The organism is Streptomyces sp. NPDC048002 (assembly GCF_040653275.1).
GTDB lineage: Bacteria > Actinomycetota > Actinomycetes > Streptomycetales > Streptomycetaceae > Streptomyces.
Window position 1 is genome coordinate 1 of record NZ_JBEZNL010000054.1, and the last position, 49,765, is coordinate 49,765.

The window sequence follows — 49,765 nt, forward strand, 5'->3', positions numbered from 1 at the left end:
CTTGCGTTTCCGACTCTATCAGATCTTTCCGATCCGATTTCCTCGGTGCTTTCCAGGTTCTCGCTTTCGCGTTTCCCTTTCCGGCGGTTCCGACTCTATCAGATCCTTTCGGGCCTGATTCCCAGTCAGCGGGGTTTGTCTGTCCGGCCGTTGCGGGCCGTTCCGACGAGTGAGACTTTAGCGGATTCCCGGCTCCCGAGCTAATCGGGGGGCCGCGTCCTTTCGAACGTGGATTCCTCATTTCGCAAATACGCATGCCAATGACGCGACGGCAGACAGAACGACTGTCGTCGAGGTGTTGGCTGGTTCTTGCGGAATGGCTGTCCGGGGACCGACCGGAGTCGGCGCTCACGTCGGACAACTCGGAGAACACTACGGATCGCGTCGAGCCGTGTCAACCCAGGCCCGGTCGGCCCCTCTGAGGCGTAGGCTTCCTCTCATGACTACGCGTACGTGCACCCAGCTGTGGTGGGCCGCCTGACGGCGGCCGGTTCTCACGTATGCACTCAACGGCCGCCGCTTCGGCGGCCGTTCTCGTATCTCCCTCCAGAGGGTCGGCCGGTCGGTGCGGCGGTCTCGACCAGGAGGTGGAGAGATGACGCGGGTCTTCAGCGGGGTCAAGCCGACCGGGCATCTGACGCTGGGGAACTACTTGGGGGCCATGCGGCGCTGGGTCGAGGTCGACCAGCACCGGTCCGACGCCCTGTTCTGCATCGTCGACCTGCACGCGCTCACCGTGGACCACGATCCGGCGCGGGTGCGCAGGCTGAGCCGGCAGGCGGCCACGCTGCTGCTTGCCGCCGGGCTGGATCCGGCGCTGTGCACCGTGTTCGTGCAGAGCCATGTGGATGAACACGCGCGGCTGTCGTATCTGCTGGAGTGCGTGGCCACGGACGGCGAGATGCGGCGGATGATCCAGTACAAGGAGAAGGCCGGACGGGAGCGCGAGCGCGGTGGGGGTGTGCGGCTGTCGCTGCTCACCTATCCGGTACTGATGGCGGCGGACATCCTGGCGTACGGCACCGACGAGGTGCCGGTCGGGGACGACCAGACGCAGCACGTCGAGCTGACCCGGGATCTGGCCGTGCGCTTCAACCAGCGGTACGGGAGCACCTTCGTGGTGCCTCGGGCCACGCATCCGGCGGTGGCGGCCCGGGTCATGAACCTTCAGTCGCCTGCGTCGAAGATGGGCAAGAGCGATGACGTCGGGCCGGGGATCGTCTATCTGCTGGACGAGCCGGACGTGGTCCGGAAGAAGATCATGCGGGCCGTGACCGACAGCGGGCGGGAGGTCGTCTACGACCCGGAGGGCCGGCCCGGTCTGGCGAATCTGCTGGAGATCCTCGCGGCGTGCACGGGTGGGAACCCCTCGGCCCTGAGCGGTGTATATGAGTCGTACGGCGCCTTGAAAAGGGACACCGCAGAGGCCGTGGTGGAGGTGCTCAGGCCCGTGCGCGAGCGGCACAGGGAACTGTGCGCTGATCCTGGCCAGGTGGAGGGGGTGCTGCGTGATGGTGCGGAGCGGGCTCGGGCGATGGCCCGGCCGGTGGTGGACGCCGCGTACCGGGCGATCGGGCTGCTGCCCGCGGCGGCGGCCGCGGATATCGGGGTGACCGCCTAGGGCCGGTCCGGACCACGATGACGGCCGCCCCTGGGGGCAGGGGCGGCCGGGTGTCAGCTGTTGTTGCCGGAGGCCAGTTCGCGGCTGCGGTCGCGAGCGGCTTCGAGGGCGGCGATGAGGGCGGCTCGTACGCCGTGGTTCTCCAGCTCGCGGATGGCGTTGATGGTGGTGCCCGCCGGCGAGGTGACGTTCTCGCGGAGCTTGACGGGGTGCTCGCCGCTGTCGCGGAGCATCGTCGCCGCGCCGATCGCGGACTGGACGATGAGGTCGTGTGCCTTGTCGCGGGGCAGGCCGAGCAGGATGCCGGCGTCGGTCATGGCTTCGACCAGGTAGAAGAAGTACGCCGGGCCCGAGCCGGAGAGGGCGGTGCAGGCGTCCTGCTGGGACTCGGGGACGCGGAGGGTCTTGCCGACCGAGCCGAAGATCTCCTCGGTGTGGGCGAGGTGGTCCTCGGTGGCGTGGCTGCCGGCGGAGATGACGGACATGGCCTCGTCGACGAGGGCGGGTGTGTTCGTCATGACACGGACGACGGGGGTGCCCGCGGTGAGGCGCTCCTCGAAGAAGGAGGTGGGGATGCCCGCGGCGCCGCTGATGATCAGGCGGTCGGCGGGGACGTGCGGGGCGAGTTCGTCGAGGAGGGTGCCCATGTCCTGCGGCTTGACCGTGAGGATCAGGGTGTCGGCGGTCTTGGCGGCTTCCGCGTTGGTGACCGGGGTGACGCCGTGGCGGCTGCGGAGTTCCTCCGCCCGTTCCGGGCGGCGGGCGGTGACCAGCAGGTCGGCCGGGCCCCAGCCCCCTCGGATCATTCCGCTGAGCAGCGCTTCGCCGATCTTGCCGGTGCCGAGGACTGCGACTTTCTGGGTCATGGCTGGGGTGCCCTCCGGGGTTGCGTCGTCCGGTGTTCATCCTCCCATCGGGGGCTTGAGCGCGGGTGGGGTGTCCGGTGGGCGGGATCGGGGCCCGGGGGTCACGGGGTGCGGCGGCGCAGGGTGGCGGCGCCCAGGGTCAGGACGAGGAGGGCGCAGCCCGCGACGATCAGTGCGTCCCGGACGAAGGTGGCGGTCATGTCGGAGTGCTTGAGGACTTCGTTCATGCCGTCGACGGCGTAGGACATGGGGAGGACGTTGGAGATGCCCTCCAGTACGGGGTGCATGTTGTCCCGGGGGGTGAACAGGCCGCAGAGGAGGAGCTGGGGGAAGATCACGGCCGGCATGAACTGGACGGCCTGGAACTCGGAGGAGGCGAAGGCCGAGACGAAGAGGCCGAGCGCGGTGCCCAGGAGGGCGTCGAGGAGAGCGACCAGCAGGAGCAGCCAGGGGCTGCCGGTGACGTCGAGGCCGAGGCCCCACAGGGCGAGGGCGGTGGCGAGGACGGACTGGACGATGGCGATGGCGCCGAAGGCGAGGGCGTAGCCGGCGATCAGGTCGCCCTTGCCGAGGGGCATGGCGAGCAGGCGTTCCAGGGTGCCCGAGGTGCGTTCGCGCAGGGTGGCGATGGAGGTGACCAGGAACATCGTGATCAGCGGGAAGATCCCGAGGAGTGATGCGCCGATGCTGTCGAAGGTCTGCGGGCTGCCGTCGAAGACGTAGCGGAGCAGGAAGAGCATCACGCAGGGGACGAGGATCATCAGCGCGATGCTGCGGGGGTCGTGGCGGAGCTGGCGCAGGACCCGGGCCGCGGTGGCGGTGGTGCGGGAGAGGTTGAGGGCGCCGGTCGGGGCGGTCGCGGCCGGGTGGGTCGTGGTGCTCATCGGGTGGTCTCCTTCTCGCGGGCGGCGGCTGCGACCGCTTCGTCCACCAGGTGCAGGAACGCCGCTTCGACGGTGTCGGAGTCGCTGCGGGTGCGCAGGGCGTCGGGGGTGTCGTCGGCGAGGATCCTGCCCTCGCGCATCAGCAGGAGCCGGTGGCAGCGCTCGGCCTCGTCCATGACGTGGGAGGAGATGAGCAGGGTGGCGCCGCGGCCGGCGGCGATGTCGTGGAAGAGGGCCCACAGGTCGCGGCGGAGCACGGGGTCGAGGCCGACGGTGGGTTCGTCGAGGACCAGGAGTTCGGGGGCGCCGAGGAGGGCGACGGCGAGGGAGACGCGGTTGCGCTGTCCGCCGGAGAGATTGCCGGCGAGGGCGTCGGTGTGTCCGGTGAGGTCGACGTCCTCGATGGCGCGGGTGACGTTCTCGTGGCGCTGGTCGGCGGCGGCGCGGCCGGGGGTGAGGATCGCCGCGAAGTAGTCGAGGTTCTGGCGGACGGTGAGGTCGTCGTAGACGGAGGGGGCCTGGGTGACGTAGCCGATGCGGGTGCGCAGTGAGGGGTGGCCGGCGGGGCGGCCGAGGACGTCGAGGGTGCCGGTGACCTTGTCCTGGGTGCCGACGATCGAGCGCATGAGGGTGGACTTGCCGCAGCCGGACGGGCCGAGGAGTCCGGTGATCTGGCCGCGGGGGACGGTGAAGTCGATGCCGCGCAGGACGGTGCGCGGGCCGCGGTGGACGGTGAGTCCTTCGGCGCGGACAGCCGGGGTGTTCTCGGTGGAGTGGGGGTCGTGGCTGATTTCGGCGGGTGATTTGTTCGTGTCCGGAGGGGTTCGAGGGGGTTGTGAGCTTGAGTCGATATTCATCATGCGCTGATTAACGACCCTCGTGAGGGGTGTCGTCAAGTGGTGGCGCGCGGTGGCTCGGTCGCATGGAGGCGCCCTCGGAGGCGGGCGGTCCGCTTTGTGCGCCTACGTCACCGTCGGTGCGGGCGGGGACGTTGCGGCGAGGTGCGCGAGCGCCGCGGCCCTGGGGGTGGGCCGCGGCGCTCGGAAGGTGCGAGGGGGTGCGAGGGGGTGGGAGTGGGGTGGTTACGGGGCGAGGGCCACGAGGAGGTCCACGTCGTAGGTCTCCTCGACGATGCCGTCGGGGAACTCCTCCAGCAGATGGGTCCGCTCCTCGGCGAGGAAGACGGTGCTCGCCTCCTGGCCGTGCACCAGGAAGACCGAGTGGCTGCCGATGTTGGCGAGGTGGGTGTCGATCGGGACCCGGCGGCTCCAGCGGACCACGCGCCGGGTGAAGTCGAGGACTCCGTCCGGGTCGGCGGAGCGGGAGCCGGTACCGCTCCGCTCCACGACGGGGTCGATGCCGAAGAACTTCTCGGCGCGCATACCCTGGGCTGCCGCCCAGGGGATGTCGAGGACCGTGGTGTTCCACCACAGGGCGAGCGCGCCTCCCGGGCGCAGCACACGCAGGGCCTCCGGGATCGAGCGGGCCGGGTCGGTCCAGTGCCAGGACTGGGCCGCGGTGATCAGGTCCGCGCAGGAGTCGGCGAGGGGCATGTGGTTGCCGTCCCCTCGGACGATGGGGATGTCGGGGTGCGCCTCGCGGAACTGGGCCGCCATGCCGTCGCCGGGTTCGACGGCGACGACCTCGGCGCCGCGGGCGTGCAGCAGTGCCGTGGCGATGCCCGTACCCGCGCCGACGTCCACGACGCGGGCCCCGGCGAGGGGGCGGCCGGCCAGTTCCTCGACGGCGTCGAGGAGGGCGGGCGGGTAGGAGGGGCGGTTGGCGGCGTACTGGGCCGCGGCGGAGTTGAAGGAGTGGGCGCGGGAGGAGTGGGAGGGGGCAGCCGTCATACGGCCATGGTGGCCGGGGTGCGGGCGGCAGGGGGTAAGGATTCGGCGAGAGACGCCCGGCACGTGGCCGGGGTCAGGCGTTGCGGCGCTTCTTGGACGGGTTGCCCGTGCGGCGCTTGGTGCGCTTCTCGTACTGCTGCCGGGCCGTCTCGTACTCCTCGCGGTGGAGCTTCTCGCCGGGGGCCTCGGTGAGGGAGCGCAGGAAGTAGGCGAGGAGGGAGCCCACGAAGCCGATGGTCAGCATGCCCTTGAGTGAGGCCTGGCGGTCGGCGTCCGGGCGCTTGGTGAAGCCGTCCCAGGTGTTGCGGAAGGCGAGCGCGCTGCAGATCGCGAACATCACGATCATGAGGACCGTGACGAAGCTCCCGATGTCGGCGATGGCCAGGCCCTCGTAGGCGAAGCGGAGGACCAGGCAGGAGACCACCGCGGCCGCGAGCGAGCCGAGGGCGACGGCGGCCCGGCGCGCCGGGTAGCCACCGCTGCGGTCGACCCAGGTCGTGCCGAAGAAGCGGATGGGCTCGGGGCGGGGGCCCGGGGCCTGGTCTGGGGTGCCGTTCACATCGCTCACCCGTCGATTATGGCTCCGGACGGCGACGGGCCCCGCCGTGAGCTCGGCCACGGCGAGGCCCGCGTACGTCACTGTCCGGTGTCAGCCGCAGCGCGAGGCGACGTAGCCGTCGCTGCCCGTCTGCACATAGGCGTCGGAGACGAACTCGCCGTTGCTGATGTTGTCCCAGATCTTCGAGGTGCCGTAGGGGCCGGTCACCGTCGTGCCCGGCGTCTGGCAGTAGATCGGGACCCGGGCGCCCTCCGGCAGGACACGGACGATGTTGTAGCCGGTGCCCGGTCCGCTGCGGACGTTGAGGCGGACGCCCGGGGCGATCGCGTAGGTGCGGTAGGTCGTGGCGGCGAGCGCTTCCGTCTGCGCCTCTGCCTCGGTCTCGTCCACCCGGTCAACACTCATGAAGGACCTCCCCCGTTGAACCCCATGGCTGCCATGGGACCCCGTTGATTCCCCTGAATCACGCCACGAAACACAGGTACGCGATTCCCCCTCCGAGGTCAGCCAGCCGCCTCTGAATCGTACGCATCATCGACTAGGCTCCGTGCGTCGCGCGCGCGGACGAACAGCACGGGGGTGGTCCCATTGGCGCCACAGCGGAACGCCGGAGCGGGCGCGGAAGCGGAACTTCCGGAGTACGCCGGTCACTACCGGCTGGAGTCCTGCCTGGGCTCGGGCGGCATGGGGGTCGTCCATCTGGCCCGCAGCACCTCGGGGATGAAGCTCGCGGTGAAGGTCATCCATGCCGAGTTCGCGAGGGATCGCGAGTTCAGGGGGCGTTTCCGGCAGGAGATCGCGGCGGCCCGGAAGGTGAGCGGCGCGTTCACCGCGCCGGTCGTCGATGCCGATCCGAAGGCCGAACGGCCTTGGATGGCCACCCTGTATATCCCCGGGCCGACCCTCTCCGAGCATGTGAAGCGGAACGGCTCGATGAGTTCGGAGCAGCTGCGCCGGCTGATGGCGGGGCTCGCTGAGGCGCTGCGCGACATCCACCGGGTCGGCGTCGTGCACCGGGACCTGAAGCCGAGCAACGTCCTGCTCGCCGAGGACGGGCCGAAGGTCATCGACTTCGGCATTTCCCGGCCAAAGGACAGCGAACTGCGCACCGAGACCGGGAAGTTGATCGGCACCCCGCCGTTCATGGCGCCCGAGCAGTTCAGGCGGCCGAGGGAGGTGGGCCCCGCCGCGGACATCTTCGCGCTGGGGTCGCTGTTGGTGCACGCGGCCACGGGACGCGGGCCGTTCGACTCCGACAGCCCGTACGTCGTCGCCTATCAGGTCGTCCATGACGAGCCGGACCTGGCCGGCGTCCCGCCGAGCCTCGCGCCGCTGGTGCTCCGCTGCCTCGCCAAGGAGCCCGAGGACCGGCCCACGCCGGACGAGTTGATGCGTGAACTCCGTTCCGTGGCGGCCGCGTACGACACTCAGGCGTTCATACCGGCGCAGCGGACCAACGAGACGTCGGCCGAGGCGGAGCCCGAACCGCAGCCTGAGCCCGACCTTCGACCGGAGTCCGGATCCCGACCGCAGTCCGGATCCCGAACGGAACCCGAGCCCTTGGAGTCCGGGAAGCGGACCGAGGGACGCCCGGGGAAGTCCTGGATGCCCCGGAATCCCCGGAATCCCCGGAAGCCCTGGAAGCCCTGGGTCCGCTGGGCCGTGCCGGCCGGTGCCGCGTCCGCTCTCCTCGTCGCCGGCGGCTTCACGGTGGTGCAGCTCACCGGCGGCGACGACCCGGCGCCCCGGTCGCGCGGCACCGAGGCGACCTCCGCGGCCTTCGAGCCGTGGGAGACGCCGACCGTCTCCGGCAAGCCGTCCGTCCCGCAGTGCTCCTACGGCGCCGGCAAGCTGCTGTGCGCGCAGCCGGGCACGGTGTTCGCCCTCGCACCCTCCGACGGCACCGTGCTCTGGCGGCACCGTGTGGCGGGGACGGACTTCCGGAGCGAGCCCCCGGCCCTCTCCGGCGGGCTCGTGCAGCCGCTGACGGAACAGGACACCCGTCTGGCGGGCCTCGACCCGGAGTCCGGCACGGCACGCTGGGAGCGCGCCACCCCCGAGCACACCGGCATGCGTGCGGTGGGCGGCATGCTGCTGTTCACCTCGGCCGACGGCACGGTCACCGGGGTGGACGGCGCGACGGGCCGGACCGAGTGGAGCCGCCGGATGCCCGGCCAGGACAGGCCCTACTTCACGTCGTTCGCCGGGGACCCGCTGGCGTACGCGAACCATGTCTCCGACGACGGCACGAGCACGCTCGTCACCGCCGTGGATCCGTCGACGGGCGAAGTGCGCTGGCAGGAGCGGCTCGAAGGGGCCCTCGAACCGTTCGCCGTCCGCCAGGGGGTCCTGTACTTCCAGGCCGTGGACGCCGCAAGCGGTGACACCACCGCGGTACTCCGCTTCACCCCCGGCACCCGCAAGCCGCTCCGCGTGGACCTGCCCGTCCCGCGCCAGGATCCCCTGGCCACGGTGCGCGGCAGCACCGTCTACCTGCTGTCCCGCGGGGGCGCCCTGGAGGCCGTCGACCTGGACCGGCGCGAGCGGATCTGGTCGCTGGAGACCTCGGTGAGCCGGGGTTCGGCGCCGGTCACCGACGGACGGTTCGTCTACGTCACCGCCGCCGACGGGCGGATCCTCGCGGTCGACGTCCAGGAGGGCCTGCTGGTCGGGCAGACCCCGCCGCGGCTCTCCGCGAAGGCGGACTGGATCGCGACGGAGGTGCCCGCGCCGGTGCTCGCCGAGGGGTTCGTGTACGGCGGCGCCCCCAACGGTTCCGTCTTCGCCGCCGACACCCGGGACCCGTCCCGCTGGTGAGACGCCGAAGGGCCGCCCGCGTCGGCGGACGGCCCCCGGCCGGTCGGGTCGGGCCTCAGCCCAGCTTGCTCACGTCACGCACGGCGCCCTTGTCGGCACTGGTCGCCATGGCCGCGTAGGCCCGCAGCGCCGCCGAGACCTTGCGCTCGCGGTTCTTCGGCGCGTACACGCCGTTCAACGCCTGCTCGCGGCGGGCGAGTTCCGCGTCGTCGACCAGCAGCTCGATCGTGCGGTTCGGGATGTCGATGCGGATGCGGTCGCCGTCCTCGACGAGGGCGATCGTGCCGCCGGAGGCCGCCTCGGGGGAGGCGTGGCCGATGGAGAGACCCGAAGTGCCGCCGGAGAAGCGGCCGTCGGTGATCAGGGCGCACGCCTTGCCGAGGCCCCGGCCCTTGAGGTACGAGGTCGGGTAGAGCATCTCCTGCATACCGGGGCCGCCCTTGGGGCCCTCGTAGCGGATGACGACGACGTCGCCCTCCTTCACCTGCTGGGTGAGGATCTTCTGGACGGCCTCCTCCTGCGACTCGCAGACGACGGCCGGGCCCTCGAAGGACCAGATCGACGGGTCGACACCGGCCGTCTTCACGACGCAGCCGTCGACGGCGAGGTTGCCCTTGAGGACGGCGAGGCCGCCGTCCTTGGAGTAGGCGTGCTCGGCGGAGCGGATGCAGCCGTTCTCGGCGTCGGTGTCGAGGGTGTCCCAGCGCTCGGACTGGGAGAACGCCTCCGCGGAACGCACACAGCCCGGGGCCGCGTGCCACAGCTCCACGGCCTGCGGGGAAGGTGAACCCCCGCGCACGTCCCAGGTCTTGAGCCAGTCCGCGAGGGACGGGCTGTGGACGGAGTTGACGTCCTCGTTGAGCAGGCCGGCGCGGTGCAGTTCGCCGAGGAGGGCGGGGATGCCGCCGGCGCGGTGCACGTCCTCCATGTAGTACGTGCGGTCCTTGGCGACGTTCGGCGCGACCTTCGCCAGGCAGGGGACCCGGCGGCTGACCGCGTCGATCTCCGCCAGGCCGAAGGGGACGTCCGCCTCCTGGGCGGCGGCCAGCAGGTGCAGGATCGTGTTGGTGGAGCCGCCCATGGCGATGTCGAGCGCCATGGCGTTCTCGAAGGCCGCGAAGGTGGCGACGTTGCGCGGCAGGACCGTGTCGTCGTCCTGCTCGTAGTAGCGGCGGGTGATGTCCATGACCGTGCGGGCCGCGTCGACGTACAGCTGTTTACGGGCCGTGTGCGTGGCCAGGACCGAGCCGTTGCCGGGCAGGCTCAGGCCGATGGCCTCGGTCAGGCAGTTCATCGAGTTGGCGGTGAACATGCCGGAACAGCTGCCGCAGGTCGGACAGGCGTTCTCCTCGATACGGAGGATGTCCTCGTCGGAGATCTTGTCGTTCACGGCGTCGGAGATCGCGTCGACCAGGTCGAGGGTGCGGACCGTGCCGTCGACCAGCGTGGCGCGGCCGGACTCCATCGGGCCGCCGGAGACGAAGACCGTCGGGATGTTCAGGCGCAGGGCGGCGTTCAGCATGCCCGGGGTGATCTTGTCGCAGTTGGAGATGCAGACCAGGGCGTCCGCGCAGTGCGCCTCGACCATGTACTCCACGCTGTCGGCGATCAGGTCGCGGGAGGGCAGGCTGTAGAGCATGCCGCCGTGGCCCATGGCGATGCCGTCGTCGACCGCGATCGTGTTGAACTCGCGCGGGATGCCGCCGGCCTCGGTGATCGCCTCGCTGACGATCCGGCCGACCGGCTGGAGGTGGGTGTGGCCCGGCACGAACTCGGTGAAGCTGTTCGCGACGGCGATGATCGGCTTTCGGCCGATGTCCGCACCGGGTACACCGGAGGCGCGCATAAGGGCGCGGGCGCCCGCCATGTTGCGGCCGTGGGTGACTGTGCGGGACCTCAGCTCGGGCATCGTCGCTCGCTCCTTCAGACAGATAGGGCTGCTATTGAGCGTACGCCGGTCATCCAGGGTACGGACACGGTGTCCGGAATCCGGGACGGCCGTCTCGGATCCGCGACCGGTCGGGCCGCCTCTCCGTCGCCTCTCCGGGTGGGGGCCGGCGGGCGCTAGGGGTTCATGAGGTGGCCCTGCACCACCGGTGCCACCCTCGCGATGATCCGCTCCGGGTCGGCCGAGGCGAGCGGCTCGATCTTCATCACGTACCGCATCATCGCCACGCCGACGAGCTGGGCCGCGGCGAGTTCGGCCCGCAGGTCGGCGTCGGGGAGGTCGAGCTGCTCGCCGATCCGGCGCAGCAGCTGGGCGGCGATCAGTTTGCGGAAGACGGCGGCGGCGGTCTCGTTGTTGACGGCGGAGCGGACGATCGCGAGCAGCGGTGTCCGCGTGACCGGGTTCTCCCAGAGCCCGAAGATCATCCTGGTCAGCCGTTCGCCCATCTCGTCGGCCGACCCCTCGAACACACTGTCGCGGGCCTTGATCGCGGGCGCGAAGGCGACCTCCACGGCCGCCTCGAAGATCTGTTCCTTGGTGCCGAAGTAGTGGTGGACGAGGGCGGAGTCCACGCCGGCGGCCTTGGCGATGCCGCGCACGGACGTCTTCTCGTAGCCGTGTTCGGAGAACTCCGCGCGCGCCACGCTCAGGATCCGGTCCCGGGTGCCGGCCGCCTCGATACGGGTACGCCGGCCCCGGCCCCGGCGGGGAGCCGCGGTGTCGGTCACGGCCGGGGCACCTTCACGGCGGAGGCCAGGTGGAGCCGGGTGAAGGCGAGCGCCTCGGCGAGGTCGGCCTCCCGCTCGGCGCTGGACATGGCCCGGCGGGTGTTGACCTCGATCACGACGTGGCCGTCGAAGCCGGTCAGGGCGAGCCGTTCCAGCACCTCGGCGCAGGGCTGGGTGCCGCGGCCGGGGACGAGGTGCTCGTCCTTCGCCGACCCGCGGCCGTCCGCGAGGTGGACGTGGCCGAGGCGGTCGCCCATGCGGTCGATCATGTCGACGGCGTCCGTGCGGGAGGTCGCGGTGTGGCTGAGATCGATCGTGAAGTGGCGGTAGTCGTCCTTGGTGACGTCCCAGTCGGGGGCGTACGCGAGCATCTCGCGGTCGCGGTAGCGCCAGGGGTACATGTTCTCGACGGCGAACCGCACATCCGTCTCGTTCGCCATCCGCCAGATTCCGTCGACGAAGTCCCGGGCGTACTGGCGCTGCCAGCGGAACGGGGGATGCACGACGACCGTGTCGGCGCCGAGCTTCTCGGCCGCCGCGCGGGCCCGCTGGAGCTTGGTCCAGGGGTCGGTGGACCACACCCGCTGGGTGATGAGCAGACAGGGGGCGTGCACGGCGAGGATCGGCATCCGGTGGAAGTCGCTGAGCCGGCGCAGCGCCTCGATGTCCTGGCTGACCGGGTCGGTCCACACCATGACCTCGACCCCGTCGTACCCGAGGCGCGCGGCGATCTCGAAGGCCGTCGCCGTCGACTCCGGATACACCGAGGCCGTCGACAGCGCGACCTTCGCATCCGGGATGCGCACCACTGGTTCTGCCACGAGGGACAGCGTACGGGGCCTCGATGGGCACGGGGGTGCCGATGCCTGTGAGCGAGCTGTGGGGGCACGGCAATCGGCCACGGGGCGCCTCCCGCCCCGCGGGGCCGCCCGGAGCGGGACCGGACGGAAGCGCCGACGCGCCGGCGCACGCGCGCGTGCAGGGCTTTTGCGGGGCAGGGGGCTACGGAGCACCGGGTTTCTACGGGGCAGGGGGCTACGGAGCACCGGGCCCGGCGAGCGGAGCGGGCGAGCCCGAAGGAGGGGAGGTGCGGCGGCGCGGGGAGCGGGGGCGCGTGGCGCACTTCACGCGTGAAGGCACCGGGCGGGGGCGCGGGCGCGCGGGGCACACCCTGCGCCGGGCCGGGCCCGGTGAGCGGGGGCCGCGGGGAGGTGTCCGGGGGTGCGTTTCTGGGCGGCACGTCTTCGGGGGCCACGTCTTCGGGGGACACACCTCCAGGGACACGCCTCCCAGGGGGCGGGGCCCGCCCGAGCGGGAGTAAAGCGCGCCTGCGCCGGAGCGGCCCGCGCCCAAGCGGTGGGCAAGCGCGCCTGCGGAGGCGGCCCGCCCAGCCATCGGCCGGCCTATCCCCCACCCAGGGCGTCACCCGGCCACGGGAAACCCGCCCCCGCCCACAGCGCCCACCCAGCGGCGGGCGAGCTCTCCCCCGTCTACGGAACCCGCCGACACACCCGAGGCCGCCACCCGACGTGACAGAACTCCCGCCACCCTTGTCCTGGGCGGCAGGCCCTGGTGGCGCGCGGTCCGGGCGTTCGGGTCGTGCCGGGACCCGTCGGGGTTCAGACGGTCGGGAGGTGGTCCAGGCGGCGGAGGATGACTCCCTCGCGCAGGGCCCACGGGCAGACCTCCAGGGTCTCCACCCCGAACAGGTCCATCGCGCCCTCGGCGACCAGCGCGCCCGCCAGGAGCTGGCCCGCGCGCCCCTCCGAGACGCCGGGCAGTTCCGCGCGCTGCGCCACCGTCATCCCGGCGAGCTGCGGGACCCACGCCTCCAGAGACTCGCGCTTCAGCTCGCGCTGGACGTACAGGCCCTCCGTGGAGCGAGCGGCGCCGGCGATCCGGGCGAGCTGCTTGAAGGTCTTGGACGTGGCGACCACGTGATCGGGACGCCCGAAGCGGCTGAACTCTCCGACCGTCCGCGCGATCTGGGCACGGACGTGTCGGCGCAGCGCGCGGATGTCCGCGGGGTCGGGCGGGTCGGCGGGCAGCCAGCCCGCGGTGAGGCGGCCGGCGCCGAGCGGCAGCGACACGGCCGCGTCGGGCTCCTCGTCGATGCCGTAGGCGATTTCGAGGGAGCCCCCGCCGATGTCGAGGACCAGCAGCTTCCCGGCCGACCAGCCGAACCAGCGGCGGACGGCGAGGAAGGTGAGCCGGGCCTCCTCCGCGCCGGTGAGGACCTGGAGCTCGACCCCGGTCTCGGCCTTGACGCGGGCGAGTACGTCATCGGCGTTGCTGGCCTCGCGCACCGCCGAGGTCGCGAACGGCAGCAGGTCCTCGACGCCCTTGTCCTCGGCGGCCTGGAGCGCGTCCTTGACGACCGAGACCAGTTTGTCGACCCCGTCCGCCCCGATGGCGCCGCTCTCGTCGAGCAGTTGGGCCAGGCGCAGCTCCGCCTTGTGCGAGTGCGCGGGCAGCGGGCGCGCGCCCGGGTGCGCGTCCACCACCAGCAGATGCACCGTGTTCGATCCCACGTCGAGGACACCGAGTCTCATGTAGGGAACGCTACTGCCAGCCGGGCCGTTCACCTCCCCCGGAGCTGTGCCGATCCCGGGCTCGGGCGACTTACCCTGGACACGTGCCAAAGACGAAAAAGGCGAAGGACCAGAAGGCGGCCAAATCATCCGGTGGCTCTTCGCGGGTGCAGCCGTCGAAGCAGCCGAAGCCGCCGAAGCCTGGGCGGACGGCCTCGGCTGCGGACGAGAAGGGGCTGGACTTCGCCCGCGCGTGGGTGGAGTTCCCCGATCCGGCAGACGACGAGCAGGTCTTCCGGTGCGATCTGACATGGCTGACCTCTCGATGGAACTGCATCTTCGGAAGCGGCTGCCAGGGCATCCAAGCAGGTCGCGCGGACGACGGGTGCTGCAGCCTGGGCGCCCACTTCTCCGACGAGGACGACGAGAAGCGCGTGGCGGGCTATGTGGCCAGGCTCACGCCCGAGATCTGGCAGCACCATGACGTGGGCACGGAGACCGGCTGGGTCTCCGAGGACGACGAGGGCTCCCGCCAGACCCGTCCGTACCAGGGCTCGTGCATCTTCCAGAACCGGCCCGGCTTCGCCGGCGGCGCGGGTTGCTCGCTGCACATCCTGGCGCTGAAGGAGGGCCGGGAGCCGCTGGAGACCAAGCCTGACGTGTGCTGGCAGCTGCCGGTGCGGCGGACCTACGAGTGGATCGACCGGCCCGACGACACCCGGGTGCTCCAGGTGTCGATCGGCGAGTACGACCGCCGCGGCTGGGGCTCGGGCGGCCATGACCTGCACTGGTGGTGCACCTCGGCGACCTCGGCGCACGGCGCCGGCGACCCGGTGTACGTGTCCTACCGCCCGGAGCTGACCGAGCTGATGGGCAAGGCCGGCTACGACCGGCTGGTGGAGCTGTGCGAGGAGCGGCTCGCCTCGCAGCTGCCGTTGCTGGCTCCTCATCCCGCGGACCCGGTGGGCTGACGACCCGGGGGCTGACGACCCGGCGGGCTGACGGCCCGGCGGGCTAGGAAGTGGTGGGGCTCGGGTCGCCGCTGTCACTGGGCGGCGGCGTCGAGCCTGCTGGATCCTCCGGGTCCGTCGGCGGCGGATCCGGGTCGGAGGAGGACGGGGGCGGGTCGCTCGGCGTGGGGTCCGTGGGCGCCGGGTCGGTCGGCGTCGGCTCCGGGTCGGTGGGCGTCGGGGTCGGCGAGGTCGGCGGCGGGTCGCCGGGCGTGGGCGACGTGGGTTCCGGGTCGGGGGTTCCCGGGTCCGAGGGGCCTGGGTCGGTGGGCGTGGGCGCGCTGCCGTAGCCCTCGATGCGGACGACGGCTCCCGCGGGGGCGACGGCGATCTGGGCGCTCCAGTGGCCGGCCGGCTCGCGCAGCGCGTCGACGTACACCTTGATCGTCAACGTCTCGCCGGGTTCGAGGGTTCCCGAGGACTGGCTCAGGTAGAGCCAGGAGGCGCCGGTGGTGGCGGACCAGCGCACGGGGGTGTCGCCGCGCGCGGTGAGGGTGATGAGGGTGGTGTCCCCGCGGCTGTCCGCGGTGACGTCGAGCCGGTCCGCGCCCTTCTTCCCGGCGCCGTTGACGCTGACGACCTCGACGGTGACATGGGGCTTGGCGTGCTTGCCGGAGCGGCCGCCCGGGCGGGTGGTGGTGTTGCCGGCGTTCTCGTAGCCGCCCGCCGACTCGCCGTCGAGCGCGTCCGGGCCGTTGGCCTCGCTGGCGCTGGCCGAGCGGTCCCCGGTGGCCTCGCCGGTGGGTGTACCCCGGTAGGCGGCCCACAGGGCGAGGACCGGTGCGGCGACGACGGTGGCGACGACGGTCGTGGTGACGGCACGCGCGCGGAGCCGGTCCCGGCGGGCGGCGCGGTCCTTGGGGTCCATCGGGAAACCGCGCCGGTCGAAGCGGGGGGCGGTGCCCCGCGCGCGCGGGACGTGCGCCATGGCGGCGTGCACGGCCGCGCGGGGCGCCTCCAGGACCGGCAGTTCGGCGGGGGTGACGGAGGCGCCGGGCCAGCGGCCGGGGACGGCGCGCTCGGCGGTCCGGCGGCAGTGCGGGCAGTCGTCGACGTGGCGCACCAGCTCGCGGCGGAGCGTGGTGCTGAGCACGAGCCGGCTGTCACCGGTGAACCGGGCGACGCTCGGGCAGGTGCCGGTCTCGACGACGGCGAGGGCCGCGCGGGTGCGCTCCACCTCGCAGGCCGCCGCGGCGAGGAGGTCGCGGGCGGCGGCGGGGTCCAGACCGAGGACGGCGGCGACCTCGGGGGCGGCGAGCCGGTGCCGCACGGCGAGTTCGAGGGCCTCGCGCTGCTCGGGCGTGGTGCCGGCCGCCTCGGGCCAGGCGAGCAGGGCGAGTTGGCGCCTGCGGTCCTCCTGGACCTGTTCGGCGACCGGGGAGGCGGCGGGCGGCCGGCCGGCGCCGTGTCGTCCCGCGGCGTGCGTGGCCTGACGTTTCTGCTTGGCCTCGGCCAGCTTGCGCAGACAGGCCCAGCGGGCGAGCGCGTAGAGCCAGGCGCGGCGGTCGTCGGCGGACTCGGGGACGCGCTGGCCGCGGCGCTGGGCGAGGGCGAGGACGTCGCCGAGGGCGGCGGTCGCGGCGTCGTGGTCGCAGAGCACGGACAGGCAGTAGGTGAACAGGCCGTCCAGGTAGGGCTCGTAGCGCGCGGGCGGGCGCTGGGCCAGGGTGCGCGCCGCGCCCCGGTCGCGCGCCTCCCGTTGCGCTCGGTGTGCGCCGGTGGTGCGGGTGGATGTCTCCGGACTGCTGCTCTTCACCCGTGGACCGTAGGCGGGTCGCGGCGGCCGCTTCCTCCACCTTGAGCACATTTAATCCATACGGGTGAAACGATCCCTCAATAGGGGACAGGAGCCCCCGATTCCGTGGCCCGTTCCCGCGATCGTGGCCGGTTTAGGAGGGTGTGCCGGGGTTTACTCCGAGTGGCCCGGCGACCCTCGCGGGGTGCCGCCGGGCAGGGGCGGCGGCGTTGTCAGTGCGGGCCGTTAACGTTCTGGCATGGCTGCCCGTACGAAGACCGCCAAGGAGCGTCCGTCCTACCGCTGCACCGAGTGCGGCTGGCAGACGGCCAAGTGGCTCGGCCGCTGCCCGGAGTGCCAGGCCTGGGGCACGATCGAGGAGTACGGCGCGCCCGCGGTCCGTACGACGGCCCCGGGGCGCGTCACCTCCTCCGCGCTGCCCATCGGCCAGGTCGACGTACGGCAGGCGACGGCCCGCACCACCGGAGTGCCGGAGCTGGACCGCGTGCTCGGCGGCGGCCTCGTCCCCGGCGCGGTGGTGCTGCTCGCGGGCGAGCCCGGTGTCGGCAAGTCCACGCTCCTGCTCGACGTCGCCGCCAAGTCGGCCAGTGACGAGCACCGCACCCTCTATGTCACCGGCGAGGAGTCGGCGAGCCAGGTGCGGCTGCGCGCCGACCGCATCAAGGCTCTCGACGATCATCTGTACCTCGCGGCGGAGACGGACCTGTCCGCCGTGCTCGGCCACCTGGACGCGGTCAAGCCGTCCCTGCTGATCCTCGACTCCGTCCAGACGGTGGCCTCGCCCGAGATCGACGGGGCGCCCGGCGGCATGGCCCAGGTGCGCGAGGTGGCCGGCGCCCTGATCCGGGCCTCCAAGGAACGCGGCATGTCCACGCTGCTGGTGGGACACGTCACCAAGGACGGCGCCATCGCGGGCCCCCGCCTGCTGGAGCACCTCGTCGACGTCGTCCTGCACTTCGAGGGCGACCGGCACGCGCGCCTGCGCCTGGTGCGCGGGGTCAAGAACCGCTACGGCGCGACCGACGAGGTCGGCTGCTTCGAACTGCACGACGAGGGCATCACCGGCCTCGCCGACCCGAGCGGACTCTTCCTGACCCGGCGTGACGAACCGGTCCCCGGCACCTGCCTTACCGTCACCCTGGAGGGCCGCCGCCCTCTCGTCGCCGAGGTGCAGGCGCTCACCGTCGACTCCCAGATCCCCTCCCCCCGCCGCACCACCTCCGGCCTGGAGACCTCCCGCGTCTCGATGATGCTCGCCGTCCTGGAGCAGCGCGGCCGCATCAGCGCCCTGGGCAAGAGGGACATCTACTCCGCGACGGTCGGCGGGGTGAAGCTCTCCGAGCCCGCCGCCGACCTCGCCATCGCGCTCGCGCTGGCCAGCGCGGCCAGCGACACCCCGCTGCCGAAGAACCTCGTCGCGATCGGCGAAGTGGGCCTCGCGGGCGAGGTCAGACGGGTGACGGGCGTCCAGCGCAGGCTCTCCGAAGCACACCGTCTGGGCTTCACGCACGCGCTCGTTCCGGGCGATCCCGGCAAGGTCCCGCCCGGCATGAAGGTGCTGGAGGTCGCGGACATAGGAGACGCCCTGCGGGTCCTTCCGCGCTCGCGTCGGCGAGAGGCCCCACGGGACGAGGAGGAGCGCCGGTAGACTTTGCCCTGGTCTCGCCCGTCCGTACGAACGAAGTGTGCGAAACGGGAGCGCCCCAGAACCTGCGACCGGAGGAGTGCAGTGGCAGCCAACGACCGGGCAGCAGCTCCCGGAAAGTCCGGTGGGAGCTCCGGTGCCGATGGCCTGATGCGCGCCTCACTGAGCGCCGTGGCACCCGGCACGGCCCTGCGCGACGGCCTTGAACGGATCCTCCGCGGCAACACCGGAGGACTCATCGTGCTGGGCTCGGACAAGACCGTCGAGGTCATGTGCACGGGCGGATTCGTGCTGGACGTGGAGTTCACCGCGACCCGGCTGCGGGAGCTGTGCAAGCTCGACGGCGGCATCGTGCTCTCCTCGGACCTGTCCAAGATCCTGCGCGCGGGCGTCCAGCTGGTGCCGGACCCGACGATCCCCACCGAGGAGACCGGCACCCGGCACCGCACGGCGGACCGGGTCAGCAAGCAGGTCGGCTTCCCGGTCGTCTCCGTCTCCCAGTCCATGCGCCTGATCGCGCTGTACGTGGACGGGCAGCGGCGGGTGCTGGAGGACTCCGCGGCGATCCTGTCCCGGGCCAATCAGGCCCTGGCCACCCTGGAGCGGTACAAGCTGCGGCTCGACGAGGTCGCGGGGACACTGTCGGCGCTGGAGATCGAGGACCTGGTGACGGTCCGGGACGTCTCGGCGGTGGCGCAGCGTCTTGAGATGGTGCGGCGGATCGCCACCGAGATCGCCGAGTACGTGGTGGAGCTGGGCACGGACGGACGGCTGCTGGCACTCCAGCTGGACGAGCTGATCGCCGGGGTCGAGCCGGAACGTGAACTGGTGGTCCGGGACTACGTGCCCGAGCCCACGGCGAAGCGGTCCCGCACGGTCGACGAGGCGCTGTACGAGCTGGACGCGCTCAGCCACGCGGAACTGCTGGAACTGTCCACGGTGGCGAGGGCGTTGGGCTACACCGGTTCCCCGGAGGCGCTGGACTCGGCGGTGTCGCCGCGCGGGTTCCGGCTGCTGGCGAAGGTGCCGCGGCTGCCCGGCGCGATCATCGACCGGCTGGTCGAGCACTTCGGCGGACTCCAGAAGCTGCTCGCCGCGAGCGTGGACGACCTCCAGACGGTGGACGGCGTGGGCGAGGCCCGGGCGCGCAGTGTGCGCGAGGGGCTGTCGCGGCTGGCGGAGTCGTCGATCCTGGAGCGGTACGTCTAGTCCGGCATTCCGGGCCCACCTCTGAGGGGCGGGCCTCAGTCCTGCTCCGGTCACTCCTGCTCCGGGGTCAGTCCTGCTCCCGTCAGTCCTGCTCCAGCACGAACGATGTCCGCGCCTTCGCGAAGCCCGGGGCCGCCGCCTCCACCAGGTAGGTGCCGGGTGCCGCCGATCCGGCCGGCGGGGTCGCGCACTTCGCGGCGCTGGGCTTGCGGTCCCACTTGACGGGGTAGGTCACGCCGCTGTCGGCGCCCACCCTGAAGGGCAGCGAGGCCGCGGACTTCGGGCAGTGCTCCGAGGACCAGTACGGGTCGTCCGACCCGGCCTGAGTGATCGTCAGAACCGTTCCCTTCGGGCCCAGATCGACCTTGCAGGCGCTGCCGGAGGAGTTGGTCGCGGTGAGCTCCAGGGTCGGCGTCTGACCCGGCTCGTAGGTGTTGCGGACACTGCGGACCGTCAACTTCACCGCTTCCGGCGTGCAGTTGGGCAGCGAGGAGCCGGCCGGAAGCGCGTCGCCCGCGCCCACACCCGTACCGCTCGTACCGCCGCCGCCGGCGCTTCCGTCGGAACCGGAGCCGGAACTCGACCCGGACCCCGAGCCGTCGCCGTCACCCGAACCCTCACCCGAACCGTCGCCGGAGCCCGAGCCGGAGGTGTCCCCGGAGCCTGACCCCTCGTCCCCCGACTCGTCGCGCCCGCCCGGGGCTTGGCTGATCGCCGGGCCGGATCCGGAGGGCCCGGGAGTGATGGTCGAGGGTGCGGGATTCTTGCCGTTGCTGCCGCCCGCGCCGTTGTCGCCGCCCCCGCCGCCCGAGGCGACCACCCAGGCGACCAGCAGCGCCAACAGGGCTGCCACGGACAGCAGTACGGCCCTCCGACGCCAGTAGATGGAGGAGGGAAGCGGCCCGACCGGATTGCGCAGAGATCCCACGGCGCAAACTGTACGAGAGATCCGGGCGTTCACCGGCCCCACCCGCCGCCCCGGGCCCAACTTTTCCGGATCATCATCCCGGAAGTGCCCCCGGAGCCGGTCAGCGATCACCGGGCCGTACCCCCATGGGGTGGCGGTGCCACCGCGCGGGCCGCCCCGCATGGCAGGATCGGAAGGGCCATGACTGTGCCCACGAAGTCCGACGCCCCCAGCGAGACGGCCGGCGGGAAGCTGCACGCCCCCGTCATCGACTGGTTCGACGACCACGCCCGCGACCTGCCCTGGCGGCGGCCCGAGGCCGGACCGTGGGGGGTGATGGTCAGCGAGTTCATGCTCCAGCAGACGCCGGTCAGCCGGGTCCTGCCGGTCTACGAGCAGTGGCTGGCCCGCTGGCCCCGCCCCGCCGACCTGGCCGCCGAGGCCCCCGGTGAGGCCGTCCGCGCCTGGGGCCGGCTCGGTTACCCGCGCCGCGCGCTGCGCCTGCACGGGGCCGCGGTGGCGATAACGGAACGGCACGGCGGCGACGTACCGTCCGACCACGCGCAGTTGCTGGCGCTGCCCGGCATCGGCGAGTACACGGCGGCCGCGGTCGCCTCCTTCGCGTACGGGCAGCGCCACCCGGTGCTCGACACCAACGTCCGCCGGGTCTTCGCCCGCGCGGTGACCGGGGTGCAGTACCCGCCGAACGCCACCACCGCCGCCGAGCGCAGGCTGGCCCGGACCCTGCTGCCCGAGGACGAGTCGACGGCAGCGCGCTGGGCGGCCGCGTCGATGGAACTGGGCGCACTGGTGTGCACGGCGAAGAGCGAGTCGTGCGAGCGCTGTCCGATCGCCGCGCAGTGCGCCTGGCGGCTCGCGGGCAAGCCGGAGCACGAGGGTCCGCCGCGCCGCGGCCAGACCTACGCCGGCACCGACCGTCAGGTCCGCGGCAAGCTGCTCGCCGTACTCCGCGAAGCCCGCACGCCGGTCCCGCAGTCCGCCCTGGACCGGGTGTGGCACGAACCGGTGCAGCGCGCCCGCGCCCTGGACGGACTGGTCTCGGACGGGCTGGTGGAGCCCCTGCCGGGCGGTCTGTATCGGCTGCCACTCACCCGGACCGAGCACCGAACCGCCCGATAACCGCCCGATCCGGTACGCCGCTTTACCCGCTTCCTACTTCCGTTACACAACCGACGGACAGCCGAGTGCCGGCCGCAGGCTGCCTCGGACAGCCCCGTGACAACGCCTCCGTAATTTTCTCGTCGTGCTCACCACAGAGCACACGGAAGTTCGGTCCGGCGGCGCCACAGCCGCTCGGCAACGGGGATCTGGAGGCGGTCAGGATGGCGCAGGGCGAGGTGCTCGAGTTCGAGGAGTACGTCCGCACCCGGCAGGACGCGCTGCTGCGCAGCGCCCGTCGGCTGGTGCCCGACCCGGTCGACGCCCAGGACCTCCTCCAGACGGCGCTGGTAAGGACGTACGGCCGCTGGGAGACCATCGAGGACAAGCGGCTCGCCGACGCCTACCTGCGCCGGGTCATGATCAACACGCGGACCGAGTGGTGGCGGGCCCGGAAGCTGGAGGAGGTCCCGACCGAGCAGCTCCCGGACGCCTCGGTCGACGACTCCACCGAGCAGCACGCGGACCGTGCCCTGCTGATGGACATCCTGCGGGTGCTCGCCCCCAAGCAGCGCAGCGTGGTCGTGCTGCGACACTGGGAGCAGATGTCCACGGAGGAGACCGCCGCCGCCCTCGGCATGTCGGCGGGAACGGTCAAGAGCACGCTGCACCGGGCGCTCGCCCGGCTCCGCGAGGAGCTGGAGAGCCGCGATCTGGACGCACGCGCGCTGGAGCGTGAGGAGCGGGAGCGTTGCGCGGCCTAGCCACCAAGGCGCCGGGCGCGGGGCCGGAACCGGCCCGGAGAACCCACCAGGCGGTGTTCGCGGCGGTGGCCGCGTGCGCCGCCCTCGCCCTTTTCCTGTCCGCCTGCGCGACCGGCGGCACCGGTGCCCGCGACGAGGGCCCGGCGCACGACGAGGCCGTGGCGGGCGCCGCCATGGTCCCCTCGGCGTCCGCGGGCCCCTCGGCGGCCGGCCGGCCCGGTCAGGCGGAGGTGGTCCGGCTGCTCAAGTCGGATCCCAGGGTCTCGGCCGAGGTCAAGCGGAACCTCCAGCCGTGCGTCGCCGACGACTACCCCGTGGACACCTCCTGGGGCGACCTCACCGGCGGCTCCTCCGACGACCTCGTCGTCAATGTGCTGACCTGCGGGGACGGCGTCGGCGTGGGGGCGTACGTGTACCGGGGGGAGCGCGGCTCGTACAAGAATGTGTTCAAGGCCGAGGAGCCGCCGGTCTACGCGCAGATCGACCGGGGCGACCTGGTGGTGAGCAAGCAGGTGTACGAGAAGGGCGACCCGGTGTCCAGTCCGTCCGGCGAGAACGTGATCACGTACCGCTGGCGCGACGGCCGGTTCGCCCAGGAGTACTTCTGGCACAACGACTACGGCACGGTCGTCGGCGACACGCCCTCACCGGTTCCGGAAGCCTGACGGTCCGCCGGTTCCGGAAGTCCGATGGTTCACCGGTTCCGGAAACCCGACGGTTCACCGGTTCCGGAAACCCGACGGTTCACCGGTTCCGGAAACCCGACCGCCGCGGAGTGAACCGATCGGACCCCGTCGGCCGATCTATCTGTAACGACGCCCACCACCCACCACCCACCACGAGGACTGAGAGCACCGGGATGGCAGACCAGACCCACGTTCTGTTCGTCGAGGACGACGACGTCATCCGCGAGGCCACCCAACTCGCCCTGGAGCGGGACGGCTTCGCGGTCACGGCCATGCCCGACGGGCTGTCCGGGCTGGCGGCGTTCCGGGCCGACCGCCCGGACATCGCGCTGCTCGACGTGATGGTCCCCGGCCTGGACGGCGTCAGCCTGTGCCGGCGGATCCGCGACGAGTCGACCGTGCCGGTGATCATGCTGTCCGCGCGCGCCGACTCCATCGACGTGGTGCTCGGCCTGGAGGCGGGCGCCGACGACTACGTGACCAAGCCGTTCGACGGCGCGGTGCTGGTCGCCCGGATCCGCGCGGTGCTGCGCCGCTTCGGGCACGCGAGCGGGGGCGCGCAGAGCGGGGAGGCCGTCGCGGCGGAGTCGGGCGGGGTGCTGACCTTCGGCGAGCTGGAGATCGACACCGAGGGCATGGAGGTGCGCCGGGCGGGCAGTCCGGTGGCGCTCACACCCACCGAGATGCGGCTGCTGCTGGAGTTCTCCTCCGCGCCGGGCACCGTGCTCTCCCGCGACAAGCTGCTGGAACGGGTCTGGGACTACGGCTGGGGCGGGGACACCCGGGTCGTCGACGTCCATGTGCAGCGGCTCAGAACGAAGATCGGCCAGGACCGGATCGAGACGGTCCGCGGCTTCGGCTACAAGCTCAAGGCCTGAGCGGGGCGGGCATGCGGGGGATCTCCTGGCGCCGCGCGGATCTGCGCGCGGCCGACATCCGGACCGGTCTGAAGTGGAAGCTCAGCGCGGCCATCGCCCTGGTCGGGGCGCTGGTGGCGGTCGCGCTCAGCCTGGTCGTGCACAACGCGGCACGTGTCTCGATGCTCGACAACGCGCGCGACCTCGCCGACGAGCGGATCCAGATCGCGCAGCGCAACTACGAGCTGTCCGGGCGGCCGAACTTCCCGAACGTCAAGGTCGACGACCTCCGGCTGCCGGAGCCGCTGCGGGAGAAGGTCAAGCAGGGGCGGCGGGCGACGTACGTCAGCGACTCCCCCGGCGGCGGGCCCGACATATGGGCGGCCGTCCCGGTGCAGGACGGACATGTGCTGTCCCTGCACACCGGGTTCACCGACCGCAGCACCGACATCCTCAACGACCTCGACCAGGCCCTGGTGATCGGTTCCATCGCGGTCGTCCTCGGCGGCAGCGCGATCGGCGTGCTGATCGGCGGTCAGATGTCGCGTCGGCTGCGCAAGGCGGCCGTCGCGGCGGGCCAGGTCGCCAACGGCGAGACGGATGTCCGGGTGCGGGAGGCGATCGGCGGGGTCGTCCGGGACGAGACCGACGATCTCGCGCGGGCGGTGGACGCCATGGCGGACGCGCTGCGGCAGCGGCTCGAAGCGGAGCGGCGGGTCACGGCGGACATCGCGCACGAGCTGCGCACCCCGGTCACCGGTCTGCTCACGGCGGCCGAGCTGCTGCCTCCGGGGCGGCCCACGGAACTGGTGCTGGACCGGGCGAAGGCGATGCGGACGCTGGTGGAGGACGTCCTGGAGGTGGCCCGGCTCGACGGGGCCTCGGAGCGGGCCGAGTTGCAGGACATCCTGCTCGGCGAGTTCATCGCCCGGCGGGTCGCGGCGAAGGGTCCGGGCGTCGAGGTGCGCGTGGTGCACGAGTCGATGGTCACGACCGACCCGCGGCGCCTGGAGCGCGTGCTGTTCAACCTGCTGGCCAACGCGGCCCGGCACGGCAAACCGCCGGTCGAGGTCACCGTCGAGGGCCGGGTCATCCGGGTCCGCGACCACGGGCCCGGCTTCCCGGAGGCGCTGCTGGCGGAGGGGCCGAGCCGTTTCCGCACCGGGAGCGCGGACCGGGCCGGCCACGGGCACGGGCTGGGGCTGACCATCGCGGCCGGGCAGGCCCGGGTGCTGGGCGCCCGGCTCACCTTCCGCAACATCCGCCCGCCCGGCGCCCCCGAGTCCGTCCCGTCCGAAGGCGCGGTAGCGGTCCTGTGGCTCCCGGAACACGCCCCGACGAACACGGGCAGCTACCCGATGCTCCCGTAACACCGCCACCGAGCCCGAACGGGTCCGGGCAGTCCGGAGCACGCCCGGACGAGGCCGGCCCGGCCGTCGAGTGCACTGCGCGGCCAGAGCGTGCGGGTTCCGGGCCCGCCCCGGCACGGGCAAGCCACTGCACGCCCAGTGCAAAGGCCAGAGGGCGGTCCCCGGTACCGGGCTCGGTGGGCAGCCGAGGGCACTCACGGCGGACGGGCTCCAGATGGCGTGCCCCGGGTAAGCACCCGAGGCACGGTCGGCCCCACGTCCGGTGGACGCACCCGAATCGGAGCCCTCCGCGCGGGGGTTGGGGGACGCCAGGGAGCGGGCCGGAGGTGGACAAGGGGCAGACCCCGGGCCTCAGGGCCGGTGTGCAGGCCCCGCGGTCCACAGGGCCGGGGTACCAGCCCGCCCGCGGTGTCGGTGCGGCTCGTGGGGCCAACGGCCGAGCCCCCGGTCCGGTGGCCGGGGGCTCGTTCGTGGGCGGGCGCGGACCTGGCGTAGGCCGGGCGTAGGCCGGGCGTAGGCCGGGCGTAGGCCGGGCGTAGGCCGGGCGTGGGCCGGGCGTGGGCCGGGGCCGGGAAGGTCAGACCGGCTCGGCCACCGAGGTCTGCGGGGTCCGGGCGTCCGCCTGGGGGCCCGCCCCCTTCAGCGGGACCTCCTTCACGAACACCGCGGCGACCAGCGCGACCACGGCCACCACAGCCCCGAGCAGGAACGCCGAGTGCGTGCCGGCGGAGACGGCGTGCTGGTACGCCTCGCGCGCGGCCTCCGGCAGCTTCGCCAGGCTCGCCGCGTCCAGTTGCGCGGACTGCTCGGTCACCTTGGACCCGATCGCCCCGGCCCGCTCGGCCATGACGTCCTGGACCCGGTGGTTGAACAGCGCGCCCATGATCGCGACGCCGAAGGAGGAACCGAGAGTGCGGAAGAGGGTGGTGGAGGAGGAGGCGACGCCCATGTCCTTCATCTCCACGCTGTTCTGCGCGACCAGCATGGTGATCTGCATCAGACAGCCCATGCCGAACCCGACGACGGCCATGAAGACGCCCGAGGTGAAGCGGGAGGTGCCGGTGTCCATCGTGGACAGCAGGTACAGCCCGATCACCATCAGGACGCTGCCGAGCACCGGGAAGACGTAGTAGCGGCCGGAGTTGGTGGTCACCCGGCCCGCCACCATCGACGTGACCAGCATCGCGCCGAGCATGGGCAGGAGCAGCAGTCCGGAGTTGGTCGCGGAGGCACCCTGCACGGACTGCTGGTACAGCGGCAGGAAGAGCGTGGCGCCGAACATCACGAAGCCGGTGATGAACCCGATGACGGACATCAGCGTGAAGTTGCGACTGCGGAAGATGTGCAGCGGCAGCACCGGCTCGGCGGCCTTGGTCTGCCAGAACACGAACCCGACGAGCGAGGCGACCCCGATGCCGATCAGCTCCATGATCCGCGCGGAGGTCCAGGCGTACTCCGTGCCGCCCCAGGTGGTGACCAGCACGATCGCGGTGATGCCGACGGTCAGCAGGGCCGCGCCCAGGTAGTCGATCCGCGCCTGCGAGCGCTTCCTCGGCAGGTGCAGCACCGCGCTGATGGCGAGCAGGGCGACGACGCCGAGCGGCAGGTTGATGTAGAAGGCCCAGCGCCAGCCCCAGTGGTCGGTGATGGTGCCGCCGACCAGCGGCCCGCCGATCATGGCGAGCGCCATCACGCCGGCCATCATGCCCTGGTACTTGCCGCGCTCACGGGGCGGAATGAGGTCGCCGATGATCGCCATCACACCGACCATGAGTCCGCCGGCGCCGAGGCCCTGCACCGCGCGGAAGGCGATGAGCTGGCCCATGTCCTGGGCCATGCCGCTGAGCGCGGAGCCGATCAGGAAGAGCACGATCGAGCTCATGAAGACGCCCTTGCGCCCGTACATGTCGCCGAGCTTGCCCCACAGCGGGGTGGAGGCGGCGGTGGCGAGGGTGTACGAGGTGACGACCCACGAGAGGTGTTCGAGGCCGCCCAGCTCACCCACGATCGTCGGCATCGCCGTACCGATGATCATGTTGTCGAGCATCGCCAGCATCATCGTGATCATGAGCGCGAGCAGGACCACCCGCACGCTTCTGGGCTGTTTCTCCTCTGCCGCGTCCGCGGCCCGCGTCTCCGCCATGACTCCCACTTCCCCCAGCTACTTACTTGCCGCCCGGCTAGTTGTCTACACTTCAGGAAGGTAGAGGTGTAACTAGCCGGGCGTCAAGTAAGTTTTTGGAAAGCGCGAGGTGCACGAAGATGGGCGGCATGGGCGACATGGACGGCACCAAGCAGCGGCGCCGCGGCAACACCCGGCAGCGCATCCAGGACGTGGCGCTCGAACTCTTCGCCGAGCAGGGCTATGAGAAGACCTCGCTGCGGGAGATCGCCGAGCGTCTGGACGTCACCAAGGCGGCGCTCTACTACCACTTCAAGACCAAGGAAGAGATCATCGTCAGCCTCTTCGAGGATCTGACGACACCGATCGAGGACCTGATCGAGTGGGGCCGCCGGCAGCCGCACACCCTGGAGACCAAGCAGGAGATCGTACGGCGCTACGCCAAGGCGCTGGCCGAGGCCGAGCCCCTGTTCCGCTTCATGCAGGAGAACCAGGCGACCGTACGGGACCTCAGCATCGGCGAACTGTTCAAGAACCGCATGATGGGCATGCGGGAGATCGTCATCGACCCCGACGCCGACCTGGTCGACCAAGTCCGCTGCGTCAGCGCCCTGTTCACCATGCACGCCGGCATGTTCGTGCTGCGCGAACTCGAAGGCGACCCCGAGGACAAGCGCGCGGCTGTCCTGGAGGTCGCCATCGATCTGATCTCCCAGGCGCACGGTGGCGCCACGAGGTCTCGGAGCTCTTAGAGCGACAGGCCCTTGGCGCGGAGGAAGGAGACCGGGTCGACGGCCGAGCCGTAGTTGGCGGTCTTGCGGATCTCGAAGTGCAGGTGCGGGCCGCTGGAGTTGCCGGTGTTGCCGGACAGGGCGATGCGCTGACCGGTCTTGACGACCTGGCCGGCCTTCACCTGGATCTTCGACAGGTGGGCGTACTGGGAGTACGTGCCGTTGCCGTGCTTGATGACGATGGCGTTGCCGTAGGCGGGGCCGTCACCGGCACCGTTGCCGCCGGCCTTGACCACGGTGCCGCCGTGGGCGGCGTAGACCTGGGTGCCGGTGGCGACGGCGAAGTCCTGACCGCTGTGGGTGGACTGCCACATGGCGCCGTTCTGGTGGAAGCTCGCGGTCTTGGTGTACTTCTTCACCGGCTTCGTCCAGGAGACGGCCTTGGCCTTCTTGGCCTTGGCGGCGGCGACGGTCTTCGCGGTGACGGCGGTCTGGGCGGCCGGCTCGGCGGCCGTGGCGACTCCGGCGCCCAGCACGACCGTCGCCCCCAGGGCGGCGGTCGCCACTGCGGCGGCACGGGCGCGGGGCAGGGACGTACGGGCGGAACGGACGGAGACGCGCTTGAACATCGAAACCTCGTGGGATCGGGGACAGAAATCCATCCGGCACTCGGGTGGCTGCCGGACGGGGCCATTCCTTGGTACCGCCAACCCCCATCCACCCCCAAAGGTGTGATCTACGACGGAACCTAGTACCTCATTGCATAACCGACCTCACATTGACAGAGGCCTCATTCGGGACGAATCAGCCCATGATGGCCAGCCCGGTCCGGAAATCTGGGCTAAATGTCCGTTTCGCCCTCAGGGGCCTTTCCACTATTCCGCCTAGTACCGGACAAATCGCCTGTGCCGCTTGTCACCGGGGTCCAAGATCCAAGGACGCCGGAATGTGACCGGGGCTACGCTGGCGGACGTCATTTGGCAATGGGGGAGGGCGGGTTGGACCCGGCAGTGCTTGGCGTCAGGCTCGCTTCGAGCCTGGTCGGTCCACTGGTGAAGAAGCTGTTCGTCCGGGAGGGTCCGGGCGCCGCCCTCGTGGACCGCCCGGTCCGCGTCTCCGGCCTCGTCTCCTTCCGCGGCGAGCGACGGACCCTGGACCGCGCCGCCCTGGGCAGACTGGCCTCCGCCCTGGTCGCCGAGGCCCTCAAGGGCGGTGAGCGGCCCGTCCGGGCCGACGAGGAGGAGGCGGTGGCGCTCGCCCTCGCCGACACCCTGTACGCGCTGGGCGACCTGGACATGACCGACGTACAGGCGGTGGAGCTGGGCCACGAGGCGCTGGCCGCGCGCCTGAGCACCACCGGCGGACACCCGGAGCGCGACCTCTCCTACGACGCGGCGCTGCTCCACGCCCGTCTGCTCGCCACGGCCTGTCTGCACATCGTGCACTTCTTCACCCAGCGGTCCTCCTTCGTGGCCCGCACGCTGGTCGAGCAGTCCCGGCGGCAGGGCGAGCTGATCGCCAAGGTCGACCAGTTGATCGCCCGCACCCCGCCCACCGGCGGCACCGACACCGCCTTCGAACGGCGCTACCTGCCGTACGTCGCCACCCGGCACGGCCGGCTCACCATCTACGGCATCGACCTGGCCGAATCGCCCGACCGCTGGCCCCTGGACACCGCCTACCTCAGCCTCCAGGCCCTCGGCCCCGCGGAGGACGACCACGCCGCCGGCCCGGGAGCGCCGCACCTCACCTCCCCCGGCGCGCTCCCCGCCGAGCTGGCCCTGACCGAGCACGACCGGGTCCTGCTGCGCGGGGTCGCCGGGTCCGGCAAGACCACCCTCGTGCAGTGGCTCGCCGTGACCGCGGCCCGCGGGGAGCGAGGCGACCGCGTTCCCTTCGTGCTGCCGCTGCGCACCCTCGTCCGCCGCCCCGGCGGCCTGCCGGCGCCGGACGCCTTCCTGGCCGCCGTCCACGTCCCGTTCCACGCGGGGCAGCCGGACGGCTGGGCGGACCGGGTGCTCGCCACCGGACGGGGACTGCTGCTGGTCGACGGCATCGACGAGATCCCCGAACGCGAACGGGAACGCACCCGCCGCTGGCTGCGCGACCTCCTCGACGTCTACCCCGGCAACCAGTGGCTGGTCACCTCCCGCCCCTCCGCCGTGCGCGAGAACTGGCTCGCCGCCGAGGGCTTCACCGAGCTGGCCCTCACCTCGATGAGCCAGGACGACGTGACCGCGTTCATCGAGCGCTGGCACACCGCGGCCCAGGCCGACGCGCCCGACCCGGACCGCCTGGAGGACTACCGGCGCTCCCTGCTGGACGCGGTGCGCACCAAGCCCGACCTCGGCCGGCTCGCCACCAATCCCCTGATGTGCGGTCTGATCTGCGCCCTGCACCGGGACCGGCGCGGCTACCTCCCGCACGGCCGCAAGGAGCTGTACGACGCCGCCCTGTCGATGCTGCTCGCCCGGCGGGACGAGGAGCGGGACATGTTCCGGCCCGGGGAGCCCGGCGAGGTGTTCCTCACCGAACTGCCGCAGATCCAGCTGTTGCAGCGGCTGGCGTACTGGCTGATCCGCAACGGCCAGTCGGAGCTGGACCGGGAGCGCGCCGAGCGGATCGTCGCCGACGTGCTGCCGTCGCTGCCGGTCGCGGCGGACCAAGGGGACGCCGGGCGGATCCTGCGCCATCTGCTGGTCCGCAGCGGCCTGCTGCGCGAACCGGCCGCCGGGACGGTGGAGTTCGTGCACCGCACCTTCCAGGACTATCTGGGCGCCAGGGCCGCCGTGGAGGACGGCGACTTCGGGCTGCTGGTCCGGGGTGCCGTCGACGAGCAGTGGTCGGACGTGTTCCGGATGGCGGTGGCCCACGCCCGGCCGCGTGAACGGGCCGCGCTGCTGACCGACCTGGGCGCGGCGGCGCAGCGGGCGGAGGGCGCCACCGGAGCCCGGCTGCGGCTGCTGGCCCTGGCCTCGCTGGAGCACGCGAGCGAGCTGGATCCCCGGGTCCGCGCCGAGACCGAGCGGGACGCGGCCGCCCTGATACCGCCCCGGACCACGGAGGAGGCCCGCGCGCTGGCCTCGGTCGGTCCGCTCGCCCTGGAACTCCTGCCCGGCCCGGAGGGGCTGGCCGACGAGGAGGCGCGGGCGGTCGTCGTCACGGCCTCGCTCATCGGCACGGAGGCCGCGCTGGGGGTGCTGGCCCGGTTCCGGGGGCATCCGGCGCTCGACGTACGGGCGCAGCTCTCCTGGAGCTGGTCCCGGTTTCCCACCCGGCGCTACGGCGAGGAGATCATCGGGCATCTGCCGCAGGAGGAGCTCTTCTTCAGCGCCCGCTCGGGGGAACAGCTGCGCTTCCTGCGCGGGCTCGGCGGACGGCGCTCGGTCCAGCTCACCGGCCGGATCCCGGCGGACGAGATCGGTGCCGGGCTCGGCCCCGGGTCGACGGCCGAGCTGGTCGTCCGCGACAACGACGAACTGCGCGACCTGAGCTGCCTGTCGGGCCAGCACCGCCTGGTGTACCTGGACGTCAACCGGTGCTCCCGGCTGGAGAGCCTGGCCGCGCTGGCGCCGCTTCCGCTGGTCCGGCTCTCCCTGGACCTGGTGCCGGGCGGGCTCGACCTGTCCGTGCTGTCCGGCTCCCCGACCCTGGAACAGCTCGACCTCGGGATGCCGCTGGGCGGCGGGTCCCTGGAGGAGGCGCTGCCCCGGGATCTGACCCTGCGCTATCTGCGGTTCACCAAGGACGCCCTGGCGCGGACCGGTCTGCGCGGCCTGCACCGCTTCCGTTCGCTGCGGCAGCTGAGCCTCTCCCGACTGACCACCGCGCTCTCCCCCGGCGACCACGAGGAGGTCGCCCGACTCCCCGAGCTGGAGCATCTGCACATCGACTGGCGGCACAACGGGGGCTGGCAGGGCCCGCCGCTGCCCGGGATCACGCATCTGCGCCTGAACAACTTCCGGGGCACCGAGGACCTCTCCGCCGTCCCGGCCCTGTTCCCGGCGCTGCGCTCGGTCACCGTCGTACACGCCCCGGACGTCACGGAGATACCCGCGGCCGCGCTCGCGCACCTCCCGCGGAACCGGTCCTTCGAGAGGATCCGTCGCGTGGTGTGATGCACGCCTCTAGCGCCCTACCGTCCAGTAACCCTACGGTTCCCCTCGCGCCACCCAGTCCGACGAGCATGCACACGACACGCAGCCGTACGCGAAGGGACCCCCACACACATGACCACCCGACGCCCCTGGGCGCTCCGCACCGCGGCCACCGCCGCCACCGCCGCCGCCCTGCTGGCGCTCGCCGCCCCGGCCGAGGCCGCGCCGAGCACCGCCACCACGACCGCCGTCACCGCCGCGGCGGCGGACGTCGACTACGCGACGTGGCAGCGGGACTGCCAGGCCGTCATGGACCAGGCGCTGCCGTATCTGAAGCAGCGGATCGCGGACACCGGGCCGGGCGAGAAGCAGGCGATCGTGCTCGACATCGACAACACGGCCCTGGAGACGGACTTCGGCTTCAGCTACCCCTCGCCCGCCAACAAGCCGGTCCTGGACGTCGCCCGGTACGCCCAGGAGCACGGGGTCGCCCTGTTCTTCGTGACCGCCCGCCCGGGGATCATCTACTCGTTCACCGACTACAACCTCAAGCACCGCGGCTACAAGGTGGCCGGCCTCCACGTCCGCGGCTTCCTCGACCTGTTCAAGAACGTCGCCGACTACAAGACGGCCCAGCGTGTGGCCATCGAGAACAAGGGCTACACGATCATCGCGAACATCGGGAACAGCGCGACGGACCTGTCCGGCGGCCATGCGGAGAAGACGTACAAGCTGCCCGACTACGACGGCCAGCTCTCCTAGTCCCCCGCGGACACGCGTGAGGGGCCGGTGCTCAGTGAGCACCGGCCCCTCGACGCTGTGAGGCTTACGCCTCCTTGCTCAGGTTCGGCCCGGCACCGCCGGCCGCCTGCTCGATCGGCGGGACGTCGGGCAGCGCCGACTTCTCCTCACCGCGGAAGGTGAAGGTCTGGGACTCGCCCTCGCCCTCGGTGTCCACGACCACGATGTGACCGGGGCGCAGCTCGCCGAAGAGGATCTTCTCCGAGAGCGTGTCCTCGATCTCGCGCTGGATGGTGCGACGCAGCGGACGCGCACCCAGCACCGGGTCGTAACCCTTCTTGGAGAGCAGCTCCTTCGCGGACTGGGAGAGCTCGATGCCCATGTCCCGGTCCTTGAGGCGCTCGTCCACCTTGCCGATCATCAGGTCGACGATCGCGAGGATGTCGTCCTGGGTCAGCTGCGGGAAGACGACCACGTCGTCGACGCGGTTGAGGAACTCGGGCCGGAAGTGCTGCTTGAGCTCGTCCGAGACCTTGTTCTTCATGCGCTCGTAGTTGGTCTTCTTGTCGCCCGAGGCCGCGAAGCCCAGGTTGAAGCCCTTGGAGATGTCCCGGGTGCCGAGGTTGGTCGTCATGATGATGACCGTGTTCTTGAAGTCCACGACCCGGCCCTGGGAGTCGGTCAGGCGACCGTCCTCCAGGATCTGCAGCAGCGAGTTGAAGATGTCCGGGTGCGCCTTCTCGACCTCGTCGAAGAGGACCACGGAGAACGGCTTGCGGCGGACCTTCTCGGTCAGCTGGCCGCCCTCCTCGTAGCCCACGTAGCCGGGGGGCGAACCGAAGAGACGCGAGACCGTGTGCTTCTCGCTGAACTCCGACATGTCGAGGGAGATCAGCGCGTCCTCGTCACCGAAGAGGAACTCGGCGAGCGCCTTGGACAGCTCGGTCTTACCGACACCGGACGGGCCGGCGAAGATGAACGAGCCACCGGGACGCTTGGGGTCCTTCAGACCGGCACGCGTACGGCGGATCGCCTTCGACAGCGCCTTGACGGCGTCGACCTGGCCGATGACCCGCTTGTGGAGCTCGTCCTCCATGCGCAGCAGACGCGAGGACTCCTCCTCGGTCAGCTTGAAGACCGGGATGCCGGTGGCGGTCGCGAGGACCTCGGCGATCAGCTCGCCGTCGACCTCGGCGACGACGTCCATGTCGCCGGCCTTCCACTCCTTCTCGCGCTTGGCCTTCGCGGCGAGGAGCTGCTTCTCCTTGTCGCGCAGGGACGCGGCCTTCTCGAAGTCCTGCGAGTCGATCGCGGACTCCTTGTCCCGGCGGACACCGGCGATCTTCTCGTCGAACTCGCGCAGGTCCGGCGGCGCGGTCATCCGGCGGATGCGCATCCGGGAACCGGCCTCGTCGATCAGGTCGATCGCCTTGTCCGGCAGGAAGCGGTCCGAGATGTACCGGTCGGCCAGGGTGGCGGCCTGGACCAGCGCCTCGTCCGTGATGGAGACGCGGTGGTGGGCCTCGTACCGGTCACGGAGACCCTTGAGGATCTCGATCGTGTGCGGCAGGGACGGCTCGGCGACCTGGATGGGCTGGAAGCGGCGCTCAAGGGCCGCGTCCTTCTCCAGGTGCTTGCGGTACTCGTCCAGGGTGGTGGCGCCGATGGTCTGCAGCTCACCCCGGGCCAGCATCGGCTTCAGGATGGAGGCGGCGTCGATGGCGCCCTCGGCGGCACCCGCACCGACCAGCGTGTGCAGCTCGTCGATGAACAGGATGATGTCGCCGCGGGTGCGGATCTCCTTGAGCACCTTCTTCAGGCGCTCCTCGAAGTCACCGCGGTAGCGGGAGCCGGCGACCAGCGCACCGAGGTCCAGGGTGTAGAGGTGCTTGTCCTTGAGGGTCTCGGGCACCTCGCCCTTGACGATGGCCTGGGCGAGGCCCTCGACGACGGCGGTCTTGCCGACGCCGGGCTCACCGATCAGGACCGGGTTGTTCTTGGTGCGGCGGGACAGCACCTGCATGACCCGCTCGATCTCCTTCTCGCGCCCGATGACCGGGTCGAGCTTGGACTCACGAGCGGCCTGGGTGAGGTTCCGGCCGAACTGGTCGAGGACCAGGGACGTCGAGGGGGTCCCCTCGGCAGGCCCGCCGGCGGTGGCGGTCTCCTTGCCCTGGTAGCCGGAGAGCAGCTGGATGACCTGCTGCCGCACCCGGTTGAGATCGGCGCCCAGCTTGACCAGGACCTGGGCGGCGACGCCCTCGCCCTCACGGATCAGGCCGAGCAGGATGTGCTCCGTGCCGATGTAGTTGTGGCCCAGCTGAAGGGCCTCGCGGAGCGACAGCTCCAGGACCTTCTTGGCACGGGGGGTGAAGGGGATGTGCCCGGACGGGGCCTGCTGGCCCTGGCCGATGATCTCCTCCACCTGCTGGCGGACCGCCTCGAGCGAAATCCCGAGGCTCTCAAGGGCCTTGGCGGCGACACCCTCACCCTCGTGGATCAGGCCCAGGAGGATGTGCTCGGTGCCGATGTAGTTGTGGTTGAGCATCCGGGCTTCTTCCTGAGCCAGGACGACAACCCGCCGCGCGCGGTCGGTGAACCTCTCGAACATCGTTAATCGCTCCTCAGAGCGGTCAGGCAGTGGGGGGAACTTCCCCTCCCTGTCCTTCCGCAGCTTAGTCCCGCAAGCGGGGACCGCTCATTCCAACTGCCGACACCGTCGATGGCCTCCTGACCCCGAACGCCGACATCTGCTCCAACCCGATGGTGCGAGACGATGTTCCCGCAGGCCAGGCAGTTACCCGCTTCGCCAGTACGCCGATGGCGAACGTGAGACGCCGTGCCCTGCGTGTCGCCCCCTCCCACTAGGGATGTCTTACCCGCAGCCACTGACAGTCCATGCCGCGCGCACCCCTTCCCTCCGCTACGGGCGAACAACCTCAAGCCCCGCCGCGCCCCCCGCACGCCCCTTCGGCGGGCACGCTGGGCATCCGCACGGGCACCCAGCGTAACTCCGGCGCTCTTCGGACGGTTGCACTTGGCATGGTCGACAGCCTTCCTCACATCACCACGGTCCCGCTCCCCCGTCGGCCGCTCAATTCGAGCGATCAGGTCCGCCGGTGGTACGAGAACGAACTGGGCTGGGCGACGGTGCCCGGAAGCCCTCCGGCACTGCGGCTGGGGCTGCGCTTCGACGTCCTGGAGGTGCCGGCCGAGGCGGGCCGGGCGGGCCTGCGCCATCTGGCGCCCGGCTCCCCGGTCGCCCTCGCGGGGGACCGGATGCGGCTGCTGGTGGCCGCGGGCAGCGCGGAGGAGCTGCCGGGACTGCTGGCCTGGCTGGAGTGGGGCACGCTGGCGCTCGACCTGACGGTGACCGGTGAGGGCGGCTTCATGGACGCGCCCGACCCTCCGGGGGCGGCGAGGACCGACGGGCGGCCGCTTCCCCCGGGCCGCCCGGGCACGCCGCAGGGGGCCGCCGTCTGGCTGCGGCCCCCCGAGCCGGGGTGCGAGGTCGAGGCCTCGCTGCCGACGCTGTCGGCGGTGGGGGGCGGTGGGGGCGCCCCCGGTCTCGCACGACTCGTGGACACGGTGGCCACGCAGTGCCACCGGCTGCGGCTGCGCCGCTCGTGCGTTCAGCCGTTGGCCTTCTCGTAGGCCTCACGAATGGACGCGGGAACACGGCCGCGGTCGTTGACCTCGTAACCGTTCTCCTTGGCCCAGGCGCGGATCTGAGCGGTGTCCTGGCTGCCGCCGGAAGCGGCACGCGCCTTTCCGCGTCCGCCCGAGGCACGGCCCCCGGTGCGACGACCACCCTTCACGTAAGGATCGAGAAGGCCGCGCAGCTTGTCGGCATTGGCGGTCGTGAGATCGATCTCGTACGTCTTGCCGTCCAGCGCGAACGTCACGGTCTCGTCCGCCTCGCCGCCGTCGAGGTCGTCGACAAGAAGGACCTGAACCTTCTGTGCCACCGGATTTCCTTTCATCGATAACGTGAGGGCTGGGGTCTGCGGCGTCCGCCGTTTCACCGTCCCCTTGTTATATGCAGTACTGCAGTACGTCGGAAAGCAAACCGCTTTTGCTGGAAAAACACAAACCCCTGGGAGAGACCCACAGCCCGCCTCAGGACCGGAAACATGCGCGTTTCGGACATAGGGCACCGGGCCCCGGGTTCGGGTCTCCGGTTCACTTACCGGGCGATCACAGATGCAGAAGCATCCGACTGTTGCCCAAGGTGTTCGGTTTCACTCGTTCGAGACCGAGGAACTCCGCGACGCCCTCGTCATAGGAACGCATCAGCTCGGCGTACACATCGGTGTCGACCGGTGTCTCACCGATCTCGACGAACCCGTGCTTGGCGAAGAAGTCCACTTCGAAGGTCAGGCAGAATACCCGCCGAACACCCAGCCAACGCGCGGTCTCCAGCAACTTCCCCAGCAACTGGTGACCGACTCCCGCGCCCTTCAGTCCGGGCTTCACGGCGAGAGTGCGCACTTCGGCGAGGTCTTCCCACATCACGTGCAGGGCACCGCAGCCGACGACCTCCGCGTTGTCGTCGCGTTCCGCGACCCAGAACTCCTGGATGTCCTCGTAAAGCGTCACCGTGGCTTTGTCGAGCAGGATGGCGCCGCGGACGTAGGCGTCAAGCAGTCGGCGCACCGCCGGGACATCGCTGGTGCGGGCCCGGCGGACGGTGATGGCTTTCGCGGTGACTTCGGGGCCCTCTGCCGGTGAGCTCTGTGCGGACATGTGCGGACGCTATCGCCCGCCGGCCTCCGGCGCCGAGCCGGGGTTCTCACCGGCCGTATCCGGGGCGCTATCCGCACGCTCGGCTTGGCGAGGTTGTTCCGGTGCTTGTTGCGGCGCTTGTTCCGGTGCTTGCCGCGGCGCTTGTTCCGCCGGCTGTTCCGGTCCCTGGACGATCCGCACCGCGTCGGTGAGGGCTTGTCGCTGTTCGGCGCTCATCATGCCGAAGAAGGCGACGAGGGCGGCGGCGGGGTTGTCGCTCTGCGACCACGCGTCGTTCATCAGCGCCGCGGAGTAGGCGGCACGGGTGGAGACCGCCTCATATCGATAGGCCCGGCCTTCCGCCTCACGGCGCACCCAGCCCTTCTGGTGGAGATTGTCCAAAACGGTCATCACCGTGGTGTAGGCGATGGACCGCTCCTGCTGCAGATCTTCGAGGACTTCTCGAACGGTCACCGGGCGGTTCCACTTCCACACCCGCGTCATGACCGCGTCTTCGAGTTCTCCCAATGGGCGAGGCACAGCTCAGCACAATAGTGGGAGATGCCGGGATTGGCGTGCCGGACGTGCGCTTTCAACATCAAACAGGAACAAAAAGGGCGTACGACTCGCGAAATGGGAGTCGTACGCCGTTGCCGGGCGGCCGGGTCAGCCGTCGCCGCGCGCGGGGACCTGCCGGACCCCCTCGGCCCGGGCGAGGGCGGCGTCGACGACGGCGTCCTCCTTGGCCTTGTTGGCCCCGCCCTGGGTCTTCACGATCACCCTGATCACCCCGACGAAGAACACGGCCATGACGACGGGGGGCAGCAGCGCGGAGACGTAGTCCATGGCCTCAGGGTAGCGATGCGGACGGGCGGGGCGAGGGGGCGGGGCGGGTTCAGCCGGCCGCCAGGTGCCGGGAGGTCCGCTCCGGCGGCGGGGCCGGCTTGCGGCGGGGGAATACCTCGCCCGGTGTGGGGACGGGGCGGCGGGCGGGCTCCGGCGCCGCGGGCTGCGGGGTGCCGGGCTTCTCCGCGGGGCGGGCGGCGGGCTTCTTCGCGGGCCTCGCCGCCGGGTCCTGCTCCGCGTCGGCCGAGGGTCCGGCCCCGAGGCCCCCGGGGAGGGCCAGTAGGCGGGTACGGGAGGCGGGGACGGTCGGGGCGGCCGTGACGGCCCGCCGCGCCGTTCCGCGTGCGAGACGGGCCCGTACGTCCTGTTCCGCGAGGACCTGGCAGCGGCTCAGCAGGGCGGCGGCGACCGGGTTGCCGCGCAGGGCGCGCAGGGCCGCCAGGTCGTCCGGTTCGGGCCGGTAGGCGGCTCCCAGCGCCTCCTCCAGGAGGGCGAGGTAACCGGCGGCCGTGCCGGGCAGGGCGGCGCGGTAGCGGGCGAGGTCGGCCACGAGGAAGGCGCGCAGCCGGGCGCCCTCGCGCATCGCCTCGTCCAGCGACTCGGCGAGGCGGAGGCAGTCCTGGACGTCCTCGGCCGGGGCGGGGTCGGGGTTCAGGGCGAGAGCGAGGGCGCGGCGGAGCACACGCAGCTCCTCCACGCCGAACGCCATGCCGCCGCGGGATCCGTATGGCGTGGGCATGAGCCGACGATACGCGCTAATCAGACAAACTCGACATTCGGTACGGGCGTGGCGCGGACAAGCCACCCGGTTGCGCGCCGTACCGGCAGGTCAGCCATACGAAAGGGGAGGGGCGGTCCTCCCGCCCCTCCCCCGCGTGCCGTTCACATGCGCGAGACGTTCCGCTCGTACACGAGTCGCAGTCCGATCAGCGTCAGCCAGGGCTCGTGCTCGTCGATGACCGAGGACTCGCCCAGCACCATCGGCGCCAGCCCGCCGGTCGCGATCACCGTCACGTCCTCGGGGTCGTCAGCCATCTCCCGCGCCATCCGGCTCACCACGCCGTCCACCTGGCCTGCGAAGCCGTACACGATCCCGGCCTGCATCGCCTCGACGGTGTTCTTGCCGATGACGCTGCGCGGCCGGGCCACCTCGATCTTGCGCAGCTGGGCGCCCTTGACGCCGAGCGCCTCCACCGAGATCTCGATACCGGGCGCGATGACCCCGCCGACGTACTCCCCGCGCGCGGAGACCGCGTCGAAGGTCGTCGCGGTGCCGAAGTCGACGACGATCGCCGGACCGCCGTACAGCTCGACCGCCGCGACCGCGTTGATGATGCGGTCCGCGCCGACCTCCTTGGGGTTGTCGGTGAGGATCGGCACGCCGGTCTTCACGCCGGGCTCGACGAGCACCGCCGGCACGTCGCCGTAGTACCGCCGCGTCACCTCGCGCAGCTCATGCAGTACGGACGGCACGGTGGCGCAGATCGCGATCCCGTCGATCCCGTCACCCAGCTCCTCGCCGAGGAGGGGGTGCATGCCCATCAGGCCCTGGAGCAGGACCGCCAGCTCGTCCGCGGTGCGGCGCGCGTCCGTGGAGATGCGCCAGTGCTCCACGATCTCCTCGCCGTCGAACAGGCCGAGGACGGTGTGGGTGTTGCCTACGTCGATCGTCAGCAGCATGGCCGGATCCCGCTCCTACTCCGCCGCTCGCAGGTCCAGCCCGATGTCCAGGATCGGCGAGGAGTGCGTCAGCGCCCCGACGGCCAGGTAGTCGACGCCCGTGTCCGCGTACGCCTTCGCGTTCTCCAGGGTCAGCCGGCCGGACGCCTCCAGGGCGGCCCGCCCGGCCACGATCGCCACCGCCTCCGCGCACTCGCCGGGCGTGAAGTTGTCCAGCAGGATCAGGTCGGCGCCGGCGTCCACGACCTCCCGCAGCTGGTGCAGGGTGTCCACCTCGACCTCGATCGGCACCTCGGGGAAGGTCTCCCGCACGGCCTTGAACGCCTGTGCGACCCCGCCGGCGGCGACCACGTGGTTGTCCTTGACCAGGGCCGCGTCCGACAGCGACATCCGGTGGTTCACGCCCCCGCCGCAGCGGACCGCGAACTTCTCCAGCGCCCTCAGACCCGGCGTCGTCTTGCGGGTGTCCCGCACGCGTGCCTTCGTGCCGTCCAGCACGTCCGCCCACGCGCGCGTGGCGGTCGCGATGCCCGACAGCCGGCACAGCAGGTTCAGCGCGCTGCGCTCCGCGGTCAGCAGGTCACGGGTGCGCGTGGTCACCGACAGCAGCTTCTGGCCGGCCTCGACGAGGTCGCCGTCCTCGACGTGCCGCTCGACCTCGAACTCGTCGGTGCAGACCACCGAGATCACCGCCTCGGCGACCCGCAGCCCGGCCACCACGCCCGCCTCGCGCGCGGTGAAGTCGGCGGTGGCCACCGCCTCCTCGGGGATGGTCGCCACGGTCGTCACGTCCACGCCGTGCGCGAGGTCCTCCTGGATGGCGACGTTCGCGATGTCCTCGACCTCCAGGGGGTCGAGGCCCGCGTCGGCCAGGAGCTGGGCGAGCGCGGGGTCGAGCCCGCACTCCAGGTAGGTCTCGTCGGTGTCCGCCCCGCAGGCGCAGCCGTCGCCGCAGCCGTCTTCCTGGACGAGGGGGAGGTCGGGGGTACTCACGTCTGTCACTGCTCCTGGGGCTGCCGGGTCGGGGGGAAGTCTGCGGTATCGGTGGGGTGCACGGCGAGTGTGCGGTCCGGATTCAGCCGTACGACGATGTGGCGGCGCCAGTCGGTGTCGTCGCGGCCGGGCCGGTCCTCGCGCCAGTGGCAGCCGCGCGTCTCCTCGCGCAGCAGGGCGGCGGCGACCAGGACGCGGGCCACGCACAGCAGGTTGGTGGCCTCCCAGGTGTCGACTCCGGGCTCGGCGGTCTTGCCGTTCTCGTCGAGCGCCTCGCGGGCGTCCGCGTGCAGCCGCTGGAGCTGTTCGGCGGCCCGGGTGAGGGAGGCGGCGGAGCGCAGGACGCCCGCGCCGTCCGTCATGATCCGCTGGATCGCGAAGCGGTCCTCGGGGGCGAGCAGCGGGTGCGCGGGCACCCGCGGGTAGGGAACCGGCTGCGGCACGCGCGTGTGCGGGCCGTCCTGCGCGCGGACCGCCACGATGTCGGCGGCGATGCGCTCGGCGTAGACCAGGCCCTCCAGCAGGGAGTTCGAGGCGAGCCGGTTCGCGCCGTGCACGCCGGTGCAGGCGACCTCGCCGCACGCGTACAGACCGGGCACGGTGGTCCGGCCGCGGGAGTCGGTGCGCACACCGCCGGAGGCGTAGTGGGCCGCCGGGGCGATCGGGATGGGCTCGTGGACGGGGTCGATGCCGTTGGCGCGGCAGGCGGCGAGGATGGTCGGGAAGCGGTGCTCCCACATCGCGGCGCCGAAGTGCCGGGCGTCGAGGAACATGTGCTCGGCGTCCTGCTCCTGCATCCGGCGCATGATGCCCTTGGCCACGATGTCCCGGGGCGCCAGCTCGGCCAGTTCGTGCTGACCGACCATGAAGCGCACCCCGTCGCCGTCGACCAGGTGGGCGCCCTCACCGCGCACCGCCTCCGAGACGAGCGGCTGCTGGCCCTCGGCGTCGGCGCCGAGGAAGAGCACGGTGGGGTGGAACTGCACGAACTCCAGGTCGGAGACCTCCGCGCCCGCGCGCAGGGCGAGCGCGACACCGTCGCCGGTGGAGACCGAGGGGTTGGTGGTCGCGGAGAAGACCTGGCCCATCCCGCCGGTGGCGAGGACGACCGCGGGGGCGTGCACGGCGCCCACGCCGTCGTGCTGGCCCTCGCCCATGACGTGCAGGGTCACGCCCGCGGTACGGCCGTCGGCGTCCGTGAGGAGGTCCAGGACGAGCGCGTTCTCGATGGTCCGCACCCCCCGCGCCCGAGCCGCCTCCACGAGCGCGCGGGAGATCTCCGCGCCGGTGGCGTCACCGCCCGCGTGCGCGATCCGGCGCCGGTGGTGGCCGCCCTCCCGGGTGAGTTCCAGGCCGCCCTCCTCCGACTCGTCGAAGTGGGCGCCCGTCTCGATGAGCCGGTGCACCGCGTCCGGGCCCTCGGTGACCAGGATCCGCACCGCGTCCTCGTCGCACAGTCCGGCGCCGGCGACCAGCGTGTCCGCGAGGTGCTGCTCCGGGGTGTCGCCCTCGCCGAGCGCGGCGGCGATACCGCCCTGGGCCCAGCGGGTGGAGCCGTCGTCGAGGCGGGCCTTGGTGACGACGACCGTCGTCAGACCGGCGGCCTCGCAGCGCAGGGCCGCGGTCAGACCGGCGACGCCGGAACCGACGACGACGACGTCCGCGTCGATGGACCACCCGGGGGCGGGGGCGTGCAGTGCTATGCCTGTGCTGGTCACGAGGCGGCTCCGAAGGTTCCGAAGGTGAGGGGGACGTTGTCGATCAGCCGGGTCGTGCCGACCTTGGCGGCGACCGCGAGGACGGCCTCACCGGTGAAGTCGTCGCCGATCTCGGTGAAGTCCGAGGGGTCGACGAGGGCCAGGTAGTCCAGGGCGAGCGGCGGGGTGAGCCGGGCGGCCTCGTCCAGCACCAGGCGGGCGGCGGCGCGGACGGCGGCCGGGCCGCCCGGGGCCGACTTGGCCACGGCGTGCGCGTCCGCGGCGGCCCGGGACTCCCCGAGGGCGCTGAGCGCCTCGGCACGCGCACGCGTGGCGGGGACCTCGCGGGCCCGCGCCCGCAGGGCCTCCTGGGCGGCGTGCCGGTCCTGGCCCGCGAAGAGCGCCCGGGACAGCGCGAGCGCGGTGCGCCGGTCGGCGGGCGAGAGGTAGCGGTTGCGGCTGGACAGGGCGAGGCCGTCGTCCTCACGGACGGTCGGCACACCCACGATCTCGATGCCGAAGTTCAGGTCGCGGACCATCCGGCGGATCAGGGCGAGCTGCTGCGCGTCCTTCTGGCCGTAGAGCGCCACGTCGGGGCGGGTGAGGTGGAGCAGCTTGGCGACGACGGTGAGCATGCCGTCGAAGTGGCCGGGGCGCGCGCCGCCCTCCAGACGCTCCCCCATCGGACCCGCGCTGATCCGCACCTGGGGATCGCCGCCCGGGTAGACCTCGTCCGCCGAGGGGGCGAACACCACGTCCGCGCCGGCCTCCTCGGCGATCTTGACGTCGGCCTCCAGGGTGCGCGGGTAGCGGTCGAGGTCCTCGCCCGCGCCGAACTGGAGCGGGTTGACGAAGACCGTCACCACGACCTCGCCGTCCGGTCCGGCGATCCCGCGCGCGGAGCGCACCAGGGTGGCGTGACCCTCGTGCAGGGCGCCCATGGTCATCACGACGGCACGGCGGCCGGTGCGCGCGCGTGCGGACAGGTCGGCGGCGGTGTGCAGCAGGGTGATGGTCATCCCGCGTCTCCCTCGGTGCTGTCGGCGAGCACGCCCAGCAGGTCTTCGGCGAGTTCCGGCTTCAGCAGTCCGTGGGCGAGCGCGCGGTCGGCGGTCGCACGGGCCATCGCCAGATAGCCGGCGACGGTCTGCGGGGCGTGCCGGCGCAGCTCGGTGATGTGCGCGGCGACCGTGCCGGCGTCGCCGCGCGCGACGGGGCCCGTCAGGGCGGCGTCTCCGGAGCGCAGGGCGTTGTCGAGGGCGGCGCCGAGCAGCGGGCCGAGCATCCGGTCGGGGGCCTCCACCCCGGCCTCGCGCAGCAGCTCCATGGACTGGGCGACCAGGGTCACCAGGTGGTTGGCGCCCAGCGCGAGGGCCGCGTGGTAGAGCGGCCGCATCTCCTCGGCGATCCACTCCGGTTCGCCGCCCATCTCGATGACCAGGGCCTCGGCGGCCAGCCGCAGTTCCTCGGGTGCGGTGACGCCGAAGGAGCAGCCCGCCAGGCGCTGCACGTCCACCGGGGTGCCGGTGAAGGTCATCGCGGGGTGCAGGGCCAGGGGCAGCGCGCCCGCGCGCAGGGCGGGGTCGAGGACCTTGGCGCCGTACCGTCCGGAGGTGTGCACGAGCAGCTGGCCCGGCCGGACGGCGCCGGTCTCGGCGAGGCCCTCGACGAGGCCCGGCAGGGTGTCGTCGGGCACGGTCAGCAGGACCAGGTCGGCGCGGGCCAGGACCTCGGCGGGCGTCACCAGCGGCACGTCGGGGAGGAGTTGCGCGGCGCGGCGCCGGGAGGCGTCGGAGACCCCGGAGACGGCGACCGGGCGGTGCCCGGCGAGCTGGAGGGACGCGGCGAGCGCGGGACCCACCCGGCCGGCGCCGACGACGCCGACGGTGAGCCGCGCGGGGCGGTCCCTCGGATCTGGCTGTTGGCTTGTACTCACTCGACGGCGGCCTTCCCGTTCCAGTCCGCTCCGGGTACCGGACGATTTCTCGTCATGTTAACGCGATCGGTTCGAGGGGTGTTCGGTTGTCCACAGGCTGTGGGTTTCCGCGCACGCCGGGCGCGTGGGCCGGAGCGCGGAAATCCGGGTGCCCGCGGGAGCCGGGGCGCGAAATCATCCGGGCATGAGCGATGCGGCGATGACGGAAGAGCGGGACGCGGGGGCGGCTGAGCGGATGACGGAGGCGGACCGGCGCAAGCGGTTGAGGGAACGGCGCATCAGCGCCTCCAAGGGCGCGGAGCGCGCACTGGGGCGCCTGGCGGTGCAGCGCACGCTCCGGGAGCGGCTGGCGCTGCTGGAACGGGCGGCGGACGTGCACGACCTGGACGAACCCTCCGACGTGTACGGCGACGGCGTGGTGGCGGCCCTGGAGAACAGGGTCGCGGAGCTGCTCGGCAAGGAGGCCGCCGCGTTCTTCCCGACGGGCACGATGGCCCAGCAGGTGGCCCTGCGCTGCTGGGCGGGGCGGACCGGGAACCCGGCCGTCGCCCTGCACGGCCTGTCCCATCCCGAGGTGCATGAACGCGATGCCTTCAGCCAGGTCAGCGGGTTGCGCCCGGTCCGGGTGACGAGCGGGCCCCGGCAGCTGACGGCCGAGGACGTGAACGGCCTCGACGAGCCCTTCGGCACACTGATGCTGGAGCTGCCGCTCCGGGACGCCGGTTTCCTCCTGCCGTCCTGGGAGGAGCTCACGGAGGTGGTCGAGGTGGCACGGGAACGCGAGGCGGTCGTCCACTTCGACGGCGCCCGCCTGTGGGAGTCCACCGTCCACCTCGGCCGTCCCCTGCACGAGATCGCGGACCTCGCGGACACCGTCTACGTCTCGTTCTACAAGTCCCTCGACGGCTACGGCGGCGCCGCCGTGGCCGGCCCGCGCGCGGTCGTCGACGAGATGCGGACCTGGCGGCACCGGTACGGCGGCACCGTCTTCCAGCAGTTCCCGACCGCGCTGTCGGCGCTGCTCGGGCTGGAGCGGGAGCTGCCGAGGCTGCCGGAGTACGTACGGCACGCGCGCGTGGTGGCCGGCGCCCTGCGCGAGGGCTTCGCGGCGGCGGGCGTGCCCTGGACCCGCGTCCACCCCGAGGTGCCGCACACCCACGAGTTCCAGCTCTGGCTCCCGTACGACGCCGACGACGTCGCCGAGGCGGCGGTCCGGCACGCCGAGGAGACGCGGACGCTGCTGTTCGACCGCCCCTGGGACGCGCCGGGGCCGGGGCTCGCGGTCACCGAGATCGAGGTGCGCGAGGCGGGCCTGACGTGGACGGCCGAGGACGTGCGCGCGGCGGTCGCGGGGTTCGCCGAGCGGCTGCGGGAGCAGGTCGCGCACTGAGCGCTCCCGAGGGGATCAGGGGCGGTGCCCCAGGCCCAGGGCGCACCGCAGCCGTCCCACGGGGCGCCCGGCGAGGACGGCGCGGAAGCGGCGGTACTCGCGCCACTCGCGCAGGACCCGCGCGTCGTGGGTGCCGGGCGCGGGTGGGGCGGGCTCGTCGTGGAGCCCCGCGCGGTAGGCGTCGAGGAGGTACTGCTGGGTGATGCTCATGGCTCCGCCCCTTCCGTTCGGGGGCGGGACCCGGAAGGCTCCGCGGCTGCCCCGGTCCTCCCAGCCTGCGCCTGTCCGGCGACGGCGTCGCGCCGATTGACGGCGGACGTCAATCGAGGACGGCGTTGTCAGTGCCCGGGTGCACCATGAGGACATGAGCGTGAGCATCGACATTGCGGGGCTGCGGCCGGAGAGGGTCGCCGTCGTGCCCTCGCCCCTGGCCGAGCTCGGCATGGCGCTGCACGCGCTGTCCGAGCCGGCCCACCATCCGGGCCTCCAGGGCTGGGCGACGGGTGTGACGGCCGGCTTCGACCCGCATCTGGCCGACCGGATGTGCGAGGCCGACTTCCTGTGGCGCACGACCTTCTCGGACCTGTTCCTGCCCTGCGCCGGCATCCCCGGCGGGCCGGGCCTCCCGGGCGCCACGCTCGCCGAGGAACTGGACCTGCTGGACAAGCTGACGGACGAACAGTTCGTCGACGCGGCACTGGAGTTCACCTGCGCGCTGCCGTACGCCACCCCGGGCCCCGCCGTGCTCGGCAACGCCGAACTGGGGCGCCGTGCCCTGGAGCTGGCCGCCGCGCGCGGGCCGCAGCAACTGCGCTTCAGCAAGCGGCTGCTCGACGATCCGCCGCGGATCAGGGCCTGGCTGCGGCAGTTCCTGGAGGACTGCGACGAGGCGTTCTTCGCCGATGTCTGGCACCGGCTGCGGCACCAGCTCGCCGCCGACGCCCGGCACCGGACCGACCTGCTGCGGCACAAGGGGCTCGGCGAGGCGCTGACCTCCGTCTCCGCGGCGGTGACGCTCGACGAGACGGGCGGCCGGATCACCATCGACAAGCTGCGCCAGGGTCACACGGTCATCCGCGACCGCAGCCTGCTGATGGTGCCCACGAGCCTGGGCTGGCCGCATCTGATGGTGCTGCACCGGCACGGCTGGCAGCCCGTCGTGCACTACCCGGTCGGCTCCCCCGAACTCTCCTCGCCGCCCTCGGTCGAGCAGCTCGTGCTGCGGATGACCGCGCTGTCCCACCCGGTGCGGATGCAGCTGTGCCGGAACCTGGCCCGCAGCACGTACACCACCAGCGAGCTGGTGGCGATCCACGGCATGACCGCGCCCGAGATATCCCGGCACCTCGGGGTGCTGAAGAAGGCGGGCCTGATCACCACCCGCAGGCGCGGCCGCTATGTGCTGCACCAGCTGGACGTGACCGCCGTGGCCCGGCTCGGCAGCGACTTCCTGGAGGCCCTGCTGCGGTGAGCGCGGACTCCCGCCGGGCTCAGGACTGGCCGCCGGCCCGGACCAGTCCCGTCTCGTAGGCGAGGACGACGACCTGCACCCGGTCCCGCAGGCCGAGCTTGGTCAGGATGCGGCCCACGTGCGTCTTGACGGTCGCCTCGGACAGGACCAGCCGGGCCGCGATCTCGCCGTTGGACAGCCCCTGCGCGACCAGCACCATGACCTCGCGCTCACGGTCGGTGAGCCGGTCCAGCTCCTTGTGCTGCGGCTCCCGGCCGGTGCTCGGCAGCATCGGCGCGAACCGGTCGAGCAGCCTGCGCGTGGTCGAGGGGGCGACCACGGCGTCTCCGCTGTGCACGGCGCGGATGGCGGCGAGCAGTTCGCCCGGCGGCACGTCCTTGAGCATGAATCCGGAGGCGCCCGCCTTCAGCCCCGAGAAGGCGTACTCGTCGAGGTCGAAGGTGGTCAGGATCAGCACCTTCGGCGGATCGGTGTCCGAGCAGATCCGGCGGGTGGTCTCCACCCCGTCCAGCTTCGGCATGCGGACGTCCATCAGCACGACGTCGACGGCGGTCTCGCGCAGCACCTGAAGGGCCTCGACACCGTCGCCCGCCTCCGCGACGACCTCCATGTCCGGCTGGGCGGCGAGCACCATCCGGAACCCGGTGCGCAGCAGCACCTGGTCGTCGACGAGCATTACGCGGATGGTCATCAAGGTCCTCTTCCGTCTCCGTCTGCGGGGTCTGCTGGCTCTGCGGGGTACTGCGGGGTCCAGGGGTGTCGCGGGGGCGTGACAGGTGTCAACGCGGTTCGTGCGTGGGCTCAGTGCGCCGGTTTGAGGGGCAGCAGGGCGCTGATCCGGAATCCTCCGCCCGGGCGGGGGCCCGCGTCCAGGGTGCCGCCGACCATGCCGACCCGCTCCCGCATGCCGATCAGGCCGTGGCCCCGGCCGTCGACGCCACCGTCCTCGTACAGCTCGTGCGGAGCGCCCTTGCCGTCGTCCTCGACGAGCAGACCGAGCCCGTCGTCGAAGTAGACCAGGCGGACGCTCGCACCCGCGTTGGGGCCGCCGTGCTTGCGGGTGTTGGTGAGCGCCTCCTGCACGATGCGGTACGCGGTCAGCTCGACCCCGCTGGGCAGCGGACGCGGGGTGCCCTCGACCTTGAAGTCGACGGGCAGTCCGGAGGTGCGGCACTGCTGGACCAGGTCGTCGATCTGCTCCACGTCCGGCTGCGGGACGTACTCCCCGCTCTCCTGGTGCTCCCCGGTGCGCAGCACGCCCAGCAGGCGGCGCATCTCGGCGAGCGCCTGGCGGCCGGTGGAGGAGATCGTCTCCAGGGCCTGCTTCGCCTGGTCGGGCGCCGCGTCGAGGACGTAGGCGGCGCCGTCGGCCTGCACCACCATCACCGACACGTTGTGCGCCACCACGTCGTGCAGCTCGCGTGCGATCCGGGCGCGCTCGGCGGCGACCGCGACCTTCGCCTGCGCCTCGCGCTCCTTCTCCAGCCGGCTCGCGCGCTCCTCCAGCTCGGCGAAGTACGCGCGCCGGGTGCGTATCGAGTCGCCGAGCACCCAGGCGAGCGCGAACGGCACCGTGGTGAAGATCATGATCGCGACCGTGCCCAGGGCGCTGGACTCGTTCTCCGGCCAGCGCAGTTGGGCGAGCGGCGCCGCGCACAGGCCGACGCCCAGCGCCAGCCTGGACGCCCAGCGGGCCCCGGTCGCAGCCACCGTGTAGGTGATGACCAGCAGGGCGAAGTCGGCGGCCATCGTCTCGACGTCCAGCGCCAGCTGGGCCACGCCGATCCCGATGGCCAGCAGCAGCATCCGCTCCGGCACGCGCCGGCGCAGCGCGATCACCAGGGACAGCAGCAGCGCGACGAGAACGGCCGCGACCGGGTTGCCGGCGCGTCCCTCCACCTCCTGCTGCACGACCCCGGACACCACAGTGATCCCGAACAGGAAGACGGCCCAGAAGCCGTCGACCCATGTCGGGTGCCTGCGGAGAAAGTCATAGAGGCGCTGCACGTAACCCAGCGTAGGGAAGCGTGGCGTGTGCAGGGGTCAACCGGAGGGCCGATCCGGAGCGGGCGGGCGTACTCCCCAAGGTGGAGGACCCGTTCCCCTGTGCGCTTAGAGCTCCGAACAAAAGTGGGGTCCGATCAGCGGGCGGTGTCCGGTGCGTGCGATCGCAAGGCGCCGAAAGGCCCTGGTAGCGGAGCTACCAGGG

Annotated in this window: 44 protein-coding genes; 16 read left to right on the plus strand and 28 right to left on the minus strand. The window is 72.0% G+C overall.

Annotated features, from left to right (window positions below; all coding sequences use genetic code 11):
- The first annotated feature begins 595 nt into the window (after positions 1–595).
- The gene (gene trpS / locus AB0E07_RS36710; protein WP_362261836.1) at positions 596–1,621 is read left to right on the plus strand and encodes a tryptophan--tRNA ligase; all 1,026 of its coding nucleotides are present in this window, start codon (positions 596–598) and stop codon (positions 1,619–1,621) included.
- A 53-nt stretch (positions 1,622–1,674) separates the two neighbouring features.
- Here trpS and proC read toward each other — a convergent pair whose 3' ends face one another.
- From proC to AB0E07_RS36740, 6 genes are all read right to left on the minus strand, one after another.
- Positions 1,675–2,487, minus strand: coding sequence for a pyrroline-5-carboxylate reductase (gene proC, locus AB0E07_RS36715; RefSeq protein WP_362261839.1), 813 nt, complete (start codon positions 2,485–2,487; stop codon positions 1,675–1,677).
- A 101-nt stretch (positions 2,488–2,588) separates the two neighbouring features.
- Positions 2,589–3,371 (minus strand): ABC transporter permease, encoded by a 783-nt coding sequence (locus AB0E07_RS36720; protein ID WP_362261841.1) that lies wholly within the window; start codon positions 3,369–3,371, stop codon positions 2,589–2,591.
- Complete coding sequence (locus tag AB0E07_RS36725; protein ID WP_362261844.1) at positions 3,368–4,231, minus strand: ABC transporter ATP-binding protein; 864 nt, start codon at positions 4,229–4,231, stop codon at positions 3,368–3,370. Before AB0E07_RS36725 ends, AB0E07_RS36720 begins: the two co-directional genes overlap by 4 nt.
- A gap of 222 nt (positions 4,232–4,453) precedes the next feature.
- Positions 4,454–5,221, minus strand: coding sequence for a methyltransferase domain-containing protein (locus tag AB0E07_RS36730; RefSeq protein ID WP_362261847.1), 768 nt, complete (start codon positions 5,219–5,221; stop codon positions 4,454–4,456).
- A 73-nt stretch (positions 5,222–5,294) separates the two neighbouring features.
- A complete protein-coding gene (locus AB0E07_RS36735; RefSeq protein ID WP_362261850.1) occupies positions 5,295–5,789 on the minus strand; it encodes an EamA/RhaT family transporter in 495 nt (164 codons plus the stop codon).
- Positions 5,790–5,870: 81 nt separating this feature from the next.
- On the minus strand, positions 5,871–6,185 hold the full coding sequence (locus AB0E07_RS36740) for an SH3 domain-containing protein (protein WP_362261853.1): 315 nt from the start codon (positions 6,183–6,185) through the stop codon (positions 5,871–5,873).
- A 183-nt stretch (positions 6,186–6,368) separates the two neighbouring features.
- Here AB0E07_RS36740 and AB0E07_RS36745 point away from each other — a divergent pair, with 183 nt between their 5' ends.
- Positions 6,369–8,597 carry a serine/threonine-protein kinase gene (locus AB0E07_RS36745; protein ID WP_362261856.1) on the plus strand — a complete coding sequence of 743 codons (2,229 nt, stop codon included), beginning with the start codon at positions 6,369–6,371 and terminating at the stop codon, positions 8,595–8,597.
- Positions 8,598–8,652: 55 nt separating this feature from the next.
- Here the strand turns inward: AB0E07_RS36745 and ilvD are convergent, their stop codons facing one another.
- The 4 genes from ilvD to AB0E07_RS36765 form a co-directional block, all read right to left on the minus strand.
- Positions 8,653–10,506, minus strand: a complete 1,854-nt coding sequence (gene ilvD, locus AB0E07_RS36750; RefSeq protein ID WP_362261859.1) for a dihydroxy-acid dehydratase — start codon at positions 10,504–10,506, stop codon at positions 8,653–8,655.
- Between the two features lie 155 nt (positions 10,507–10,661).
- Positions 10,662–11,273: a TetR family transcriptional regulator gene (locus tag AB0E07_RS36755; protein ID WP_362261862.1), complete on the minus strand. Its 612-nt coding sequence runs from the start codon at positions 11,271–11,273 to the stop codon at positions 10,662–10,664.
- Entirely contained in the window at positions 11,270–12,094 is an 825-nt protein-coding gene (locus tag AB0E07_RS36760) for a sugar phosphate isomerase/epimerase (protein WP_362261865.1), read from the minus strand. Before AB0E07_RS36760 ends, AB0E07_RS36755 begins: the two co-directional genes overlap by 4 nt.
- Positions 12,095–12,892: 798 nt before the next feature.
- Complete coding sequence (locus tag AB0E07_RS36765) at positions 12,893–13,825, minus strand: Ppx/GppA phosphatase family protein (RefSeq protein ID WP_362261868.1); 933 nt, start codon at positions 13,823–13,825, stop codon at positions 12,893–12,895.
- An 83-nt stretch (positions 13,826–13,908) separates the two neighbouring features.
- Here AB0E07_RS36765 and AB0E07_RS36770 point away from each other — a divergent pair, with 83 nt between their 5' ends.
- Positions 13,909–14,775, plus strand: coding sequence for a hypothetical protein (locus AB0E07_RS36770; RefSeq protein WP_362261871.1), 867 nt, complete (start codon positions 13,909–13,911; stop codon positions 14,773–14,775).
- Positions 14,776–14,818: 43 nt separating this feature from the next.
- Here AB0E07_RS36770 and AB0E07_RS36775 read toward each other — a convergent pair whose 3' ends face one another.
- Positions 14,819–16,570 (minus strand): hypothetical protein, encoded by a 1,752-nt coding sequence (locus AB0E07_RS36775; protein ID WP_362261873.1) that lies wholly within the window; start codon positions 16,568–16,570, stop codon positions 14,819–14,821.
- Positions 16,571–16,808: 238 nt separating this feature from the next.
- On the opposite strand from AB0E07_RS36775, the gene radA reads away from it, so the two are divergent.
- Both radA and disA read left to right on the plus strand, forming a co-directional pair.
- The gene (gene radA, locus AB0E07_RS36780) at positions 16,809–18,218 is read left to right on the plus strand and encodes a DNA repair protein RadA (protein ID WP_362261875.1); all 1,410 of its coding nucleotides are present in this window, start codon (positions 16,809–16,811) and stop codon (positions 18,216–18,218) included.
- Positions 18,219–18,299: 81 nt separating this feature from the next.
- Complete coding sequence (gene disA, locus AB0E07_RS36785; protein ID WP_362261878.1) at positions 18,300–19,424, plus strand: DNA integrity scanning diadenylate cyclase DisA; 1,125 nt, start codon at positions 18,300–18,302, stop codon at positions 19,422–19,424.
- A gap of 82 nt (positions 19,425–19,506) precedes the next feature.
- On the opposite strand, the gene AB0E07_RS36790 is transcribed toward disA, so the two are convergent.
- Entirely contained in the window at positions 19,507–20,352 is an 846-nt protein-coding gene (locus AB0E07_RS36790; RefSeq protein WP_362261880.1) for a hypothetical protein, read from the minus strand.
- Positions 20,353–20,532: 180 nt separating this feature from the next.
- On the opposite strand from AB0E07_RS36790, the gene AB0E07_RS36795 reads away from it, so the two are divergent.
- The 5 genes from AB0E07_RS36795 (at position 20,533) to cseC (ending at position 25,127) form a co-directional block, all read left to right on the plus strand.
- Entirely contained in the window at positions 20,533–21,471 is a 939-nt protein-coding gene (locus AB0E07_RS36795) for an A/G-specific adenine glycosylase (protein ID WP_362261883.1), read from the plus strand.
- A 203-nt stretch (positions 21,472–21,674) separates the two neighbouring features.
- Positions 21,675–22,214: a SigE family RNA polymerase sigma factor gene (locus AB0E07_RS36800; protein WP_362261886.1), complete on the plus strand. Its 540-nt coding sequence runs from the start codon at positions 21,675–21,677 to the stop codon at positions 22,212–22,214.
- Positions 22,202–22,879: a hypothetical protein gene (locus tag AB0E07_RS36805; RefSeq protein WP_362261889.1), complete on the plus strand. Its 678-nt coding sequence runs from the start codon at positions 22,202–22,204 to the stop codon at positions 22,877–22,879. Before AB0E07_RS36800 ends, AB0E07_RS36805 begins: the two co-directional genes overlap by 13 nt.
- A gap of 194 nt (positions 22,880–23,073) precedes the next feature.
- The gene (cseB, locus tag AB0E07_RS36810; RefSeq protein WP_362261892.1) at positions 23,074–23,778 is read left to right on the plus strand and encodes a two-component system response regulator CseB; all 705 of its coding nucleotides are present in this window, start codon (positions 23,074–23,076) and stop codon (positions 23,776–23,778) included.
- Positions 23,779–23,789: 11 nt separating this feature from the next.
- Positions 23,790–25,127 carry a two-component system sensor histidine kinase CseC gene (cseC, locus tag AB0E07_RS36815; RefSeq protein ID WP_362261895.1) on the plus strand — a complete coding sequence of 446 codons (1,338 nt, stop codon included), beginning with the start codon at positions 23,790–23,792 and terminating at the stop codon, positions 25,125–25,127.
- Positions 25,128–25,704: 577 nt separating this feature from the next.
- Here cseC and AB0E07_RS36820 read toward each other — a convergent pair.
- Positions 25,705–27,270 (minus strand): MDR family MFS transporter, encoded by a 1,566-nt coding sequence (locus AB0E07_RS36820; protein ID WP_362261897.1) that lies wholly within the window; start codon positions 27,268–27,270, stop codon positions 25,705–25,707.
- 137 nt (positions 27,271–27,407) lie between these two features.
- Between AB0E07_RS36820 and AB0E07_RS36825 the strand changes: the two genes are divergently transcribed.
- Complete coding sequence (locus AB0E07_RS36825) at positions 27,408–28,001, plus strand: helix-turn-helix domain-containing protein (protein WP_362261948.1); 594 nt, start codon at positions 27,408–27,410, stop codon at positions 27,999–28,001.
- Here AB0E07_RS36825 and AB0E07_RS36830 read toward each other — a convergent pair.
- A complete protein-coding gene (locus tag AB0E07_RS36830) occupies positions 27,998–28,609 on the minus strand; it encodes a M23 family metallopeptidase (RefSeq protein ID WP_362261899.1) in 612 nt (203 codons plus the stop codon). The two genes, AB0E07_RS36825 and AB0E07_RS36830, sit on opposite strands and share 4 nt — an antisense overlap.
- A gap of 423 nt (positions 28,610–29,032) precedes the next feature.
- On the opposite strand from AB0E07_RS36830, the gene AB0E07_RS36835 reads away from it, so the two are divergent.
- Positions 29,033–32,098 carry an NACHT domain-containing protein gene (locus AB0E07_RS36835; protein WP_362261903.1) on the plus strand — a complete coding sequence of 1,022 codons (3,066 nt, stop codon included), beginning with the start codon at positions 29,033–29,035 and terminating at the stop codon, positions 32,096–32,098.
- A gap of 111 nt (positions 32,099–32,209) precedes the next feature.
- Positions 32,210–32,839, plus strand: a complete 630-nt coding sequence (locus tag AB0E07_RS36840; protein WP_362261906.1) for an HAD family acid phosphatase — start codon at positions 32,210–32,212, stop codon at positions 32,837–32,839.
- Positions 32,840–32,903: 64 nt separating this feature from the next.
- Here AB0E07_RS36840 and AB0E07_RS36845 read toward each other — a convergent pair whose 3' ends face one another.
- Entirely contained in the window at positions 32,904–35,429 is a 2,526-nt protein-coding gene (locus AB0E07_RS36845; protein WP_351926052.1) for an ATP-dependent Clp protease ATP-binding subunit, read from the minus strand.
- Between the two features lie 431 nt (positions 35,430–35,860).
- Between AB0E07_RS36845 and AB0E07_RS36850 the strand changes: the two genes are divergently transcribed.
- Entirely contained in the window at positions 35,861–36,472 is a 612-nt protein-coding gene (locus AB0E07_RS36850; RefSeq protein ID WP_362261909.1) for an SCO3374 family protein, read from the plus strand.
- Here the strand turns inward: AB0E07_RS36850 and AB0E07_RS36855 are convergent.
- From AB0E07_RS36855 to AB0E07_RS36900, 10 genes are all read right to left on the minus strand, one after another.
- Positions 36,451–36,786, minus strand: coding sequence for an Lsr2 family protein (locus tag AB0E07_RS36855; protein ID WP_149512141.1), 336 nt, complete (start codon positions 36,784–36,786; stop codon positions 36,451–36,453). The two genes, AB0E07_RS36850 and AB0E07_RS36855, sit on opposite strands and share 22 nt — an antisense overlap.
- 229 nt (positions 36,787–37,015) lie before the next feature.
- A complete protein-coding gene (locus AB0E07_RS36860) occupies positions 37,016–37,564 on the minus strand; it encodes an amino-acid N-acetyltransferase (RefSeq protein ID WP_362261912.1) in 549 nt (182 codons plus the stop codon).
- Positions 37,565–37,573: 9 nt separating this feature from the next.
- Positions 37,574–38,083 carry a BlaI/MecI/CopY family transcriptional regulator gene (locus AB0E07_RS36865; RefSeq protein WP_362261915.1) on the minus strand — a complete coding sequence of 170 codons (510 nt, stop codon included), beginning with the start codon at positions 38,081–38,083 and terminating at the stop codon, positions 37,574–37,576.
- A 126-nt stretch (positions 38,084–38,209) separates the two neighbouring features.
- A complete protein-coding gene (locus tag AB0E07_RS36870; RefSeq protein ID WP_362261918.1) occupies positions 38,210–38,389 on the minus strand; it encodes a hypothetical protein in 180 nt (59 codons plus the stop codon).
- A 49-nt stretch (positions 38,390–38,438) separates the two neighbouring features.
- Complete coding sequence (locus tag AB0E07_RS36875) at positions 38,439–39,098, minus strand: hypothetical protein (protein WP_362261952.1); 660 nt, start codon at positions 39,096–39,098, stop codon at positions 38,439–38,441.
- Positions 39,099–39,271: 173 nt separating this feature from the next.
- Positions 39,272–40,069: a type III pantothenate kinase gene (locus AB0E07_RS36880; protein WP_362261920.1), complete on the minus strand. Its 798-nt coding sequence runs from the start codon at positions 40,067–40,069 to the stop codon at positions 39,272–39,274.
- A 15-nt stretch (positions 40,070–40,084) separates the two neighbouring features.
- Positions 40,085–41,062 (minus strand): carboxylating nicotinate-nucleotide diphosphorylase, encoded by a 978-nt coding sequence (gene nadC, locus AB0E07_RS36885; protein WP_362261923.1) that lies wholly within the window; start codon positions 41,060–41,062, stop codon positions 40,085–40,087.
- 5 nt (positions 41,063–41,067) lie between these two features.
- The gene (locus AB0E07_RS36890; RefSeq protein WP_362261926.1) at positions 41,068–42,780 is read right to left on the minus strand and encodes an L-aspartate oxidase; all 1,713 of its coding nucleotides are present in this window, start codon (positions 42,778–42,780) and stop codon (positions 41,068–41,070) included.
- The gene (gene panC / locus AB0E07_RS36895; RefSeq protein ID WP_362261929.1) at positions 42,777–43,778 is read right to left on the minus strand and encodes a pantoate--beta-alanine ligase; all 1,002 of its coding nucleotides are present in this window, start codon (positions 43,776–43,778) and stop codon (positions 42,777–42,779) included. Before panC ends, AB0E07_RS36890 begins: the two co-directional genes overlap by 4 nt.
- Positions 43,775–44,695: a DUF2520 domain-containing protein gene (locus AB0E07_RS36900; RefSeq protein WP_362261932.1), complete on the minus strand. Its 921-nt coding sequence runs from the start codon at positions 44,693–44,695 to the stop codon at positions 43,775–43,777. The genes panC and AB0E07_RS36900 overlap by 4 nt, the downstream gene beginning before the upstream one ends.
- A gap of 184 nt (positions 44,696–44,879) precedes the next feature.
- On the opposite strand from AB0E07_RS36900, the gene AB0E07_RS36905 reads away from it, so the two are divergent.
- The gene (locus AB0E07_RS36905) at positions 44,880–46,085 is read left to right on the plus strand and encodes an aminotransferase class I/II-fold pyridoxal phosphate-dependent enzyme (protein WP_362261934.1); all 1,206 of its coding nucleotides are present in this window, start codon (positions 44,880–44,882) and stop codon (positions 46,083–46,085) included.
- A 15-nt stretch (positions 46,086–46,100) separates the two neighbouring features.
- On the opposite strand, the gene AB0E07_RS36910 is transcribed toward AB0E07_RS36905, so the two are convergent.
- On the minus strand, positions 46,101–46,295 hold the full coding sequence (locus AB0E07_RS36910) for a hypothetical protein (RefSeq protein WP_362261937.1): 195 nt from the start codon (positions 46,293–46,295) through the stop codon (positions 46,101–46,103).
- A gap of 154 nt (positions 46,296–46,449) precedes the next feature.
- Here AB0E07_RS36910 and AB0E07_RS36915 point away from each other — a divergent pair, with 154 nt between their 5' ends.
- The gene (locus AB0E07_RS36915; RefSeq protein ID WP_362261940.1) at positions 46,450–47,556 is read left to right on the plus strand and encodes a DUF5937 family protein; all 1,107 of its coding nucleotides are present in this window, start codon (positions 46,450–46,452) and stop codon (positions 47,554–47,556) included.
- 19 nt (positions 47,557–47,575) lie between these two features.
- On the opposite strand, the gene AB0E07_RS36920 is transcribed toward AB0E07_RS36915, so the two are convergent.
- Positions 47,576–48,247: a response regulator transcription factor gene (locus tag AB0E07_RS36920; protein ID WP_362261943.1), complete on the minus strand. Its 672-nt coding sequence runs from the start codon at positions 48,245–48,247 to the stop codon at positions 47,576–47,578.
- Positions 48,248–48,357: 110 nt separating this feature from the next.
- A complete protein-coding gene (locus tag AB0E07_RS36925) occupies positions 48,358–49,563 on the minus strand; it encodes a sensor histidine kinase (protein WP_362261946.1) in 1,206 nt (401 codons plus the stop codon).
- Between the last annotated feature and the right edge of the window lie 202 nt (positions 49,564–49,765).

Bases quoted from the DNA above. Each gene is read 5' to 3' on its own strand.
- trpS (WP_362261836.1), top strand. From the start codon at position 596: ATGACGCGGGTCTTCAGCGGGGTCAAGCCGACCGGGCATCTGACGCTG.
- proC (WP_362261839.1), bottom strand. From the start codon at position 2,487: ATGACCCAGAAAGTCGCAGTCCTCGGCACCGGCAAGATCGGCGAAGCG.
- AB0E07_RS36720 (WP_362261841.1), bottom strand. From the start codon at position 3,371: ATGAGCACCACGACCCACCCGGCCGCGACCGCCCCGACCGGCGCCCTC.
- AB0E07_RS36725 (WP_362261844.1), bottom strand. From the start codon at position 4,231: ATGATGAATATCGACTCAAGCTCACAACCCCCTCGAACCCCTCCGGAC.
- AB0E07_RS36730 (WP_362261847.1), bottom strand. From the start codon at position 5,221: ATGACGGCTGCCCCCTCCCACTCCTCCCGCGCCCACTCCTTCAACTCC.
- AB0E07_RS36740 (WP_362261853.1), bottom strand. From the start codon at position 6,185: ATGAGTGTTGACCGGGTGGACGAGACCGAGGCAGAGGCGCAGACGGAA.
- ilvD (WP_362261859.1), bottom strand. From the start codon at position 10,506: ATGCCCGAGCTGAGGTCCCGCACAGTCACCCACGGCCGCAACATGGCG.
- AB0E07_RS36765 (WP_362261868.1), bottom strand. From the start codon at position 13,825: ATGAGACTCGGTGTCCTCGACGTGGGATCGAACACGGTGCATCTGCTG.
- radA (WP_362261875.1), top strand. From the start codon at position 16,809: ATGGCTGCCCGTACGAAGACCGCCAAGGAGCGTCCGTCCTACCGCTGC.
- AB0E07_RS36795 (WP_362261883.1), top strand. From the start codon at position 20,533: ATGACTGTGCCCACGAAGTCCGACGCCCCCAGCGAGACGGCCGGCGGG.
- AB0E07_RS36800 (WP_362261886.1), top strand. From the start codon at position 21,675: ATGGCGCAGGGCGAGGTGCTCGAGTTCGAGGAGTACGTCCGCACCCGG.
- cseB (WP_362261892.1), top strand. From the start codon at position 23,074: ATGGCAGACCAGACCCACGTTCTGTTCGTCGAGGACGACGACGTCATC.
- cseC (WP_362261895.1), top strand. From the start codon at position 23,790: ATGCGGGGGATCTCCTGGCGCCGCGCGGATCTGCGCGCGGCCGACATC.
- AB0E07_RS36820 (WP_362261897.1), bottom strand. From the start codon at position 27,270: ATGGCGGAGACGCGGGCCGCGGACGCGGCAGAGGAGAAACAGCCCAGA.
- AB0E07_RS36825 (WP_362261948.1), top strand. From the start codon at position 27,408: ATGGACGGCACCAAGCAGCGGCGCCGCGGCAACACCCGGCAGCGCATC.
- AB0E07_RS36830 (WP_362261899.1), bottom strand. From the start codon at position 28,609: ATGTTCAAGCGCGTCTCCGTCCGTTCCGCCCGTACGTCCCTGCCCCGC.
- AB0E07_RS36840 (WP_362261906.1), top strand. From the start codon at position 32,210: ATGACCACCCGACGCCCCTGGGCGCTCCGCACCGCGGCCACCGCCGCC.
- AB0E07_RS36845 (WP_351926052.1), bottom strand. From the start codon at position 35,429: ATGTTCGAGAGGTTCACCGACCGCGCGCGGCGGGTTGTCGTCCTGGCT.
- AB0E07_RS36850 (WP_362261909.1), top strand. From the start codon at position 35,861: ATGGTCGACAGCCTTCCTCACATCACCACGGTCCCGCTCCCCCGTCGG.
- AB0E07_RS36860 (WP_362261912.1), bottom strand. From the start codon at position 37,564: ATGTCCGCACAGAGCTCACCGGCAGAGGGCCCCGAAGTCACCGCGAAA.
- AB0E07_RS36870 (WP_362261918.1), bottom strand. From the start codon at position 38,389: ATGGACTACGTCTCCGCGCTGCTGCCCCCCGTCGTCATGGCCGTGTTC.
- AB0E07_RS36875 (WP_362261952.1), bottom strand. From the start codon at position 39,098: ATGGCGTTCGGCGTGGAGGAGCTGCGTGTGCTCCGCCGCGCCCTCGCT.
- AB0E07_RS36880 (WP_362261920.1), bottom strand. From the start codon at position 40,069: ATGCTGCTGACGATCGACGTAGGCAACACCCACACCGTCCTCGGCCTG.
- panC (WP_362261929.1), bottom strand. From the start codon at position 43,778: ATGACCATCACCCTGCTGCACACCGCCGCCGACCTGTCCGCACGCGCG.
- AB0E07_RS36905 (WP_362261934.1), top strand. From the start codon at position 44,880: ATGAGCGATGCGGCGATGACGGAAGAGCGGGACGCGGGGGCGGCTGAG.
- AB0E07_RS36910 (WP_362261937.1), bottom strand. From the start codon at position 46,295: ATGAGCATCACCCAGCAGTACCTCCTCGACGCCTACCGCGCGGGGCTC.
- AB0E07_RS36915 (WP_362261940.1), top strand. From the start codon at position 46,450: ATGAGCGTGAGCATCGACATTGCGGGGCTGCGGCCGGAGAGGGTCGCC.
- AB0E07_RS36920 (WP_362261943.1), bottom strand. From the start codon at position 48,247: ATGACCATCCGCGTAATGCTCGTCGACGACCAGGTGCTGCTGCGCACC.